The following is a 57,671-nucleotide window of genomic DNA, read 5'->3' as shown; positions in this document are numbered from 1 at the left end:
TGCCACGGGTAAGGGCAGTAAGCCGAAGGCCGGTCTCACGGGCTTTAGCGTTTCGAACTTGAAACTGCCGGGTGCAGTCCAACCTTGGGAAAAGGACTTTGGTAGCCCGTCCCGTATTGCTTCTGCCCTCGACATTATGATTGAAGGCCCGCTCGGTGGCGCTGCATTCAACAACGAATACGGCCGTCCGAACATTCTCGGTTACTTCCGTACTTTCGAACAGGAAGTTGATGCCCAGAACGGCAAGGAAGTCCGCGGTTACCACAAGCCGATTATGTTGGCAGGCGGTCTCGGTAACATCAAGCATGAACATATTGAAAAGGGCCACATCGATCCGGGTGACCACCTGATTGTGCTCGGTGGTCCGGCAATGCTTATTGGCCTCGGTGGTGGTGCAGCTAGCTCTGTGGCTAACGGTGCCGGTAACGAATCTTTGGATTTTGCCTCTGTGCAGCGTGAAAACCCCGAAATGGAACGCCGCTGCCAGGAAGTCATCGACCGCTGTTGGGCGATGGACGAAGAAAACCCGATTACCTTTATTCACGACGTGGGAGCAGGTGGACTTTCCAACGCCTTCCCGGAACTGGTGAACGATGGCGGTCTCGGTGGTAAGTTTGAACTGCGCAACGTGCCGAACGACGAACCGGGCATGAGCCCCTTCGAAATCTGGAGTAACGAATCCCAGGAACGTTACGTTATCGCAATCGCAGGCGACAAGCTCGACGTGTTCGACGCAATTTGTAAGCGCGAACGCTGCCCGTATGCAGTGGTGGGCGAGGCTATCCCTGAAAAGCACCTGACCTTGACCGACAAGTACTTCGGCACGACTCCGATTGACATGCCGCTCGGCGTGCTCCTCGGCAAGCCGCCCCGCATGATCCGTAACGAAAAGAGCCAGAAGCGCCCGCTCAATTCCACGGTGGTTCCGGCCGATGCAACTATCAAGGACGTGGCTCACCGCGTGCTTGCAAACCCGACTGTCGCCGACAAGACGTTCCTTATCTCCATCGGTGACCGTAGCGTGACGGGTATGATTTGCCGCGACCAGATGGTTGGCCCGTGGCAGGTGCCGGTCGCCGACTGCGCCGTGACAAGCGCAACGCTCGACACTTACGAAGGTGAAGTGATGAGCATGGGTGAACGCGCCCCGGTTGCCTTGATTTCTCCGGCTGCCGCTGCCCGCATGACGGTGGCGGAATCCCTTACGAACATGGCTGCCGCTTGCGTGCCCGACATGGGCCGCGTGAACTTGTCCGCAAACTGGATGGCCACGCCGAACTACGAAGGCGACGGCGCCGACTTGTACGAAGCCGTAAAGTCCATCGGTATGGAACTCTGCCCGGAACTTGGCATTACGATTCCGGTGGGTAAGGACTCCATGAGCATGAGCACCGTGTGGTCAGATGCTCAGGGTAGCCACCGCGTGACCGCTCCGATTTCGCTCGTGATTAGTGCCTTTGCTCCGTGCGCCGATGTGCGCAAGACGCTTACCCCGCAGCTCTTGCAAGATAAGGATTCTACGCTTGTTCTCGTGGACCTCGCTCGTGGCAAGAACCGCATGGGCGCTTCCATTGCCGCTCAAGTTTACTGCAACCTCGGCGATAAGGCTCCGGATGTCGATAGCGCTAAGGAACTCCGCGCTTTCTTCGAGACCATCCAGAAGCTCAATGCTGCTGGCAAGATTATGGCCTACCACGACAAGAGCGATGGCGGTCTCTACACGACGCTCGCCGAAATGGCATTCGCTGGCCACGTGGGCGTGACGGTGAAGGCCGACGCCCTCAAGGGCAACCTCATCGACGCCCTCTTCAACGAAGAACTCGGTGCCGTGCTCCAGGTGAAGAATGCTGACCTCGCGGCTGTGCGCGACGCATTTGCCGCCGCCGGTCTCGGCGATACGGTTTCCGAAATCGCGACACTCAACGATACATACAACTTGGTCATCGGCGACTACGCCGAAGGCCTCTCTGACCTGCGTGCCATCTGGAGCGACACGACCCGCCGCATCGCGGCCCTCCGCGATAACCCGGATTGTGCCGAAAGCGAATACAAGCTCAAGTTGGAACAGGACAATCCGGGTATCACGCCGAAGGTTACCTTCGACGTGGCGGCGTCCGCCAAGATTATCAAGGATTACGCAAGCCGCCCGAAGATGGCAATCCTCCGTGAACAGGGCGTCAATGGCGAACTCGAAATGGCTGCCGCCTTCCAGAAGGCAGGCTTTGAATCTATCGACGTTCACATGACCGACATTCTCGAAGGTCGCGTAAGCCTCAAGGACTTCAACGGTCTCGTGGCTTGCGGTGGCTTCAGCTACGGTGACGTTCTCGGTGCTGGCGAAGGCTGGGCCAAGAGCATCCTCTTCAACCCGAAGGCCCGTAGCGAATTCGAGGCTTACTTCAACCGCAAGGACACCTTCACGCTGGGCGTCTGCAACGGCTGCCAGATGGTCTCTAACCTCAAGGACCTGATTCCGGGTGCCAAGCACTGGCCGCGCTTTGTGCAGAACCTCTCCGAACGCTTCGAGGCCCGCTTCTGCACGCTCAAGGTCGAAGACACTCCGGCCGTGCTCCTTAAGGGCATGGCAGGCTCCGTACTCCCGATTGCGGTCGCACACGGCGAAGGCCGTGCGGAATTCGCTAGCCGCGAAGCCGCCGAAGCCTGCCTGAAGACCGGTCTCGTGGCGCTCCGTTACGTGGACGGCAAGCACGAATATACCGAACGCTATCCGCTGAACCCCAACGGCTCTCCGTTCGGTATCAACGGCCTCTGCTCTGAAGATGGCCGCGCCCTCGTGATGATGCCGCACCCCGAACGCGTGTTCCGTACCTGCCAGTACTCCTGGCATCCGGCAGAATGGGGCGAAGACGGCCCGTGGATGCAGTTGTTCCGCAACGGCCGAATTTTTGTAGCCGAAAAGGGCTAATGCTTAAGAATGATGTTTGCTTGGCCCTTTTCTCTCGCCTCCGCCCTCAACTTTCGCTTGAGGGCTCTGGCTCACGGTTCGTGGGCTAAATTTTTTGTAAGTTAGTATGAAAAATCTTTAGAGGATATATGAAGGCAAAACTTCTGACTCTCGTTTCATTAGCCTCGCTGTTTATATTGAACGGCTGTAACGGTATCGGCGACAAGGATACGCTCCTGGCTCGCATCGATGGTGAAAAGGTCTATCAAGAAGATTATGCACTGCTTCTGAAAAATGCAGGTGGGCTCAAGGCTGTCAAGAATCAGTACCTTTACGACAATCTGTATTCAAAGGCGGCTCTCTCGGCTAAGGCTGTTGAAGAATATCCCGAACTGGAAGAGCAATGGAAGGCTTACTACGCCGACCTCGACGCACGCGTGCTCACGATGGTCTACCAGCGCTACTACGTCTCAGAAAACATGACTTATAGCGATGCAGAACTCCGTCAGTTCTATGATGCCAACCGTAGCATGTTCCCCGAAGATTCTACCGGTGATTTCTTGTCGGTGCGTCCTCTGGTTGCAAGCTACTATTACGCTTCCAAGAACGCCGATGCTTTCGCAGCCTATATCAAGGATTCTCTCAAGCTTGAAAATCCGACAGCCGAAGATTCCTTGAAGGCGAAAAAGTCTTTTGCTGATGCTCGCCGTATCGCTCTGCAACAGGAATTGTCTACGGATGTTCTCGCAAAGCACAATATCGAAATCAAGGAACTTCCTCCTGTCGATCCGAAGGTGTATTACAACAAACATCAGGATAAGTTCATGACGGTTCCCGGCTACGAACTTTACCATGTGCAGGCGGATTCCGCAAAACTTGCTGGCCTGTTTACAGAAAAGCCGACTCTCGAACAGTTCAAGTCGGTGGCTGTAGCAAATAGCAAGAATGCAAAAACGGCCAAGGATAGCGGTTACGTAGGACATGTCAAGGTCGATTACGTGTTGCCTTATGGTATTGGTGTCGTGCCTCAGTTGATGCCGACGCTCAAGGACAAGGAACCGGGCTTTGTAACGCCGGTGCTCAAGGCAAGCGATAATACGTTCCATGTCTTCTACTTGGCCGGTATCGACGCTTCTCGGTTAAAGCCCTTTGACCGCGTCGATGTGGGTATTGCCAATGCAATCAAGGAGGGGTTCTACTTTGACGTAGACACTTCTGTCGTGCTGATTACCAAGGCTGGGGAGCCCGTGTTCACGGAAGCGGACATGATCCGCTTTAATGAAAAGTTTGTCAAACGTGCAATGAACCGCAACCTTCATGACCGCATTGTGTCGATGCTTGCCGAAGCGTTTGCCTTTGCGGATGCTGCAAAAGAAGCTCACTTGAACCATAGCTGGGAATACAGGGCCATGGTCCGCCAGTCTCGCTGGGATTACTTGAGTGAACATTACATCCAGAAAAAATTCGGTTGCGAAAATATTCCCGAAGACACGCTTAAAGCCTTGTATGACCGCACGGGTTCCCCGATTCATGTGGGTTACGATTACGAACAAGCTAAGGACGACCTTCGCAAGGTTGCGGCCTTCCCGGTAAATATGTACAAGCATGAATATTACATGGGATACCGCATGCTCTATGTTGGCAAGACTTTCGAAGAAAGTATTCCTGTGGTTTATGCTCGCCGTTCTGACGAAGTCGAAAGACTCATGTCCGAAAGATTTGCTGCTGAAGCCTATTCCAAGGCGACGGTTCACCTTTATGACACGGGCGTTGCCGAGTATAAGCCGACCATGATTGCTAGCGTTCTTCTGGCTCGTGCCGATTCTCTCTATCAGGCAGGCAAGAAGTCTGATGCCTACTACGAATACCGTAAGGTCATGTTCGCTTATGCCGATAATGACAGCCTGTTCGAGCATGTCGCTTATGAAATGGCCCAGATCGAAAGCGAAAATGAAGAATTCCAGGATGCTGAAGGCGACTATTATGCCTTCTACAAGATGTGGCCGAATAGCCCTAATGCAGAAAAGGCCATGTTCAGTCGAGGCTTTATTCTCAATGAAAACCTGGGTCAGAATGAACAGGCTCTCGAAGTACTCGAAGAGTTCCTCCAGAAGTATCCGAATAGCGAACTCAAGGAATCTGCCCAGTGGCTCGTCGACAACATCAAGAGTAACGGCAAACTCGCCGAAGATCTGATGAAGAAAATTGAGGCCGAAGAGTAAATTCAGAATTCAGAATTCGGAATTCGGAGTGAATTACTTCGGCTACGTCCGCAATGACGTTTATAATTCTGAAATCTGAATTCCGAAATCCGAATTATATCTATATTTCCCACATCTTAAAACAAAAGGTACCTACTATGGAAATGACATTTGCAATGATCAAGCCCAATGCGGTCAAGTCTGGCCTCATCGGGCGCATTATCGACCGTTACATCGCTGCAGGCCTCTCCGTCTGCGCCGTGAAGATGCACCAGATGACCTCTGCCGATGCTCGCGGTTTCTACGCCGAACACGTGGAAAAGCCGTTCTTCCCGGAACTCGAAGCCTACATGACCAAGGGCCCGTCCGTGATGCTCGCCCTCGGCGGCGAAAATGCCATTGCCAAGGTTCGCGCTATCAACGGTGCAACCAATCCGGCTAAGGCGGAACCCGGTACCCTCCGCTACGATTTTGCCCCTTCCATGACCGAAAACGTCGTGCACAGCTCCGACAGCCCCGAATCCGCCAAGCGCGAACTGGACTTCTGGTTCAAGGAAGACGAACGCTACGCTTACGAAATGCCGAGCCTCAAGGCCTGCTGCGTCCTCTAAGTTTCAAAAATAACCCCCCTCAAGGAGACACAACTCAATGCAATGGATCGTCAAGTATCTTACCTCTTCCATCGGTAAGAAGCAGATCATGGGATGCACAGGCGCGTTCCTCGCCCTGTTCATCTTCGGCCACATGTGTGGTAACTTCCAGCTTCTGAATTTCGATCAGGCTGCGGCACAGGCATCTTACAATGCCTACACCGAATTCCTGACCGGATTCAACCCGCTCCACTTCCCGATCAAGATGATTTATCTTGTTGAACTGGTGCTGGTGGCTGCTTTCGCTCTCCACATCTTCCTTGCTATCAAGCTGAAGATCGAGAACAAGAAGGCTCGCGGTGGCATCGACTACGAAGTCAACGCTCGCAAGGGCAAGAAGACTTTCGCGACCTTCACCATGATCTGGTCCGGTCTCTTCATTCTCGGCTTCCTCGTGCAGCACCTCATGATGCTCAAGTTCGGCGAACACTACCTCTATGTGAATGCCGAAGGTGAAATCGTCCGCGACATGTGGCTCACCACCATCCAGATGTTTGCTAACCCGGCTTGGGCTGCATTCTACGTGGTCAGCATGTTCGTGATCGGTATGCACCTCTTCCACGCTATTTCTTCTGCCTTCCAGACCATGGGCATTGCTCACCAGAAGTGGACCCCGATTATCGACATCGCCGGTATCGCTTACAGCATTATCGTTGCCCTCGGTTTCGGTATCACCGCCGTTGCAGCCTTCTACCTCGCTAACCAGCCGGGTACCCAGGCCCTCATCGAAAAGTCCCGCAGCCTCCAGCCGCAGTACGAACAGATGAAGAAGGACAAGGAAGCCGCCAAGACTTCTTTCGTGATTCCTTCTGTTGGCACCGTCGAAGTTTCTTTTAACGCTTAATTTTAAGGAGCCCACTAATGATTCTTGATTCTAAAATCCCCGGTGGTTCCATCGAAGAAAAGTGGACCAAGCACAAGTTCGAACTCAAACTCGTGAACCCCGCCAACAAGCGTAAGTTCACGGTAATCGTGGTTGGTACTGGCCTTGCCGGTGCATCCGCTGCCGCATCCCTTGCCGAACTTGGTTACAATGTCAAGTCTTTCTGCATCCAGGATAGCCCCCGTCGCGCACACTCCATTGCTGCCCAGGGTGGTATCAACGCTGCCAAGAACTACAAGAACGACGGCGACTCCGTTTACCGTCTGTTCTACGATACCGTGAAGGGCGGTGACTTCCGCGCTCGCGAAGCCAACGTGCACCGCTTGGCCGAAAACTCGAACCTCATCATCGACCAGTGCGTCGCCCAGGGTGTTCCGTTCGGTCGTGAATACGGTGGCCTCCTCGACAACCGTTCCTTCGGTGGTACGCAGGTTTCCCGTACGTTCTACGCCCGCGGTCAGACGGGTCAGCAGCTCTTGCTCGGTGCCTATCAGGCTCTCATGCGCCAGGTTGCCGCCGGTAAGGTGAAGATGTTCCCGCGTCGCGAAATGATGGACCTCGTCGTGATCGACGGCAAGGCTCGCGGTATCATCGTCCGTAACCTCATCACTGGCGAACTCGAAAGCCACGTGGGTGACGCTGTCTGCCTTTGCACCGGCGGTTACGGTAACGTCTACTATCTTTCTACAAACGCCCAGGGTTCTAACGTGACGGCCGCTTTCCGTGCCTACAAGCGTGGCGCCCTGTTCGCTAACCCCTGCTACACGCAGATTCACCCGACTTGCATTCCTCGCCACGGCGACCTGCAGTCCAAGCTCACCTTGATGAGCGAATCTCTCCGTAACGACGGCCGTATCTGGGTCCCGCGCAAGGCGGGTGACACCCGTTCTCCGGACCAGATCCCCGAAGAAGACCGTTACTACTACCTCGAAGAAAAGTACCCGAGCTTCGGTAACCTCGTGCCGCGTGACGTGGCATCCCGTAACGCCAAGCAGGTTTGCGACGCAGGTCTCGGCGTGGGTTCCACCAAGCAGGCCGTTTATCTCGACTTCGCCGACGCTATCCAGCGCATGGGCGTTGCAGGCGTGTCTGCCAAGTACGGCAACCTCTTCCAGATGTACGAAAAGATTACCGACGAAGACCCGTACAAGGTCCCGATGCGTATCTTCCCGGCCATCCACTACACCATGGGCGGCCTCTGGGTGGACTACGATCTGATGTCCACGATTCCGGGCTGCTTCGTTCTCGGTGAAGCCAACTTCTCCGACCACGGTGCAAACCGCCTCGGCGCTTCTGCTCTTATGCAGGGCCTCTCCGACGGTTACTTCGTCATTCCGTTCACCATCGGCGGCTACTTCGCGGGCACCAAGCTCGAGAAGGTTTCCGAATCCGATGCCGCGTTCGAAGACTGCAAGAAGCAGACCGAAGAACGCATCCACAAGCTCCTCTCCATCAAGGGTCACCGCACTGTTAACGATATCCATCGTGAACTCGGTAACATCATGTGGGAATACGTGGGCATGGCTCGTAACGAAGCCGGCCTCAAGACTGCCCTCGAGAAGATTCCGGCCCTCCGTGCCGAATTCTGGGAAAACGTCAACGTGCTCGGCTCCGAAGGTTCCTTCAACCAGAACCTCGAACGTGCCGGCCGCGTTGCAGACTTCCTCGAATTCGCCGAAGTCCTCACTCTCGACGCCCTGCACCGCAAGGAATCTTGCGGCGGCCACTTCCGCGAAGAAAGCCAGACTCCGGAAGGCGAAGCCAAGCGCGACGACGAGAACTTCTGCTACGTGGGTGCCTGGGAGTACAAGGGCGACGGTGTCGCACCGGAACTTTCCAAGGAACCTCTTACCTTTGATAACGTCCACCTCGCTACTAGGAGCTACAAATAATGAGCGGACTGAATTTGACTTTGAAGATTTGGCGTCAGAAGGATGCCAAGACCAAGGGACAGTTCGAAACTGTCAAGATCAACGATGTTTCTCCGGACATGTCCTTCCTGGAAATGCTCGACATCGTGAACGAAGAACAGATGAAGCAGGGCAAGGAAGGCTTCGCCTTCGACCACGACTGCCGCGAAGGTATCTGTGGCATGTGCTCTCTCGTCATCAACGGTATGCCGCACGGTCCTGACCATGCGACCACCACTTGCCAGCTTCACATGCGCAAGTTCAAGGATGGCGATACCATCGTGATCGAACCGTGGCGCGCCGCCGCATTCCCGGTTATCCGTGACTGCGCCGTGGACCGTACCGCATTCGACCGCATCATCCAGGCTGGCGGTTTCATTTCTGTGAACACCGGTGCCGCTCCTGAAGCTTCCACGATTCCGGTTCCCAAGGCCGATGCCGACCGCGCCTTCGACGCTGCCGCCTGTATCGGTTGCGGTGCCTGCGTGGCCGCTTGTAAGAACGCTTCTGCAATGCTCTTCGTTTCTGCGAAGGTCTCTCACCTCAGCTTCTTGCCGCAGGGTAAGGTCGAGGCGAAGAAGCGTGTGCTTGCCATGGTCGCTCAGATGGACAAGGAAGGCTTCGGCAACTGCACGAACCTTTACGAATGCCAGGCCGCCTGCCCGAAGGGTATCACCGTGGATTACATCGCCAAGATGAACCGCGAATACCTCGGCGCCACCGTGACCTACGCCGAAAAGGTTTATGGAAAGGACTAGCAAGCCGAGCGTCGCGAGCAAGCTCGCTTGCTCATGACCGAGGCGCCGCGAGTCTGCGCTTAAGCCCGCAGGGCGCAAGCGCAACGATTAATATCCGGCATTGTCATCCTGAGCGAAGAGGCGTAGCCTCGGAGTCGAAGGATCCAGACCAACATTATAAAAAGGACCGCAGCGATGCGGCCCTTTTTGCGTAGTATAACGATTCTGCTTATTGCTGTTGAGAACAATTCTCATACAGCTTTATAGGGAGTTCGCAAGTGTTCGCATAAGACAGCTTCGTTCTTTTTATTGTCCCATTTGCCGGAATCCCAAAGATCGTCCATGTCTTTTTCAACCCTCTTGGCAAAGACATCCATCAGGGCAACACGAATTTCTTCCAAAGACTCAGAATCCTTGGCGAAAGAGAACATCTTTAGAAGATGTAGCTGTGTCGGGTTCAGAACTTCCATATAAACCTCCCCCATAATATACATTATTCAAAATTGATATGCCAACCCAATTCGCCTTGAAACTCCTGTTTTGGTGAAAAAAATAAAAAGCGAATCATTCAGGCGTTAAATAAAAGGGCTGCTTGATTATCCGTATTCATTGAAATGCGGCCCTTTTTCTATATTTCTCTTGTAAATCAAAAAGAGGACTTCAAGATGAAAAAGATTCTTGCGATGTTTGCGGCGTTTGCGTGTGCCGCGGTTCTTTCTGCCTGTAACGACCAGAAGGCGGAATCCAAGACTCAGGCCGATGAATCCCTGAACAAGGTGAAGGCGGCGGGCGAGTTTGTGCTCGGTCTCGACGATTCCTTCCCGCCGATGGGTTTCCGCGACAAGGACAACAACATCGTGGGTTTCGATATCGACCTCGCCACCGAAGTTTGTGCGCGCCTGGGCGTGAAACTCAAGACGCAGCCGATTTCCTGGGATGCGAAGGAACAGGAACTGAACACCGGCAAGATTGACTGCATCTGGAACGGCATGAGCGTGGACAGCGCCCGCGCAAAGGCCATGAACCTGAGCGACCCGTATCTCAAGAACCGCATGATTTTCACGGTGAAGGACAAGGCACTTGCAAATCTCGCGGCCCTCGCCGGCAAGAAGATTGCCGTGCAGAACGGCTCTACCGCCCAGAAGCTGCTGGATGCCTCCGAAGCGGGCAAGGCCGCCAAGGAAATCGTCCCGTTTGATGACAACCAGACGGCGCTCATGGATTTGGACAAGGGCGGTGTCGATGCCGTGTTCCTGGATGAAATCGTGGCCAAGTACTGGATTGTGACGAATGCGAAGGACTACACGGTGCTCGAGGAAGGCCTCTCCGATGAAGTCTACGCTGTGGGTTTCCGCAAGAAGGACCAGGCCCTGCGCGATGCCGTGAATTCTACCCTGGCCGCCATGAAGGCCGACGGCAAGTTCGACGAAATCTCTGCCAAGTGGTTCGGCAAGTAATGTCGGAATTGTCAACGCTTTTGCCTATCCTTTGGGGCGGCTTCTGCACGACGCTCGCCATTTTCGGGCTCACGCTCCTGTTCTCGATTCCGCTGGGCCTGCTCATTGCGGTCCTCAAGATGAGCAAGTGGCGCGTGGTGCGTTACCCGGTGTCGTTCTACATCTCGGTGATGCGCGGCACTCCCTTGCTGCTCCAGATTGTGGCGATTTACTTTGGCTCCTACTACCTGAGCGAATATGCGGGCGTGGATTTTTCGTTTGACCGCTTCCCGGCGGTGATTGTGGCGTTTTCGATAAACTATGCTGCGTACTTTGCCGAAATTTTCCGCGGGGGCATCCAGTCCATACCCAAGGGGCAGTACGAGGCGGCCTACATGCTGGGCATGACCCGCACGCAGACGTTCTTCCGCATCATCCTCCCGCAGGTGGTAAAGCGCGTGGTGCCAGCAAGCGCTAACGAAGTCATCACCCTGGTGAAGGACACGTCCTTGGCGCAGGTGATTGCGGTGACGGAACTTTTTGCGCTGGCCAAGAAACAGCAGGCCGCCTATGCGAGCATTTACCCGCTGTTCGTGGCGGGCGTATTCTACTATGTGGCGAACCTTTTACTGAGCGTGCTTTTTGCCTACGTGGAACGCAAGCTCAATTACTATAAGTGAGGCGTGGAATGGAAAACGTGAACGAATCTGCGCCGATCCTCAAGGTAGAACACGTCAAGAAGTCCTTTGGCGACTTGCATGTGCTCAAGGATATCTCGTTTAACCTGAAGGCGGGCGAGGTGCTCTCGATTATCGGGCCCAGCGGTTCCGGCAAGAGTACGCTTTTGCGTTGCCTTACCCAGCTCGAAACGGTTGACGGCGGCCTGGTGCAGGTCGACGGCAAGGACATGGTGGTGCCGAATGATTCGGCGAAGGGCGCTGCGGTCAAGTATGCTCCGGCTAAAACGCTTCGTGAAATTCGCCTTTCTACGGGACTCGTGTTCCAGAACTTCAACTTGTTCCCGCACCTGACGGTGCTCCAGAATCTTTGTCTTGCTCCGGTGCGTGTGCTGGGGGACGAACGCAAGGATGCCCGCGCCATGGGGCGGTTCCTGCTCAAGCGCATGGGCCTTGAAGGTAAGGAAAAGGCTTACCCTTGCGAACTCAGCGGCGGCCAGCAGCAGCGCGTGTCCATTGCCCGCGCGCTCGCGATGAACCCGAAGATACTTTTCTTCGACGAGCCGACCTCTGCGCTGGACCCGGAACTCACCGGCGAAGTGCTCAAGATTATCAAGAAACTTGCCGAAGACAAGATGACCATGGTCATCGTGACCCACGAGATGGCTTTTGCCCGGGACGTGGCCGACAAGGTCATCTTCATGGACGGTGGGGTCATCGTGGAGCAGGGAACCCCCGACCACGTGTTCCGCGAATCGGGCAACGAGCGCCTCGCGCAGTTCCTGAGCAGGTTCTCAAAAGCTTGATGCCTTTAGTGGTCGCTGACGTTTATGGTTCTGCCGTCTGAGCAGTAGTACGACGAGATTGAGCCCTCGGTTTCGAGAGCTTTCATGTCGCAGGTCTCGGCAATCTCGCTGATTTTCTGGCGTACCTCGTTCCAGGTTTCTATGGTGGCGTCTTCGCGCTTGCCCAGATTGTCTTGCAGGTCCTTTGCAATCAGGGCCTGCTCCACAATCTGCTTTTCGCAGTCGGTATAGCCTTCGTTCGTGAATTTTTCGGTGTCGAATACCGGCTCGCAATCATTGGAATAGTCGTACGGGTCTTCGCCGCCGTATGCGCAGGCGATTGTCTGTATGGCAATGGAAGAAAGGAGCAGTTGTGCCCAGTACTTGCGGATAAACCTGAACGGATTCCCGCTTCTTGCGCCGTTCCCCCAGAATATGGAACACGCGAATACGCTGATTTTCCTGAGTAGCTTTCTCATGATATTTTCCTCGATCCCTATGGGAAAAATACAATAAATACAGAAAAAAGATGAGCTCGACTGAAAATAGTTTATATTTAAAGCAGGAGAAGATATGAAAAAGGTCCGAATTTGCATTTTGGCGCTGCTGTTTGCATCAATCGCCTTCGCAGAAGGTGCTGCTCAAGACAAATCGCATTATTTTGGCGGGCGCCTTGCTTTCGGGGTTGACTATGTGTGGGACAATGCTTTGGTAAAGGGCACGTTCGGCTCGGCAAAAGACGGTGTCGGGGAGGCTGCGTTGGGTAATTTTGGGGGAATGGGAATAGCAATCGGCGCTTCGTACATGTATCGTCTGAACGGCTTTGTCGGGTTTGTAGGCGAGGCTGAATTTAGTATGGCCTGGTTCAGGCTGGATGAAGATGTTTATGGCATCCCGCCCGAAGACCCCTATGGTGACCAGATGAATTTCGGGTTGTATGTGTATAGATTTGCATTTCCGGTCTTGGTTCGGGTCGTACCGATATCAAAGTTCTATCTTGAGGCTGGCGCCCAGTTTAACCTGAATGTTGATGGTGATATCGCTTCAATCGAAGATGATGGTGATGAATCCTTTGACTTCGACGTGGAGCCGTTCGGCTGGTCTCTTGTTGTCGGTGGTGGATTTAATATCGGCTGGGATTGTTTCCTTGGAATGCGCTTTGTCATGGACATGACCCGCATCGAAAAGGAGGGAATTGTCGAAATGACAAGGGGGGCCGCTTACCGAGAAGCGTCCCCCATGAAACTATGGAGCCTGCAATTTAGCGCAACAGCCTATTTTTTGTAGAAAAAAATCTTATTTTTATGACGAAGAAGGATTGAAAAGTGAAAAAGATTTTTGCGTTTATTGCTCTTGTTGCCCTTGCTCTGGCTTCCGTTGGCTGTGAAAGTGGAGATGATTCTTACAAGAAGGTGATGGCGAAGGGCGAATTGGTCATTGGCCTCGATGCATATTATCCGCCTATGGGCTTTTACGACCAGGATGGCGACATCGTTGGCTTTGATATTGATCTTGCCATAGAAGTTTGCGCCCGCCTAGGTATCAAACTCAAGACAGTTCCGATTAATTGGGAAAACAAGGAACATGAACTGAATTCGGGGGCAATCGATTGCATCTGGAATGGCATGAGTGTCGATAGCGCCCGAGCTTCTTCGATGAGTTTGAGCGATCCGTACTTAAAAAATGGCATGTACTTTGTGGTGAAGGATTCTTCGCTTGCGAATATGGATTCGCTAATGGGTAAGAGAATTGCCTTGCAGAAGGGGTCCACTTCGCAAGATCATCTTGTCACGTCGAAGATAGGGATGTCAGCCAAGGAAATCATCGCGTTTGAAGACAACCTCAAGGCGCTTGCGGCTTTGGACAGCGGCGACGTAGACGTTGTGTACGTGGATGAGGTCATCGCAAAGTATCTGATCTATAAATACAAGAAAGAATACTTTTTTTGGGTAGACCCTCATATAAAAGAAAAACTTGCTGTCGGTTTCCGCAAGAATGACCAGGCGCTCCGCAATGCCGTAAATGACATTTTGAATACGATGAAAATTGATGGTCGTTTTGTGAAAATTTCGATGAAGTGGTTTGGCAAATAAGCATCTAAAAAAGGAAAACGTCATGAATAAGTTTTTCTCGGTTGTTTCTGCGATTGCCTGCATTGTTGCTCTTTCTGGGTGCAATGAAAAAAAAATATCCCTGAATTCGGATTATTCCTACAATAGAGTAAAGGCTTCTGGAATCCTGGTGATGGGCCATATGGGGGATTATCCGCCCATGGTCTTTACCGATAAGGACAGCAATGTTGTGGGTTTTGATGTTGACCTAGCGCGTGAGGTTTGCTCTCGTCTGGGACTGAGACTTAAACTGCACTTGATTCCTTGGGCTGACAAGGAAAAAGAATTGAATACGGGAAATATTGACTGCGTGTGGAATGGCATGAGCGTCGACGAATCTCGAGCTTCGGCCATGAACTTGAGCGATCCTTACCTCACCAACAGACTGGTTTTCATGGTGAAGAATGAGGCCTACAATAGCTTGGATTCTTTGAAGGGTAAAAAGATTGGTGTCCAGTATGCTTCGACTGCTTGGTCGATGATCGAACAGTCTGAAATTAAAAAGGATGTCAAGGAAATCGTGCAGTTTGAAACTATGAACCTTGCGCTGGATGCTATGGTGCAAGATTCTGTCGATGCAGTGTTTATGGATGAAGTCGCAGCCAAGTATTGGAATGTCTTGAACAATAAAAACTATGCCATTTTGGAAGATGGCGTGTACAATGAATTTTATGCAGTCGGATTCCGCAAGGCTGACAAGGCTCTCCGCGATACAATAAATGCCGTCCTTGCTTCGATGAAGAAAGACGGCAAATTCGTTGATGTTACGGTCAAGTGGTTCGGTAAATAATTACCGGTACTGAGTGCTCCAGCGGCGCTTGAAGCGGGGTTCGTCCAGGACTTTTGCCCAGATGAAACCTTTGCGCACGTCGGTAAGGTTTTTAGTCGAAACAAGGGGTGCGCGGCGCGGAGCCTGTTCGGTTCCGCTGACGACGTCATTTCCCATGAATGCGGCGGCAGATTCACGTGCAGACCTGGCGCGGTCTTCAAGAGCGTTCAATTCACGTTGGCGATCCAATTCGCGCTGTCGGGCGCTGTTTTCTTCGTCTGCTTCACGATCGTCGGCCTTTTTAAGGGATTCTTTTCTTTCTTGCTCGGCGATTTTTTCGTGATTGAGCAGGTTGTCGAGTTCTTCCAGATCGTGCACTAAAACGTCGCAGTCGCCTTCGCCCATGTCGTGGCCTACGATGCGGTGGGCCTGTAGGTCCATCAGCATCTCGGCGGCGGTGTTTTCGTCAACGTCGAATTCTTCCATCAAGAATTCCAGATTGACTTCATCGACTTCAATCACGACCTCGGCTATGTCGCGGAGCGTCAACTGCTCTGGGTGCTTGCGCTGCACGGGGGGAGTGGGGGGCTCGATGTTGCCTTGCGTCGCCTCACGCTGGGCATTTTCGAACTGACGGATCAAATCCTGTAACGAGCGCGGAGGGTGGTACCCTTGCGCCTGTTCTTCGGATTCGTCCAATTCATCGTCATCGTTTGGGTATTGCGGCGGCACCTGTTGTTCGCGTTGCTGTTGCTCCCTTCGGTTGGCCGCGACCTTCTTAATGACGATATCGAGAACCCATATCCCTATGAGAATGAGTAGTCCTTCCATGGTTACTACTTAGTCTCCGGGGCAGCTCCGATTTCTTTACGCATTTGCGTGTCGGCTTCGATATTCTTGAGGTTGTAATAGTCCATCACGCCGAGTTTGCCGTCGCGAAGGGCAGATGCCATGGCCATCGGAATCTGGGCTTCGGCTTCCACAAGTTTTGCCTTCATTTCCATGACCTTGGCCTTCATTTCCTGTTCGGCGGCGTACGCCATGGCGCGGCGTTCTTCGGCTTTGGCCTGTGCAATCTTCTTGTCGGCCTCGGCACGGTCGGTTTCGAGAATGGCGCCAATGTTTTGGCCCACGTCCACGTCGGCAATGTCGATAGAGAGAATTTCGAATGCGGTACCGGCATCAAGGCCAGAGGCCAACACCTTCTTGGAAATCATGTTCGGATTTTCGAGCACGTCCTTGTGGCTCTTTGCAGAACCGATAGAAGACACAATGCCTTCGCCCACGCGGGCGACCACGGTATCTTCGCCAGCGCCACCCACCAACTTCTGGATGCTGGCGCGCACGGTAATACGGGTCACGGCATGCAACTGAATACCGTCGAGAGCCACGGCGGAAACCTTCGGCGTTTCAATCACCTTCGGGTTCACGGACATCTGCACGGCCTCGAGCACGTTACGGCCGGCGAGGTCGATAGCGGCGGCTTCCTTGAAATCGAGCTTGATGTTTGCCTTGTTGGCGGCAATCAAAGCCTGAATCACGCGGAGCACGTTACCGCGGCTAAGGTAGTGGGCTTCGAGCAGGTTCGTGTCGACCGGGAGGCCTGCCTTGCAGCTGAGGATTCGGGCTTCAACAATCACCTGCGGCGGCACCTTACGCAGGCGCATACCGATAAGCTGGAAAATGCTCACGTTTGCCTTGGAGAACAAGGCCTGCAGCCATAGGCTGAAGAACTTGCCAATAAAGGCGAGCAAAACGATGACGGCAATCGCCGCGATGATGATTCCAACGATAAGAAGAGTATCCATTGTTTATCTCCATTTTTTTTGTTTTCTTTTCGTAATATACATAATTTGAGTAAAGAAAAGATTTATCTTTGATATAAGAATATTTGGACAAGGGAGGAACCTGGTCATGTATAGACTTTTTTTCAGAATAGTTGCATTTTGTGCTTTCATGGCTTTTGCCTGTTTATGCCTGAACGCCTGTCTCGAAGACGGAGGCTCAAGCAGCGTTGCAGCGAATGATGCTCCACAGAAGGAGAACGACTCGGATAAGGACAAAGATGGTTCAAAAGATCCGTCTGATTCGTCTATGTTCGCTGAAGTAAAATGTCCCGAGGTAACCTCCAAGTCGCAGTTCCTGAACCCTGATATTGACTATGGTGAAATGACCGATGAACGCGACGGCCAAGTTTACAAGACTGTGCAGATCGGCAATCAAACTTGGATGGCGGAAAACTTGAATTATGCTGCTGATCGTTCCATGTGCCCAGATAGCCTAGAAAGTAACTGCAAAATTTATGGAAGGTGGTATACAATGTCAGGTTCGTGTCCAGAAGGTTGGCATCTCCCTAGTGTTGCTGAGTGGAATGTACTCCTCAGATCAGTTGGTAAAGATGACAAAGTTGATGCTGCGATGCTGAAATCAAGGTTCGGTTGGGCTGATGGAAAACAAGGGGTGGATGCTTTTGGTTTCTCGGCGATGCCGATGAGTAAACGGAATTGTTCGCAGGTCTTCTTTTTGACTTCTGATTACTATGATAACGAAAATACGGGTGAACGGAGTTGCATAGCGTTTAATTATCGAGCTGGAGCTTATTATTACAATAACGAAACCTCTGTTATGGGTTGGTTTATGGGCTATTTCAATGAAGTTACTAGGGGTGTTCCCGTGCGATGCCTGAAGGACGGGAGTGGTCCTTACGAGAAATCTTTGCTGAATACCGAAAATCTCGCTTTATGGGATAAAGCAGACAAGAAAGATTTTTTCAATCCGAAGGTCGAGTATGGAGAAATGACCGATGAACGTGACGGTCAGGTTTACAAGACCGTGAAGATCGGTAATCAAACATGGATGGCGGAGAACCTGAACTATATCTATGCGGTAGATTCGCTTCTTAAGGAAGAAGGTGTATGTCCCATCTATTACGGCAACGATTATGTTTTTCCTGACGGCTTTAAAACTTGTGATTTGTATGGGCGCTTGTACCCGTTTGGCGCCGCGATGGATTCAGCTGGAGTCTTTAGTGATGACGGTTTGGACTGTAATGGGTTAGTGTGTAAGCCAAACGAACAGGTCCGTGGAATTTGTCCTGAAGGTTGGCGCTTGCCGGGTGACAGTGATTGGGATACCTTGCTTGATGCCGTAGGGGGTGCAGATGTTGCTGGCAAAAAATTAAAATCGCTAACGGGGTGGTTTTACGACGGCAATGGTTCCGATGAGTATGGTTTTTCTGCGAGGCCTTCTCCCGATTTGAGCGGCAGTAACAATCATACTCATGTTGGTTTTTGGAGCGTCGGCTCTCATCTAAACGGAAGGTATTTTAGTTTCTATAGCGATGCCGTTTATCAGGGCGCCGCAGATAAGTTGTACATTCGTTGCATAAAGGGGTACACTCATATTGATGATCCGAGCAGGTATATTCCGGGAATCTTGCCTTCCGAGGTGGAGGAAGGGTCGATGACGGATGCTCGTGATGGGCAAGTTTACAAGACCGTAAAAATTGGCGACAAGACCTGGATGGCGGAAAACTTGAATTACGACTACCAGGTGGGAGATTCCGTATCGATATATGGTTCTGTTTGCCTCACCGATAGCTTGGGAAACTGCGATTCTTCTTATGGCCGCTATTACACGTGGCCTGCGGCGATGGATTCGGCGGGAATCTTTAGTGACGGAGGCAAGGGATGCGGCTTTAGTGAATTATGCAACCCGAAGGGGACTATTCGTGGAGTCTGTCCGGAAGGTTGGCATTTGCCGGATACGACCGAATGGAACGCATTGTTCTCGGAACTGAACTGTGTTGAGGATGGTCAAAATAATTGTGGGCCTTTATTGAAATCTTCCCGGGATTGGGTGTCCCGCGGAGGTGGATTTGATTATTATGGTTTTACGGTTTTGCCTTCGAATATTGCAGATTGGCGTCAAGATTATACCAAGGAATGGTTCTTTGAATCGGTTCGAACTGCCCGCAATAACGCCCAAATTTGGCTGTCAAATGAATCGGAGAAAGACGCGGCGATGGTTGCTGAATTCACTATTTACAAATTTGTCCGTTTTTCGAAAACCCGGAAAAAATACGGGGCGTCAGTCCGCTGCGTGAAGGATTGACGCTAGCCTTCCATTTCAGCTTTAGCAACCGTCACCCAGATGTGGCCTTCTTGTACGGCGGTCACCTTGATGCGGGTGCTGGCTTCGATGATTTCGCCGTGGGTCTGCACGTCAAAAAGTTTTCCGTTAATAAGGGCCTGGCCGACCGGACGTAAGAATGTCTTTGCGATACCTTCGTCGCCGACAGAAACTTCTTGCACGGCTTCGGTAGGCGAGGCAGCGGTTTCAAGGTCGGTCTTGAGCATAGGAGTCCAGCCTTCGGGGAGTAGCGGAACCAGGTACTTGCTTGCGGCAATGGGGAACACGAGCGCTATCGCCGCGCAGGTTAGCATGTAAAGCAATCCGAACAGCCAGGGGGTGGCGTCAAAGGATTCTTCGACAGCTTCGGGAACGTAATCGGGAATGTCGGCGGGGGAGTACGACAGCGCAAGTGCCAAGATCATGCACGCGATGCCGCCTACGCCGAACAGGAACGTTCCGGGCATCACGAAGATTTCAACCAGGAACAGCGCTACGCCCGCGACGAGCAGGATGGCGGGGATGTAGCCGTCAAGCTGCGGGGCGAACTGCCCGAGGAACACGATGGCGATGAGAATGATGCCGATGATTCCGAACAAGCCGAAACCGGGCGTCTTGAATTCGATGTAGAGCGCACCGAAACCGAGAATCAAAAGGATTCCCGCGATAGCCGCGATGGCCGAGGCGATATCTTCGCCCAAGGTGGTCTCGACTTCGCTGCGGCTTTCGATGGCAAGTGCGGTCTCGAATTCGCTACGGTCCTTGAACGTTCCCTTCGAGAACCCGAGTTCCTGCGCTTCCTTGTCGGTCATGGTCAAAAGCTCGCCTTCTTTCACGAGAATCTTCGGGGCGCCCCAGAATGCCTTGGCGGCGCTGTCGAGGACGTTGTATTTGTCGCCTTCGATAATGAGCATGGTGTCGCGTTCGGTCTTTTTGCCCTTGTCGAGTTTTGCGGTGAGTTCGAGGACTTCAAGTTCCGGCGTCACGAAAGAAGAACTTAGCAGCTCCGGGTAGCCGTTACGCTGGGCAAGGTTCCTGAATTTGGCGCGCAAGGGCGACTGGATTTTTTCGCCGACGATTTGCGGAGTGCCGTCGCCGCCCTGCACGATGGGGGCGCAGTCGCCGATCGTGGTGGCTTCGAGCATGTAGAGTTTTTGGCAGGCGAGCGCGATAAGGCTACCTGCACTAATAGCCTTCTTTTTCACGAGCGCGATGGTGGTCGGGCCCTTGACGGCCATGATGGTATCGACAATGTCAAAGGCGGCATCGAGACGGCCACCGAAGGTGTTGATTTCAAAGATGATGTAGTCTGGGTTTTCTTGGAGGGCGTTGTCGATGGCGCGTGCGCAGAATTCAAACATGGACGGTTCTACGTCACCTTCGAGCTTAATCCAAACTGCATGCTTTTTAGTTTCTTGGGTGATGACCGAGTCGGTTGCCGTCTTTGTGGAATCGACCGGAGTGATTGATGTGGTGTCGGCAAAACAGAATGCCGCAAGCACCAAAAGGGTAGAAAAAATACGCTCAAACAACTTCATACCTTCAATATATGAAGATTTTGGCCTAAAAAGTGCAAAATTTCGCGAAAAACTCTTTAAAATGAGTGAGGGGGAGGTTTCCCCCTGGTTCGCACTACGTTGCTCTCCACTCCCTCGCCTAGGGGCTTCGCCCCTAAAACCCCAATTGTCACACGAATTCGATTTTTCTAACGAAAAATCTTTTTTTTCTCAGAAATGCCGTTAGGCATTTCGAATCAGTGTGACAGTCAAGTTTTCTTTTTCAGATCGAAAAAGTCTGTAGATCGCTTGTATTGTCAAAAAATTAAGGACTTTTATATTTTTGAGAACATTCTAAATTGTAAAATCTTTAAAAATATCAAATAAATATTGAATTTTGTATTGCTTTTGTTGGGCTTTGAGTGTATATTTTGAGAAGAAATTTGAGAACATTTTCAAAAAGGGATGGATGAATATGGTTTCAACAGGTTCCAAAATGGTTTCTAGAGTAGCGCTCGGTGTAGCGCTTCTCGGATTTGCCGGGGCTTATGCCCAGGTGTCGATCAACAAGGCCGAAGGCTGGCTTGAATCTGCTTTTGCCGAATGGGCTTCCGATGGTTCGGACAGCTACAATGTCTATTATACGGGCGCCGGCGCAAGCAACGTCAAGGTGGACGGTCAGCTCATTCGCAAGTACGGTTCCAAGTACCGCGTCGATGTGGTCGGACTCAAGGCTGGTAGCTACACGCTCAAGGTGGCTTCGGTCAAGGGCGGCAAGGAAGGCGCTTCGACGACTTCGAAGTCCTTGGATGTCAAGGCTCATGATCGTGCGGGTTTCGCGTTCAGCAACAATCACGTTCCCGGCGCCTACAAGGCTGACGGTACGCTCAAGAGTGGAGCTGTTGTTCTCTACATTACGGAATCGACTAAGAATACGGTCAAGCTAGATGTGGTGACTAGCAGCAAGGGAGCTGTGACGGAATGCGTCGGCTGGCAGAACATCTTGACTGCTTACAAGAAAGGCTACGACACGCGTCCGCTGGATTTCCGCCTGATTGGTAACGTGACTGACCCCGAAGTAACCGACAAAGGCGATATCTTGGTTGATATGGGCAAAAAAGAAGGTATGTCCATGACAATCGAAGGTATCGGTAATGACGCTACGGCGAACGGCTGGGGCATCCGTGTCAAGAACGCTTTCGATGTCGAAATCCGTAACCTCGGTATCATGAACGTGGATTCCGACGAAGGCGACAACATCGGCTTGCAGCAGGACAACCAGTACGTTTGGGTGCACAACTGCGATTTTTTCTACGGTCATGCGGGTAGCGACAAGGACCAGGTCAAGGGCGACGGTGCCTTGGATTGCAAAAAATCAACCTACGTGACCTTCAGCTACAACCATTTCTGGGATAACGGCAAGTCCAATTTGCTCGGACTTTCCGAAGGCACGACCGACGGTCTCTACATTACTTATCACCACAACTGGTACGACCATTCCGACAGTCGCCATCCGCGCGTGCGCTTCTACAGCGCCCATGTGTACAATAACTACTACGATGGCGTGGCCAAATACGGCGCCGGTTCTACGAAGGGCTCTTCCGTGTTTATGGAAGCGAACTACTTCCGTAATTGCAAGTACCCGATGATGACGTCTATGCAGGGAAGCGACGTGTATGCTGGCGGCTCCACTCGCGATACCAAGAACAATCCGACATTCAGCAGCGAAGATGGCGGTACGATCAAGGCTTACAACAACCACATGGAAGGTTCTTACACGTTCATTCCGTATGGAGCAAGCAAGTATGTGCTCAAGGGCTCTGAAACGGCTGCTGGCTCCATCGATACCAAGGCCGACTTTGACGCCTACGTGGTTTCTAGCCGCAACGACAAGGTTCCGAATACGGTCAAGTCTTATGCCGGTGCGAATACCTACAACAACTTCGATACCGACAATTCCGTGATGTACAGCTATACGGCAGATTCTCCGGAGCAGGCTTTGGCGAATGTGCGTACCTATGCGGGCCGCGTGCAGGGTGGCGATTTCAAGTGGGCGTTCGACAACTCGGTGGACGATGCCGCTTACGAAGTGAACCAGAAGTTGAAAGATGCCCTGATGGCTTACAAGGGAAGCAACGGCGAAGTTATGGAATATGCAAGTTCCAGTTCTGTGGCGCCGGCATCCAGCAGTTCCGTGGAATCGAGCTCGTCGGAGCAGTCTTCTAGCTCTGAGGCGAAGTCTTCAAGTTCCGAAGCCAAGTCCTCTAGCTCCGAAGAGGTTTCGTCTAGTTCCGAGGCAAAGTCCTCCAGCTCTCAGGAAGAAGTGGAAAGTTCTTCGAGCGAACAATCCCAGGCGATTGCCGTTAAGATGCAGGTTGCTTCTCCGATGCGCTACATTGCTGGCGAAAGCCGTCTTGAAATCAATGCGGATGTGCGCCGCCTGAACATTTTCGATGTGAATGGTCACATTGTAAAGATGTCGACCGAGGCGGTGTCGCAGTCCAGTGTGGATTTGTCCAGCCTTAAGCCTGGTGTTTACCTGGTGCGTCTAGTGGCGGGCGGCAAGGCCTACCAGCAGAAAATTGTGAAACGGTAGAGTGTCATCCTGAGCGGAGCCCATAAGGGCGAAGTCTCTTTGATCACTTAGCGCTTTAGCGCTTATGTGAGCATGATCCCCCTTGTGGGGAGAAGGATCTAAGAGTCGCATAGTTCTTGCCGCATTTTCTGAGGTGTTCGGGACGGCAAGAACTTTGTGTGGAGTAGCTCCCGGGCGTGCACGCCCGGGAGTTTTCAATTACTCTTGCCAAAAATCCCTACTTTTATTACCTTTCTGCACATGAACATGATTCTGGATCTACGACTTATTAACCTACTAGGACGTTGCGCTGGAGCGCAAGCCGGTTTTTAAGCATAGGTTCAAGACGATTTTAGAGTTTTAACCCAAGGATTTAAACCATAAGGCCCGCTCCAATGAGGATGCGGGTTCTTTTTTTAAGTCAAATTTCTATTTTTTGGACGTAAAAACGAACTTGAGCCTTGTTGGACAGGCAAGGAGATAAGGAAAAAATGAGCGAAAATACGAATGCAAGACAACCCTTCTTTTATGACGTAACACTGCGCGACGGCAACCAGGCGCTTCCGAAGCCCTGGAATAATGCGCAAAAGAAGGATGTTTATCTTCAGTTGCTCAAGCTGGGCGTGCAGGGTGCCGAAGTCGGTTTCCCGGCTTCGAGTGAGATGGACTTTGAATCGTGTAAGGAACTTGCCCTGCTGACCGCCAAGATGGCCGAAGAGGGCGACGAAGTCGCAAAGCGCATCGTGGTGTCGGGCCTGGCCCGCTGCGTGGAAAGCGATATCCAGCGCTGCTGGGAGGCCGTGCAGTACGCTCCGCATCCGCGTATCCATACCTTCCTGGCTACAAGCCCGCTCTCGATGGAACATGTGCTGCACATGACCCCCGAACAGGTGAAGGAAAAGGCAGTGCATTGCGTGAAGTTTGCAAAGTCGCTCGTTGGCGACAAGGGCGACGTGGAATTCAGCGCCGAACATTTCGGTGACTGCCTCGAAAATATGGATTTCGTGATTGACGTGCTGAAGGCCGTGGTCGAAGCCGGTGCGACGACCATCAACCTGCCGAATACGGTGGAACGTTATCGTCCGTTCCTGTACGTGAATCAGATTAAGCAGGTGTACGAAGCCCTGCCGAAGGATATTACGATTTCGGTGCACTGCCATAATGACCTGGGTATGGCGACGGCCGCAACCGTCGAAAGCTTCTTCGTGGGTGCAACCCAGTTGGAAGTCGCGCTGAACGGCCTGGGCGAACGCTGCGGCAATACGAACTTCTACGAAGTCGCGGTTGCGCTGCATAACTCCGGCGTGAATACGGGCCTGCACATGGAACGCATTTATGAAACGGCTATCTTGATTTCTCAGTGGTCGGGTATCAGCATCTATAGTCGCGCTCCGTTGATTGGCGCCGAAGCAATCGTGCACCGTAGCGGCATCCACCAGGATGGCGCCTCCAAGACGAAGGACATGAAGAAGGGTGCCTACCGCCCCATTGACTACTCGATTATCGGTCGTCACCAGAACGATTCGCTCAGCTTTACAAGCCAGAGTGGCCGTACCGCCGTGTACGAAATCATCACGAAGTTCGGCTACAAGATGTCTCTTGCCGAAGCCGCCGAACTGCAGCCGATTCTGAAAGCTTGCAGCGAAAAAGAAGGCGAACTGTCTGCCGAACGCGTGCTGGATGTGTTCCGCGAACATTTCGTGAATGTGAACGGTCGCCTGGTGTTCAACAACATCGAGGTTATCCCCGACGAGAATCGCTTCATTTTCCACTTCAAGAAGGATGGCGAATCTTTGGTGAAGTCCGTGACGGCCGAAGGCCCGATCGAGGCGGCCCTCATGCTCATGCGTGAAATCGGCATGCCGGTGGAACTCGTCAAATACCGTCAGCTCGTTGTGCCTGAAAAGGACAAAATGTGGGCGGGTCGAGGCCTCAGCCGCATTGTGCTGAAGGCGAACAACGTCGAAGTCGAAGGCCGCGGCGTCTCTAGCGATACGCTCAAGGCCAACATGCGCGCCCTCTTCGGCGGCGTGAACCTGCTGTATAAAAAACAGTAGCAGTCTTTAAAACTCTAGGGCAATGAAAAGAAGGAGGATTTGTGCTACGAGTAATACTATCTATTATGGCAGTAGCCGTGGGGGTCTTTGCTGCAGAGTGGACTGATTTTGCCGCTCAACCGGCAGAAGTTTCTTTAGGCGGGAAATCTTATTACGAGATTTCTTCGGCTAAGGAACTGGCCTGGTTCTCGAAACAGGTCGCTTCGGGCAAAACCGCAATTAATGCTGTCCTGAAAAACGATATCGTCCTTTGGGATTCGGTGTCGGGCGATACCAATTATTGGAACCCTATCGGTCCGTCTGATTCTCTTGCGTTCGAAGGTATCTTCGATGGCGCGGGCAAGACGATTTTGGGGGCGCATTCCGAGTATTCGCAAGAAAATGTGGATTCCGTCTTTAACGGGTTCTTCAGGTTTGTCGGCGAAAACGGCGTCGTCAAGAATTTCACGCTAGAAAAGAGTGTCCTTCAGGTGGAACACCTTGGCTCTGATACGGTCTACTCTTTTGATGAAATCGCGAATATGCCGCTTTTCTATCCTTTTGTCGGGAACGTGGTTGGGGAAAACCGAGGCCTTGTCGATAGTGTCCGTGTGATTGATTGTGAGGCCGTAGCGAAAGGAACCTATTCTACGGAAATTGTGAAGTCCGCTACTACGGCAGCCTCGATAATGGTGAATGCTTATACGATGTATTTATATGTGGGCGGAGTTGTTGGACACAATCGTGGTTCGGTGACTCATGCTTACGTGAAAGATTTGATTGTGCCCCCTCATGGTTCGATGATTTCGTTGTTCATGGGGGGCGTCGTGGGTGCAAACGAAGGAACCGTTTCGGAATCTCGTGTTGAAGGCGACCTGAAGGATGATTCTCCTTTGGTGCTGGGAGGCATTTGTGGCTTTAACAAGGGAACGCTTGACCATGTCAAGATGGTCGGCGATATGGAGACTGTTACTGGACTTGTTGCGGGCATTGTCGGCGAAAATCGTGGTCTTGTAGAGTGGGCGGAATATACGGGCTCTCTGGGACGTGCCGGTGACGGTGGCGTGGCGATTGGCGGCATTGCAGCCTATAATTTGGGAAAGATTTCTAAATCCTACTATGGTTCTATCGATGACTCCAAAGCGCTTCGGTTGTCTGCAAATCTTACGAATCCTGGTGGTATTGAAATTAGCCCCGCAGCCTATGCGGGTGGCATCGTGGCGAGACAGTCTGATAAAGGTGTTGTAGAGGATTGTGGTGTTCGAGCTTCATGGATTATTCTTGGAACCAAAGTTTCTAACACTGTTGGCATGTATACGGGCGGCCTTGTCGGAGCCGATTCGGGTAGCGTCTATAATTCGTACGCAGTGTTTTATAAAATCTCGGATGTTGGGAACAAGGCTCCGCTTTACAATGTAATCCTGGGTGGTGAGCATGTAGGCAATCATTATGATTCCGTGATGCTAGAAAAAGCTTTTCCAGGCGATACGACTGGGCTTGAAGAGTCCCTGATGGAGTCTCCGCAATTTGCGTGGATGTTGAATACGAAGTTCCAGACGGTATCTAACCGAAATATTTGGTGCCACAACGGGCGTTTCCCGGTGCTTGCCCTTGATGGCCGCAAATCTACATACGGCATTGTGCGCTATGTGAACAATATTGTGTTCGATACGGTCTATACCGATTGCAAGGGTCTTGTGGTTTGGGGCGATAGCATTTCTGACCCCAATACGGGAAAGAAGATTGGTAACTGGCTCCTCAAAAATGGTGACAAGACCCAGAATGTTGGACCGCAGTACGTGTTCTCTCGTGATACGAGCATATACACATCTGTAGAAAATGCCGACTGGCTCTTGAAAGAAAAGAGCTCCAGTTCCTCGCTGGTAGAAAGTTCGTCGAGTTCTGCGGAACTGGGGTCTTCGTCGGGAACGATTTCGGTTCAGGTGCCTTCGGCAAGTGCGTCGTTGAAATATTCAGTGGAAAGAGGTCGAATCTATCTTAGTGGTTTGACTTTTGCAGAACCGGTTGCTCTGTTTGATGTGCAGGGTAATTTGATAAAGCGAGAAATTTCCTCGGGAAGTGATTTGTCTATTGCGCTTGAACACCGAGGAATGTATATTTTGAAGTATATGGGAACAAGTTACAGGGTCTTTGTTCCTTAAACGAACAAATGCCTAGAGGTGACCGATGCTTGAACAACTCAAACGCCCATTCAAGAAACGCTACGACAAGGTTCGCGAAAAAGCGAGCCAGTATGTCGGGCCTGTGAAGGAATCGGTGTCCAAGCTGATGGCCATGCTCCCGAAAATGGAAGCCTTTGCCGGTTTAGAAGACCAGGCTGAAGCTTCGGCCGAAGGCGCTGTCGTTGAAGGTGCCGAGGGAACCGCAAAACCCGGCCTGAAAGCGAAACTCAAGGAATTTAAGGCCTCTCTCAAGGGGCTCTCTGATTTTCAAAAGCTGATTCTCCTTACGATTGCAGTGGTGCTTCCCGCGGGCATTTTTATCGCAGTGGTGCTCGCCGGCATTTTCCACAGACATAGAAAATAATGCTTTCTTCCCGCTTGCCTAAAGATCTTTCGCCATCGCCGTTCTTTGCCGAATTGGAGCGTGCGAAGGCTGAGTCAGCGCCGTTTATTGACATGACGGTTTCTTCGCCTGTGAAGGCGGGGCTGCCGATTGATTTGAATGATGCGGTGGAGGAGGCTCGCAAGGATTTCGGTTGCTGGAATCCGGATGCGGCGGGGTGGAAGTCGGCCCGCGAAGCGGTGGTGGAGTATTACCGCGAACGCGGGGGCAATTTTACGGCTGGTCAAATTATCCTTACGGCGAGCACCAGCGAAGCATATTCTGTTTTGTTCAAGACATTCTGCGACCCGGGCGACGTGATTTTGACGCCGATGCCGGGCTACCCGCTGCTCGATACGCTTGCACAGCTCGAACATTTGGAATGTGCGCCCTATTTTCTGCAACTTAGACGAGAGAACGCTCGTAAACTCGCTACAGACGAGAGACGAGAGGGCGCGGCGTTTAGATTCGTTCTCGATTCCGACAGCTTGTTGGCGGCTCCGGAGAAAGCGAAAATCTTGCTGCTGGTTTCGCCGCATAATCCGACGGGGCATTGCGTTTCTCGCGAAGAATGGAATGCGGCGGTCCGCTTTTGCGAAGAAAACGACATGATTCTCGTGGTGGACGAAGTCTTCGGCGATTATGCGCTTACGGATAAAGTAAAGCGTACTTGGCAATACGTCATTGCGACCCCCGAAGGGGGGAAGCAATCCATTGAGGAAAAATCAAATAATCTATGGGATGCCGGTGGCGGCGACTTCATCAACCTCCCGGAAGACGGACCCAAGTGCCCTATCTTCTGGCTGAACGGCTTAAGCAAGGCAGTGGGTTCTCCGCAGCTCAAGCTCGGCTGGATGGCTTTTTACGCGCCCCGCGAACGCTTTGAAGAAATCCGCGCGGCGCTTGAATTTGTAGAAGACGCCTACCTGAGCGTGTCCGCTCCGGCGCAGGCTCTCGGCACGGCGCTGTTGCCTAAGGCCGCCGCCTACGAAGCCCGCGTCAAGGAACGCTTGCTTGCCAACTGGCAGACGCTCCGCGAAGCATTCCCTGCAAAGTACTGCCCCGAGGTTCTCGGCGGCTGGTATGCAGTGGTCCGCCTCGGCGAAGACGACGAGGAACTCACGCTCCGTTTGCTCCGCGAAAAGCATGTGCTGGTGCAGCCCGGATTCTTCTTCGATTTCGACGAAGACGGCTGGGTGGTCATCAGTTTGCTGCAAGAGCCCGCGATTTTCAAGGATGCGGTGCAGCGAATGAAAGAATTGTAATAGTAGATTTTAAAGCTACAGGTGAGCCTTTAGCTTTTCGATAATTTCATCTACATTGGTGAAAGCGCAAACGGGTAAGCTGATGGCGTGCTCCGAGGCCCATTTTGCTCCGGTCGTCCGGTTTGCGGACCATTCTTCTGTCGTTATCATTCCGCATAAGGTGACGGGAATATTAAAGCAAGGTTGCTCTTGCAGCGGGGCGGGGTAGTGGATGCAGTAAGGAATTTCTGCGGCCTTCAATTTCTCAATAAAGCTTTCGCGGTTCTCGGCCAAAACTGTATACTGGGCGTAGGTGCACTTGCATCCGGTTTCGATTTTTTGAGGAACAATCTTCTCGCTTGCAGCCGCGGTGCTGTTGTATTCGGTAAAGTAGGCGTCGTACTTGGCCGCGTTTTGGCGCCTGACCGCAAGCTCTTCATCGAGGTGCCTAAGCTTGACTCTAAGGACCGCCGCTTGCAGTGCGTCAAGTCGGCTGTTCATGCCGATGATTTCGTGCCGGTAACGCCCGGCGCTCCCGTGGTTTGCGATTATGCGGATTTTTTGGGCGAATTCTTCGTTTTCGGTAAATAGGGCGCCGCCGTCACCGTAACAGCCCAAGGGCTTACTCGGGTAAAAACTGGTGATGGCAATATCTCCGAATGTGCATGCCATTTGGTTGGTGCGGGCACCGAATGCCTGGGCAGAGTCCTCGATAATCCAGAGCTTGTGTTCGGTGGCGATTTCGCGCAGATCCTTGAACGGGGCGCACTGGCCGAATAGGTTCACCGCAATAATTCCCTTGGTATGCGGCCCAATCAGTTCTTTTACGCTTTCGGGGGCAATTTGCAGCGTTTCCTGGTCAATGTCGGCAAATTGGGGGGTCCCGCCGAGAAGGGCGACGCATTCTGCAGGGGCGATAAAGGTAAAATCGGGGACGATCACCTCGTCGCCAGGGCGTAAATCCATGGCCATCAGGGCGATCGTGAGGGCGTCTGTGCCGCTTGCGCAGGTTATCGTGTGGATTTTTCCGCCCAGATACTCCGAAAGTTCCTTTTCGAGAGCCTGTACCTGGGGGCCTCCTATGTAACAACCGCTGTCCAACACCTCTCGTTCGGCTTTTTCGAGTTCAAAACGATATTTTTCGCGTTGTGCAGTTAAATTTACAAAGGAAATCATGCGCCCAAAGATATAAATTTTTGCCCACCCCTTGAAAAATTTCCAATATTTACTAACTTTGAACCAACATTTTTAAGTAGGTTTTCACCCGGAGATAATAAGGTGCCTCAACACAAATCTTGCAAAAAGCGTCTGCTTCAGGCCGAAAAGGCCAATGCCATGAACCGTTCTACCCGTTCCGCTATCCGCACCGCCCTCAAGGCTGTCCGTAGCGCAACTTCTAAGGAAGAAGCCCTCAAGGCCATGCCGGCTCTGTTCAGCATGCTCGACAAGGCTGCTGCCAAGGGTCGTGCCGGTTTCTGCGCTAACCGCGTCGCTAACTACAAGGCCAAGGCCGCTAAGGTCATTAACGGTCTCGCCTAATTAATCGTTAAGTCGATTTAGTGCGAATTTGAATAAGCCGATACACTATGTGTGTCGGCTGTTCGTGTATATTCAATTTTCTATATTTGTCTATAATGATAGATTCGATTAGGCTTTTTCTAGAAACTCGTTTTGGCGGAGTGTTCGATCATTCCGTGATTCAGCGCTTGTTTATTGCGTTGCTGCTCCTGGTGGCGGCCCGTCTTCTTTTGATTTTCTTGAAGCATGTCATAAACCATGCAGAAAACCGGGGGCTCGATTCTTCGGCAAAACCGCTGGTCTATTCGCTATTTTCGTACTGCATCTACATTGTTACTTTGTTGTTAGTGCTGCATGTGCTAGGCGTGAATACCGCAGGCATTGTTGCTCTTGTAGGTGCGGCGAGCTTGGCGGTGGGTCTCGCCTTGAAAGATGCCCTGGCAAACATAGCCTCGGGTCTGTTGCTGCTGTTTTTGCGCCCGTTTAAAGCCGGCGATTACATCGAATGCGGTAATATCAAGGGCAACATCGTGGGAATCGGCCTCTTTAATACCACGCTCCGTACTTTGGATGGACTTTATGTTTCAGCACCGAATACCTCCTTGTGGGGACAGCCGATCGTGAACTTTAGCAAGAATCCGCTCCGAAGGCTCGAAATTACGGTGGGAATCGACTATGGAGATTCTCCGGAAAAGGCGCTCGATATCATGCGCGACGTGGTGGCGGGCGAGCCCCTGTTTATGCGCAAGCCTGAACCCCAGTTCTTTGTTTCGGGCCTCGAAGACAGCGCCGTGAACGTGACTTTCAGGGCCTGGACCCGAACCCAGGACTACTTCAACTTGCGCTGGAAATATACTGCTGAAATCAAGAAACGCTTTGTTGAAGAAAAAATTACAATTCCGTTTCCGCAGCGCGTCGTCCATTTCGTGGATCGCCCCCAAGGTCCTGTTTGACCGATATTCCTGATTAGAATGCTAAAAAAGCATATTTTGTGGTCTACGAAATTATTTTTTTTATTAGATTTGAAGTAGATATATCAAGGATGTGTAATGTCTTCGATAAACTTTGCTACACGAGAAATTAGTTGTAAAGTCGTTTACTACGGACCGGGCCTTAGCGGTAAGACCACCAATTTGCAGGTGATCCACCAGAAGATGCCTCAGGACAAGCGTACCGACATGGTGTCCCTCGCGACTGAAGGTGACCGTACGCTCTTTTTTGACTTTTTGCCGCTGAACTTGGGGGATATCAAGGGGTTCAAAACAAGGTTCCAGCTTTATACTGTTCCTGGTCAGGTCTATTATAATAGTACCCGTAAGCTTGTGCTTCGTGGTGTAGACGGCATTGTTTTTGTGGCGGACTCCCAGAGGTCCCGTCAGGCCGAAAACCTGGAAAGTTTGCAGAACCTGCGCCAGAACTTGCAAGACTATGGCATGGATCTGGACGATATGCCTTTTGTGCTTCAGTACAACAAGCGCGATATGGACAACGTGTTCACCCTCGATGAACTGAATGCCGAACTTAATCCGCGCAATGTGCCTTTCTTCCCGGCTACCGCCCACAATGGTAAGGGTGTCGTGACGACGCTTAAGACGATTGCCATGCTCGTGATTGAAAAGTTTAACGTCAAGCAGGGATTCCTCCGTCAGGCGGCTGCCAATGTCGGTAATACCGGCGTTCACGATGTGTCGCTCACCAAGGAAGGTGTTTCGGTCCAGGCAACTCAGCCCGCTGCTCCGGCTCCGCATGCTGCCCAGCCTGCCGCCCCTGCACAGCCGGCATCCCCGTTCCGCATGCCTTCGTTTGCGGCAAGACCGCCTTCTGCAGCTCCTGCCCAGCCTTCGACTGCCGGCGCCGGTCTGTTCCAAAAGGGGGCTACGTCGTCGCCGTTCGGTCGCCCGCGTGCAGCAACTGCAGTACCTCGTATGCCGACCTTCGGTCGCGATGTCGCTAAGCCCGCTGCCGATGCCGATGACGAAATTGAATTGCGTCCGTACGTACCTAAGAAGAAGTAATTTAACGAGGGTGCATAATGAGCGATTTTACCATTTATTCCGATGATGCCGCCAAGGTCCAGCGTTTAATGACTGCATACCAGGCGAGCGTCAAAGCTGAATATATTGTTCTTTGCCATCGTGACGGATCCATTATTGCAGAAGTCGGTTCTTTGGGAATCGATGCAACTCCGCTTGCCGTGCTTAGCACGGCGTCTTTCGACTCTGCCCGCCAGGTGGGCATGATGCTCGGTGGCGAAAACTTCCAGGCTGTTTCTTTCAGCGGTGAATCCCGTTCCATTTACATTGCTCCTGTAGACCAGGCGCTCTTGTTGGTGCAGATTTTCCCGGGTTCCAAGCTTCCGAACCGTATCGAAGACTTTAACCGCCTGTTGGTCGAAAAACTGGTCGATGCTGTTCCTGCCTTTACGCAGAATACAAGCCGCCTGGTTCGTTAAACTTTTGATCTAGGACTGCCTTGTGACAAAACTTCCTCCGCTTCGCAATTTGCGGAAAACGACGATTGTCGTGATGGTGGTCTTTCTTGGATTTTTGATTCACCGAATTGTGGTTGCCTTGCACGGCGCCGAAACCATTTGGAATTCTGCCGATACGGAACTTTCCATGGCGCAAAGCGTTGTCTGTAGCCATATTGTGAATGGCTCTCCGTTCGGTGTCGATAGCGTGTTCGAAGAGGGCATGCGTCTTTACTACTACTCCACGGTCTCGTCGGCGTTGCAACTCGGGGACGACTCCCTAATGCATATTTGGTTTAACGGAGCCGATACGGTGCAAAAGCTTGCCTGTGATATGTCGCAGGATGTATGTCTCACGACCATTGTTCCGAATCTTTTGAAACCGGGCGAGTGGAGTGTGGACCTGGTGGCCGGGCGCAAGCTGCTTGCAACCCGCCAGTTTATCGTAGAACCTAACGAAAGGTAAGCCCCATGTCCCGGCAGTTCTGGTTGGGACTCTTTCTGTTTTCTGTACTCGCATGGGGTATGGATACGGATTCTTTGCCGGTATGGGATCCGGCCTTACTTGTCCGCGGAAATTCTTATGCTCAAAATGCGGATACTTCGGCCCGCAAGGATTCCCTTGAAACGCACGGCTACAAAATGGTCCAAGTGACTGTTGGCGATGGCGGTACGCAAGTGGATCAGGAATTGCGCCTTTCGATTACGGGGCGCTTGACCGACAGTGTGTATATTGACGCTTTGCTTTCTGATGTGGGGCGTCGCGCGGGCGACCAGACGACGGCGACTCTCCGCGAGGTGGACCAGATTTATTTTCGCGTGGAATCACCGCATTACTTTTTGCACTTGGGCGATTTGACCTGGGTGGATTCTTCGATGGGTTTCACCGGAATTTCTCGAGCGTCTCTTGGCGCCATGGGTGGAGTGCGCGGCGACTTTGGTGGCGGATACACGCAGGTGCGTGGCGTTATCGGTACTGACGAAGTGAAACATTTTATGCGGACGTTTAACGGTGTAAGTGGCCAACAATTGGGCTATTCGCTGGACGGCTCCGGCAGTTTTGTTGCGGTGGTGCCGCAGTCCGAAACCGTGTGGCTGAATGGCGTTAAACTCACGCGCGGTAAGGATTACCTGGTGAATTACGCGGGCGGCATGCTCGATTTCAAGGGCTCGGTGTTGCCGAGTTTCGATGACGAAATCCGCGTGGAGTACGACGCTTACGAAAATGACAATATCTACATGCTCAAGGGCGCTGCGGCAAACTACAGACACCCGAACCTGTATTTGGATGTGTCGGGCTTTAGACTCGAAAACGATGTAGACCGCTTAAAGCGCGGCGTGTGGACCGATGAAGATTATGCAATGCTTAAGGCAGACCGCGGTGACGATTTTGTGCGTGATGATACGTTGCCCCCTTTGAACAGGCCCGACAGGACGGAACGCATGAACGCCCGCATTCGTGTGCAACAGAATAGACAGTTCTATGCCGACTTTGAAATGGCGATGAACCGCACTGACACAAACATCGTATCAAAGCATGTTGGCGGAAGCGAGGGCAAAGCCTTCCGTTGGTATGTATCGAGTGATTCTACCCGCGACCTGGTGCATTTCCCGATTGCGATGTCGGTGTACGGAAACCGCGTGCATCAGGGCTTTGATATTCTGAAACATCCGGGGGCTGATTTGGACTGGAACCTTTACGGCCTGCGCGATAGCTGGGACTTGGCGTATAGTGATTCTGCTTTCCTGGATGACGACTTGTTGCACGATGAATTCACGATGCGTGCGCGGTTTGCAAAAGAATGGTACGGGTCTGCGCAGTGGGGTTACCGCCGTAATGCCGGAGAAGACTGGAATTCTTCGCGTGTGCAGTTAGGCGTGCAGCACCGCAACCGGAATGCCTTGGGAGAACTCGCTTTGATTCGTGTGGCGAGTTTGCAAGAACGCGAAATGGAACGCTATCAAGGAACGGCGAATGCCGAATTCTTGCAGGGAATGGTTCGCCCGTTTGGTGCCGGCGACTTGCGTTTTACGAAAATCAATTTGGACGAAGTGGAAGACGAGGTGGTTTACGGCAAGTCTTCGAGCGGCTTAGGAATTTATTTTGACCGCGGCGAGATACGTGAAAGCGTAGGCGGGCGAATGGCCAAGCGCCGTGGCGATACCTATGGCGATGAATGGGCTGATTCCTTGTGGGCTGCCACCTGGGTGCAAGAGGCAAATTACAATAGCCGCTACTTTACCTTGGTGCACTTGCTGCAATACGAACGCATGCGCACTGATTCTTCGGAAAGCGAAAATAGCTGGCTTGCCAATTTGAATTCTCGCTTTGGTGGCGAAGAACTGGGCTGGCAGGGCAATGTGGCGTATAAATTGGGCTTGACCGAAGAACAGATTTATACAGCCGTCTACAAGGCGGTTGCGCCGGGTACGGGCGATGTGCGCTATGACAGCTTGACATCCAGTTACATTGAAGGAGTGGATAACGGCGACTTTGTGTACGAAGGCATGGGCCGCAACGATTCCGTGGGCGCCGTTCTTTCGTCAGATGCTGCATTCAATATTGAACTTCGTTTTAATCCGGGGCTTGTCTTTGGCGTGCGCGACGGATTCTTGCGCGATGTGACTTTCGGCGGTTCGTATGAGGGCGAAGGGAGCGATACTACGGGCAAAAAAATATACTTCCCGCCGGTCACGACTTCGCAACTGCACCGCATGACATCGGGCCGTATGGCGGTGGAGGGCTTGGTGGACTGGCAACATCCTTCGGGCGTTTCGCTTACGTACAAGCCGGGCGCCACATTCGATAAAAAACTTTCTTCGATTTCGTATTACGAGACCTCTTACTCGCATGAATTCGAAGCGGGCTACCGCATCAATCTGGATCATTTTGTGGGCGGCACGCTCCTGATTCAAGAAAACGAACTTTCGGCCATGCAGGAATGGAACTGGGATATTTACGACGGAACGCTGCGCTACCGCTTTGACTTTTTGCAGGGATTCTTTGTGCAACCGCTCGGGCGTTACCGCACTGGCGAAGGGGGCGATGGCTCTGGTCGCGAAGAAGGCCTGTTTGATGCCGACCTTTGGGAAGGCGCCTTGCGTGTCGGTTACAATCGCCAGAAAAAGGTGAATTCTTATGCGAACTTCTCGGTGGTGCAAGTCAAAAGCCATGGCGACATAATCCCGTACCAGGTGATGGATGGCTACAGCGATGGCCGTACGTATCGTTTTGAATTTTCGCTCTCTGTGGATTTGAATGATTTCTTGACGATGGGTTGCAGTTACATTTTGCGGTTTGGCGACGCCGAAGAGAATATCTTCCAGAAGCTTAGCACTGAAGCGAGGGCGTACTTCTAATGCGTAATTCGGAATTCAGAGTTCGGAATTTGTTTTGTGTGCATAGCATCTGTATGGTGAAGTGCTTCCTTTTTATTGCAACAATGCTTTTCGTTGTTGTTGCATCTTCTGCTTCGGAAGGGTGCCGCATTACGGCGGTGCAGTGGGTGGGCGAGCGCGAATTGTACGAAGAATCCCAAGTGCAGGCGCTGGTGGGCAAATCCTGCGAAAGTTGGCCGCTGACGCGAGACCGCATCGTAAGCTATTATGAAAATCGGGGATTCTTGTCGGCAAAACTTTCGGGCGAACTGGATTCGGCCGGCGTGCTGACCGTTCAATTGGACCGCGGCATTCCTTGGGTGTGGGCAGATCCCGAGAACATGGATTCCTCGGGTAGCGACATCGAGGTGTTCCGCCGGCAAACGAAAATCGAACCGGGAAAACTCGTGTCACCGCTGGAATTGGAACGCTCCGACATGAAGCTTGCGAGCTTGGGCTATTACAACCGTACGGCTCCGGCTCAAATCTTCCGTGACCCGGTGCGCAACCGCATAATCCCGGTGTACCACATGCAGGCGGCTGCCGTTTCCGAGGCATATGCGTTACTCACGTATTCCAGCGAAACCGACGAGTGGGAAGGCAACGTGAATGTGGCTCTCTATAACATTCGCGGAACAGCCCGCGACTTGACTCTAGAAGGCTATACTGCAGATAATGCCCGCAGGCTAGAAGGTTCGTACAAGGAACCGTGGATTTTCGGTTCTGAATGGAACGTGTTTGCCCGTGGCTATTTCGACGAAGATTCTTCGGAACGCGATGCCTACGGCGAAATCGGAATTTCCCGCGACATCGGCTTTGACTTTACCTTGGGCGTGTTCCTCGGCATCGGTAGCAACCGAAAAACATCGACCTTTGAACTCTCTTATGTGTCGCTTGACCGATTTGTATTGCCGCGCTCGGGTACGCGATTCAACGGCTCGATTGTTTGGAATATGGACCGCCCGGATTCCTTGGACAATTACCTGAAGGCGTCAGCCAAATTCTCGCGGTACTTGCCGATTTATGGCAACTGGATAACTCGCTTTAGCGGGGCTGCCGGCGGAATATTCCCGACCGATGCGGACTTGGACCGCTTCGATTATTTCGCGCTGGGCGGCATGGATAGCTTCAAGGGCATGGACGTACGCTTTATGCGGAGCCGCGCCTACGGGTATTCCGAATTCGCGATTCTATGGCAAGATGGCTACGACTTGAGCATCGAGGCTTTCTACCAGCCGGGACTTTACCGCGCATTTGCGCCGGAACATGGCTGGAAGCGCGAACATGATTACGGCGTGGCCTTTACGCAGTACCGCGGCAACTGGAGCGTGAACCTGTATTACGCGCTACGCAACGGCGAGAATTACCTTGACGGCATAATAGGATTCGGACTAAAAACTTTATTTTAGGTGTGAGCTATGAGCAGCGAGGTCGATCGCCTCTGGCACGAGCTCATTGCTAAATAGGAGTTTTACTCTTCTCGCCGGCGATTTCTCGTACGAGTTTCGGCACCAGATAGCCGGGCAGCTTGGTGCGGATTTCTGCAATCAGCTTGCGGGCTTCTTCATCGCTCACTTCAAAATGGGCGACCCCGTTTGCGTGGTCCAGCTGGTGCAGGTAGTAGGGGAGCACTCCCTGCTCGAAAAGTTTGCGGCACAAGGCGGTGAGCTTGATGGCTTCATCGCTGATTCCCCGCAGGAGTACGCTCTGGTTCAGAAGCGTCCAACCGCTAAAGCGCAATTGTGCAAAAACAGTTGCAGATTCCTCGTCCAGTTCGTCGGCGTGGTCTACATGCGACACCAGCACGCAGCTAAACCTGGCCGGCAGTTCGCGCAGCAGTTCAAAATGCTGCATCACCAGGTCCGGGCGCATCACGGGGAGTCTCGTGTGGATGCGGAGCGTGGTGACCGAGGGGTGCGTCGCAATCGCTTCAATCAGTTCGCGGAAGGTGCCGGGACCAAGGGTCAGCGGGTCACCGCCCGAAAGAATCACTTCCCACACATCGGTGTGGGTATCGAGCCAGTGGCCCACCTGGCGTGCAACGTCGGGTGTGTTTTGGAAAGGGTAGTTCTTGCGGAAACAGAAACGGCAACGGGCACCGCAGGTGGCGGTCGAGACAATCAGGGCTCGTTGGTCGTATTTCTGGATCACACAGTCGGATTTTCCGGCCGGTAAATCGCCTACGGGGTCGTCTACAAAGCCTTCGACCTTCTTGAGTTCGTCCTTGGTGGGCAAAATTTCGCGCAACAGGGCGGCAGGGTCGCCAGCCTTCTTGATCAGGTCGGCGTAATGCCTAGAACAAAGGAACGGAAACTTCGGGTTCAGGTCAAGGTCGGCAAGTGCGGTCGTTTTGGCAATGACTGTCGCCAAATCGGATCCCAAATAGTCCAAAAAGTCAGGGATTTGCGTAAAAACGGTAACGGGGCTTTCCATTATATTGCTAAATTTAGAATCAAAATCAACAAGAGGATAATATGGGTACTGTAAGCACCAACGAATTCCGCAAGAAACTTAAAATCATGGTTGATGGTCAGCCGTACGAAATCATCGAAAACCAGTTTGTGAAGCCGGGTAAGGGTCAGGCCTTTAACCGCGTTCGCATCAAGAACTTGGTGACCGGCCGCACCCTCGAACGCACTTGGAAGAGTGGCGATACGGTTGAAGAAGCCGACGTGACCTTCACCGAAATGACCTACCTCTACAATGACGGTTCTACTTGGTATTTCTTGAACAACGAAACTCAGGAAACTGAAGAAATCTCCAAGGAAGCTCTCAATGGCTGCGAAGTTTGGCTCCTCGACGGCGCTACTGTCGAAGTCACTTGGTGGAAGGACCCGAAGTCCGGCGCTACGCTTCCGATCGAAGTGATTCCGCCTACCTTCGTTGACCTCATGATCATCGACGCTCCTCCGGCAGTCCAGGGCAACACCAGCGGTAACGTGATGCGTGAATGCACCGTTGAAACCGGCGCCAAGGTGATGATTCCGCTCTTCATCGAGAACAACACCAAGATCCGCGTGGACACCCGCGACGGTTCTTACCTCGAAAGAGCTAAGTAATCTTTAAAAAGATTTCAGAAATGCTCCTGGCTCCGGCTGGGAGCTTTCTTTGTATGTAGGGGGAAGAGTCCCCCTCGCTGCAACCGCCCTTGGCGTTTTCCGCTACCCTCTCTCCTAAGGGGCTCTGCCCCCTAAGACCCCTAATGGAGCCACACTGATTCGGAATCACTAACGTGATTCCTGTTTTTATAATTTAAATTTGACGTATGAAGATTTTTAACATTTTGGCTTTGTCTATTTTTCTGACTCAGCTTGTAGCTTGCGATGACGACAGCAGTTCTTCCCCCGTTACCCCGAACGACAGCGATATACGAGACTGCGCAACTTGTTGCGCTAGTGGAGTTATCCTCTGTGGGGAGGAATCTAGTAGTAGCGTCGCCACGGTAAATTTCTCTTCCAGCGTCAAGAATGAATCTAGTAGCAGTGTCGAGACTGCTTCTTCAAGTAGTGTTCTTTCATCGTCATCCTGGAGTTCCGAAGGATCGATAGAATCCAGCAGTAGCATTGACTCGGCGAAATCCTCTTCCTCAGTCATGAGTTCTTCCTCTTCAGTTGAACAGAATTGTTCTGCGCTCTTGGAGGGAGCTGACGGCTGGAGCTGGGATGTTCCTAAAGAATGTCGCCTGAACCCTGATATAACCTACGGCACCATGACCGACAGTCGCGACAAGAAGGTGTACAAGACGGTGAAAATTTGTGACCAGACATGGATGGCTGAAAACCTGAATTACGCCGACAGTACGAAGACTCCGAGCTTGTTGAAACGCAGCTGGTGCTATAACAACAAGGCTGAAAACTGTGCCGTGGCCGGTCGCCTTTACACCTGGGCGGCGGCGATTGACTCGGTTGCTTTGTATGATGGTGGCAACGGTGTGGACTGCGGTTATAACAGAACCTGTATGCTCCCGGCAAAGGTGCAGGGCATTTGCCCGGAAGGCTGGCACCTGCCGACTAACACAGAATGGGATTCCCTGTTTGCCGAAGTGGGCGGAAGCTCGACTGCTGGTAAGATTCTTAAGTCGCAGACGGGCTGGTACAACAATGGCAATGGTACGGATGGCGTGGGCTTTTCCGCACTGCCTGTCGGCTACAGGTACTACGTTGGCAGCTTCAACGGCGTTGGCTACGCCTACTACTGGAGTGCCACTGAGCTCAATAGAGACTACGCCTACGGCATGCTCTTGAGCTACGGGCGCGAGAGTGCGAACCTGCACGACGTCCTCAAGGACATCGGGTATTCAGTTCGTTGTCTAAAGGACAATCCCTAACCCCTTCCTAACATCTACTGTCTACTTCCTACTGCGACGAAGTCGCATTGACAATCTGTCTATGGAATAAGGGCGCCGGGGGCGCCTTTTGTGTTTTTTTCAAGATATCTTTAAGAAGGATGTTTGAAAAAGAAGGGATGTCATGAGATTTTTAAATAAATTCTCAGGTTTCGTGCCGGCAGCATGTTTTGCTGCGGGCTTGTTGTCGTTCGGAGCAATTCTGGCGAATGCCGCTCCGGACCCGAATTTCCACATTTACATCGCATACGGCCAGTCCAACATGGGCGGCACTGCCGATGCCCAGAGCGCCGATAAGGTCGAAAATTCGCGGTTCAAGATTTTTGCGACGCAAAAGTGCTCGGGTAAGGGGCGCAACACGTTGGGTGAGGTTTATCCGGCGGTACCCTCGCTCTTCAACTGCGGCAACACGATTTCGATTGCCGACTGGTTCGGGCGCACGATGGCCGACAGCATGCCTGACGTGACCATCGGGATTATCCCGGTTGCGGTGGGCGGCGCTAGCATCAAGCTCTTTGATCAAGATCAGTATGCAAGTTACCTCGCGGGCGCCGAAAGCTGGCTCCAGAATTACGCGAAAGAATACGCCAGCGATGGCAATGTGACGAAGACGATTATCGATATCGCGAAGAAGGCGCAGCAGGTGGGCGTCATCAAGGGATTCATCTTCCATCAGGGCGAAACCGACGGCGGCTACCCGGACTGGCCGAAAATCGTGAAGAAGACCCGCGACGATATTCTGAAGGCGCTCAATATGAGTTCCGACACGGTGCCGTTCGTGGCGGGCGAGCTCCTGCGTTCGGGCTGCTGCTATTCCGACCGCGTGTCGAAACTCCCGAATACGATGGACAACACTTACTACGCGTCGTCCGAGGGCCTTGGCGGCAATGGCGTGGACCGCTACCACTTCGGTCACGATGCCTACGTGACGTTCGGCAAGCGCTATGCGGAGCAGATGCTCAAGGCAATAAACCGCGCTCCGGTGGTTCCCGAACCGCAAAAGCCTTTCAAGGGTAAGGCGTTTGAAATTCCGGGCAAAATTGAGGCGGAAGACTTCGACATTCCGGGTGTCGGCTCGGGCAATGACTCCTACAAGGAAAACGATTCCGAAGACCATGGCGGTAGCAATTACCGCGAAGGGACGGGCGTCGACATTTACAAGAAGGCGACGGGCTACATCGTGGGCTACAACCAGGAAGGCGAATGGCTCGAATACACCGTGAACGTGAAGGAAGCGGGCGAATATTCCTTCTATGCGTCGGTCGCATCCGCAAACGAGACTTCGGACTTCCAGATGTCGCTTGACGGCAAGAACATCACGGACGTAATCTCTGTCCCGAAAAACGAAGGCGAGGACAACTACGACGACTACAACAAGGTGCGGGCGACGGTGAACCTCCCTGCGGGCGAACACATATTGCGCTTTACGGTAACCGGTTCCTGGATGGACGTGGATTACTTTGTGTTCGGAGAGGATGAAGTCGTTTGCGTTGATGAATGCACAGCCTTTGTAAAGCCCGCGCTATCGCATGCGGCCGGAACCGAAAGCTACCGCATCTTCGACATGAACGGCAACTATTTGGGAAAGGTGCGAGCCTCTGGATTGCAGGAACTCCGTGCCAGCGCGAAAGCCCTCGTGAAAACTGGCGGCACGTTCATCGCAAAATCCCGCGCAGGCTCCACGACGATACGCGTGATGAAGTAATTAGCGTTCGCGCGTTCCGTTAGAGACTGAGCGATTTCCTGAACACCCGGGCGACTTCGTCCGGGTTGTCGCTTTTTAGCCAGCTGAGCGTTTCTGTGCCGCGGTAGCTCCACGCGAAGATGTTGTCGATACCTGCTTTGCGGCTTTCCTCGACGGCGATGGCTAGGTCGTTTTCGCGGCCGGCCTCGATCTGGTACGCCTTGATCCACATCTGCACGGCCTTGCCGTACTTGGCGGCGGCTTCGGTCAGCTTGCGAGCAGTCTCGGCGTATTTTTCGCGGACCCATTCTTCGGTGGCACCCTTTTCCCAATACGGGTCAGATGCGACTTCGTCTACGCTTTCAAGGCCTGCAACGCGGCCCCAGTCGTCAAGACCTGCGGGGAACCACGGCGGCAGCATGCAAACGCAGTTGCGCTTGCCGCGGGCATGAACGTCCTCGGTCATTTCCCTCAAAAAGTCAATGAGCGAATCCTCGCGGAATTTCTTCACGTCGTCGGTGAGTTCGGCGGGCATCTCGTAGCCGAACTGGGCGCGGAACTTCTCGCGACAATGCGGGCAGCGGCAGCTCCAGTTGCTAAGCCCGCCCTTCTCAAAGTAAAAATGCGGCTCGTCCCAGAAAATCGTGCTCACTTTCGTGGCGCATACGCTTTCAATCCACTTGTGCATGTAGGCGCGGAACTCCGGATGGTTCGGGCAGGCGGCCACCTTGGGCTTGCCGTCGAGCGCCACCTGGCATAAGTCGTGGTTGCGTGCAGTCAGTTCCGAATACGCTTCACCGCCAAACACGCGGCCCACGCCCCATGGGTTCACGTAGACTGTCAGACCGAGGTCTGCGGACTGGTCCACGATATCCTTCATGGTGCCGTAGTAGTATTGCTGGTCTTCTTCGCTCCAGGTGTGGAGCACCGCGTTAAAACCCGCCGCCTTGATGTCTTGCATATCGGCAAGAACATGCTTAGGCGAACGCACGCCAAAATAACTTACGCCTTTAATCATAATGGGTAATGTAGTATTTAGAATTTAGAACTTAGAGCTTAGAACTTAGAAAATGTCTAAGTTCTACCAACTAAGCTCTACCAACTGTGCCGCAGGCACTAGTTATTAGCCCATTGGGGCGATCCGCTCTTGAGCAACACCTGTTCGAGCGTGCTGTACCATTCGTCTTCACTCACGGGTTTGCGGACCCAGTAATAATTTTCGTCGCACTGGGGGAGCGGCATGTTGTCGGGCACCAATTCCACAATCCACGATTCAGGAATGCCGTCGTGCAAGAGCTTGCTGAACTTGAGGTTCTGTTCGTGCGGGCGGTCTGCGTGGTCGAGAATGATAAGTGCGGGGGACTGTCCGATAATCAGGGCCGATTCCAGTAGGTTCGTTGCGTCTTCGATCGAATTGCAAGTGTACATGGTGGAATCTTCTGCCAAATCGCCGTGCTCCAAAAGCCAACGGAAAGTCCATTGACTGAGGCGGTCTAAGCTACCGGGGGAGGACGGAGCGATGAAGAAAATGTGTCCCATGGCCTAAAAGATAGGTAATTCTCCCAAATTGTGGATAGATTTTTTCGCTTTTTTCAAAAAATATTTTTTGTCAAAAAGAAACACTCAATTTATCAACAACTTACCGCCAAACTGTTTTTTTGAAATTTTTTTTAATAGAAAAAGTGGGGATGATAGTGAATAAAAAAGTGGTTTATGCGGAGAGGAAATGGAAGCGTCGGCCTAGGATGGGGAGCGTAAAAAAGCCCCTCCCTCATTAAAAATTATATTTTAAAGAAAAAGCTTTTTGATGATTTAAAAAGATGTTTCCTAATTTAGGTGAATTCAATTTTATTCAGGCCCTTTTAAAAGATGCTGCCGCCTTTAAAAAAGAACCTCCCGCAACAAGAGGCTGGCTCGGTGTGGGCGATGACTGCGCCCAATTCGACGGCTGGCTCGTGACCAAGGATTTGTCAGTCGAAAATACGCATTTCAGGCTGGATTGGTCAACGCCGGAACAGGCGGTCGAAAAGCATATCGTTTCGAACGTGTCGGACATTAATTCCATGGGCGGCATTCCGCGCTTTGCGGTGCTTGGGCTTTGTATCAACAAGAATTGGTCGCCGGAAACTCGCACCCGCGTGCAGGCCGCTCTTTCGCAGGGCTTTGCCAAGCGTGGAATCACCTTGATTGGCGGCGACACCGTGGTGGGCGATGTGGGTCTGTTTTCGACAACGCTCTTGGGAACGCTCGAAAATGAAAATTCGAAACCTCTGTTGCGCTCGGCTGTAAAGCCCGGTGATACATTGTATGTAAACGGAACGCTCGGTAAATCGGGTGCTGGCCTTTGGCTTTTGGTGAACCACCCCGAGGCCAAAGACGAATTCCCGACGCTGGTGGAATACCACTTGGCTCCTAAAATTTGCGAATCTGCCGGGGCTGAACTTTTGCGTTTGGGGGCGTGCGGCGCATGCATGGACATTAGCGACGGACTTTCGTCGGAACTGAACCACTTGGCTCTTTCTTCCAATGTTGATTTGCAAATTATTGAAAATAAACTCCCGATAGACCCCGAAGTTACGCGCTTGTGCGAAAAATATGGCCAAAATCCCCTAAATTTTGCATTAAATGGGGGTGAGGAATATCACTTGCTGTTTGCAAATTCTAGCCCAAAAAGTATATTTAAAGCAAATACCCAATTGGGCGAGGTGTGTGAAATTGGATTTGCCGTAGAAAAATCTGCGGGCGACCCGGTCAACATGCTTTGCAAAAATGGAGAAAAAATGCCCGTTCAACCTCGGGCGTGGTCGCATTTATGATAAATAGCAATAAGATGAACTTGGGCCAGTTGCTGCTTCGTCAAGGCGTATTGGACGAAGACCAGTTGGCTCATGCCATGGCCGAACACAAACGTACCGGGCTTATGCTCAGTAAGATTCTGGTGCGCCTTGGCATGGTGAGCGAAGAAACGCTAACGAACATCCTCGGGTCGCAGATGCAGTCTTCGACCAAGATGCGTATCGGTGAAATGCTCCTCGCTCAAGGGTACATTACGCAGGAGCAGCTAGACAAGGCGCTCGAGACGCAGAAGACGACCGGCAAGCGCCTTGGCCGTACATTGGTGGACCTGGGCTACATGCCCGAGGAACGCCTTGTTGAAATTCTTTCGAGGCAGTTCGAAGTTCCGTATGTAAAGCTCGACAATTTCAATATTGACCCGAACGCCTATACCTTCTTGCCCGAAGACATGTGCAAGCAGTACAAGGTGGTGCCGCTGTTCGTGCAGAAGGGTGAAGATGATCGTCGTCAGGTCCGCTCTGTGATGACGATTGCCATGACGGACCCGACGAACATGCGCACGATTAGCATCGTGAAGTTCAAGGTCCGTATGGACGTGGACATCGTGATGGCCTCCGAAGCGGACGTGATGAAGGCCATTGAACGCGTGTTTGCAGGTCATGGTCCTACCGAAGAGTCTCTCGCCGAACTTATCAGTGAATCTAAGGACGGTGAAGAACTTGAAACCGTGGAACGCGGTCAGGGCGGTAATGACGAACCGGAACTGACCGACGAAGAAGGCCGCCAGGTGGTGCGAATCGTGACCACGCTGATTCACGAAGCCATCGCCCGTCACGCATCCGATATTCACCTGGAACCCCAGGAGACATTCCTCAAGCTCCGCTACCGTATTGACGGCGACCTGCAGGTCATGTCTCCCATTCCTGCCCGCTTGATGCCTCAGATTCTTTCCCGTATCAAGCTTCTTTCCAAGATGGACATCGCTGAAAAGCGTAAACCCTTGGACGGTCGTTTCACGGTGCGTTACAAGGGCTCCGAGGTGGACCTTCGTGTGAGCTCCTTCCCGATATCGCTCCGTAAGCGCGGCGTTTGCGAAAAGATTGTTATGCGTATCTTGGACCCGAACTCGGGTCAGTTCCCCTTGAAGGACATGGGCTTTGACCCGCGCGTACTCAAGCAGTTTATCGATGCGATTAATGCTCCTAACGGTATTGTGCTGGTGACCGGTCCTACCGGTTCCGGTAAGTCTACCACGCTTTACGCTTCTATTCGAGAAATTTTGGATTCCACCATCAACATCTCTACGATGGAAGACCCGGTGGAATTGAATATTGATGGTGTGAACCAAGGACAGATCAACAACGCCGCTGGCTTTACCTTTGCGGCGGGCATTCGCGCCCTCTTGCGTCAGGACCCGGATGTGATTATGATCGGTGAAATGCGTGACCAAGAAACTTCGTCCATGGCTATCGAAGCAGCTTTGACTGGTCACTTGGTCTTCAGTACGCTCCATACCAACGATGCTGCCGGTGCATTCCCGCGTTTGCTCGAAATGGGTCTGGAACCGTTCCTTGTGTCTACCGCTATTAAGGGCGTGCTTGCACAACGTCTTGTGCGCCGCATTTGTAAGTATTGTAAGGAACCTGTCGAAATTTCGCAGGCCATGCGCGACGAATTCCACTTGAGTCCCGACATGCAGTTCTACCATGGTAAGGGTTGCGACAAGTGCGATGGTTCGGGCTACAAGGGGCGTTGCGGTATTTACGAATTCCTGGTGCCGAACGAAACCGTGCGTAACCTGATTATCAAGCGTTCTTCGGGCGACGTTATCAAACGCGCCGCCATGCAGGAATGCGGCATGATTACCTTGCGTATGGACGGTATCCAGAAGGCACTTGATGGACACACGACGCTCGAACAGGCTATTGGCGCCTCTACGTCGGATGACTAGTCGAAGCCCCTGATTCAAATTTAAAGGAAGACTCTCTTCGAGAGTCTTTCTTTTTTTCTATATTGCACATATGTGTATTAAAAGGGACCCCCATGGCGAATATTGTAGATAATGCTGTTTTAGATAAAGAACTGAACCCGGAACAGGCCGCGGCGGCTAAAAAGATTGATGGCCCGATGCTGATTTTGGCGGGTGCCGGTTCGGGAAAGACGCGTTGCATTACCTATAAGATTGCTCACCTCGTTTCGCAGTATCGCGTGGAACCGGACCGCATTTTGGCGGTGACTTTTACGAACAAGGCTGCGCGCGAAATGAAGTCGCGTATCCAGAAGTTACTCGACAGCAACATGAACTTTGCCTGGATGGGAACGTTCCATTCCGTGTGCTTGCGCCTTTTGAAGCTTTGTCTTTCTAAGCAGTCCGTGCTTGATGCCTTGGGCGGCACGTGGTACGACGGCAATTTCTCGATTTACGATGACGACGACCAGAAACGCCTCCTGAAAGAAATCATGAAGGAGCAGGTGGGCGACAATTTTGAACCCTCCGAAGTTAAGAAAATGCATGGCGCGATTTCGAAGTACAAGAACACGATTTTGTACCGTGGAAAGGTCGCTCAGCTGCAGACTCCCGATGTGGCGCAGGAATTGGCAAACTTCCCAGACGAAGAGCTGCGTGCAAAGATTTACGCCGAATACCAGAAACGCCTTAAAGAATCGAACGCCATGGACTTTGACGACTTGTTGTTCAACACGGTTTACATGCTGCAGAAGATTCCGAATTTGGCAAGCCAGTTGGCACAGCGATTCCGCTATGTGGTGGTGGACGAATATCAGGATACGAACGACGTTCAGTACGAACTGTTAAAATTGCTGATAAACGAAAATAAGAACGTGACGGTGGTGGGTGACGACGACCAGAGTATTTACGGCTGGCGCGGCGCGAACATCAAGATTATCCGCAACTTCCACCGCGATTTTGCACCGGTGACGATTGTCAAGCTCGAACGCAATTACCGCTCAACCGCAAACATCGTGAAGGGGGCGGGCTCCGTGATTGCGCACAACATCCGTCCGCAAGAAATGCAGAAGAACGTGTTCTCTAAAGAAGATGCGGGCGACTTGATTCACGTGCGCCACTTTATGGACGACCGCTCCGAAGCGTCTACCATTGCAGACACGATTGCAAAAGCGGGCGAGGATTTTTATGCCAAAACGGCCGTGTTCTACCGCACCAACGCGCAGTCCCGCGCCTTGGAAAAGGCGCTGAATGACCGCCGTATACCGTCGGTCATTTTTGGCGGCATGCGATTCTGGGACCGCAAAGAAATCAAGGACGTACTTGCATACTTGCGCCTGCTCGCTAACGAGCGTGACGATGCCGCCTACCTGCGCGTCATCAATACGCCGCCTCGCGCCATTGGAAAGACGACTGTCGAAAACATCTTGGAAAGAGAACGCCAAGGCGAAGGCTCCTTCTGGGATAACTTGCTTGCCGAAGTCAACAGCGGAAGCCGCTCGGCAATCAAGCTTAAGGGCTTTACGGACTTGGTGCAGGGCTGGAAATCTTTGCTTGCCGCAGGCGAAACTCCGCTCCCGATTTTGGCCGAAAAAATCATCAATGACGTGGGTTACAAGGAATTCCTGCGCAAAGAAGACGAACTTACCGCCGACGAACGCATCGGTAACTTGGACGAAATGGTGAACGCCATCCGTGAATTCGACGAAGAACATCCGGGGGCCACACTCGACGCATTCTTGCAGGATATTTCGCTACTCACCGATGCCGACAAGAAGGTGGACAATTCCAAGGGCCAGGTGACGCTCATGACGATTCACATGGCGAAGGGCCTGGAATTCAACACCGTGCACATCGCCGGCTGCGACGAAGAAATTTTCCCGCTGATTCGTGCGTCTTCTACTCTGTCTGGCGCCGAGATGAACGAGCAGATGGAAGAAGAACGCCGCCTGTTCTACGTGGGCTGCACTCGCGCCGAAAAGAAATTGTACCTGTATCATGCGGAACGCCGATTCTTCCAGGGTAACATTCGCCCGTTTGCGCCGTCCCGTTTTCTTAAGGAACTGGATCCGTCGGTAGTCGACTTTACGCCTTGCACCGATTTCGGCTTTGGCGCAAGCGATTTCAATCAGGATTTCGCGGGCGGCTCGTCGGGATTTTCGCGCCCGCCGCGTCCGAACATTCCGTCTTATCCGCGTAGACCGTCCGGAAGCTTTGGCGGTGGTTACGGTGGAGCTTCGTCTCGCCCGAGTAATTTTGGCTCTTACGGTTATAACCGCTCCTCGGCGATTCCGAATTCTGTCAAGAAAAATGACAAGCATATCGTTTACCGTAATCCGGTGAAGGTCGCGGCTCCTGTCAAGCCGGCCGAACCTTCGGGCCCGCGCGTGGTCTACGACGAATACAGCGAGAATCCGTACCATCCGGGCGTACGCGTGCGCCACATGAAGTACGGTGTGGGCACGATTGTCAAGTGCTATGGTTCTGGCGACAATGCCCGTGTAGATGTGCGTTTCGGTAGCGACCCGACGGTCCGTACGATTATTTTGAAGTATGCGGCGCTGCAAATAGTCGGTTAACTCGGAATGCGGAATTCAGAATTCGGATTTTTAAGCTGAAAATTATAATTCCGAACTTCGAAATCTGAAATCCGAATTGATTATGCAACTCTGGGTTGCTTTTTCGCCAAAATAATTTGCTATTTTGTGGACGTAAGAAAAGAGGTTTTATGCTCGAACGTGAAGAAGTTTTGAAACTCGCGAAGCTTTCCAGGCTCGAAGTTGCCGAAGAAGATATTGAATCCGTGAAGGGTCACTTGGACAAGATGCTCAACCACCTTGAAGCTCTTAAGGCCTTGAACCTTTCCGACGTGGAACCGATGACCGCTGTCGAAAACGGTGCGACGATTCTCCGCGAAGACGTGCCTGTGCCGGGTCTCTCGCTTGAAAAGGCCTTCATGAACGCTCCGGCTGTGGAAAACGATCACTTCGCCATTCCGAAGGTCATCGGCGGCTAAATTCTCGGCTTGAAAAATTAGCCCATGGCAGTTCATTGCGTTGTGCCAGCCCGAATGGGGTCGTCCCGCTTTCCGGGCAAACCCTTGATCAAGATTGCAGGCAAAGAAATGATTGTGCGCACCCTGGAACGTGCGCTTTTGGCCGAATGTTTTGAACGCATTGTTTGTGCTACCGATTCCGAAGAAATTGCAGACGTGGTTTCTCGGGCGGGTTTTGAATTTATCTTGACTCCAGATGCGGCAACTGGTTCTGACCGCGTCGCCTTTGCGGCCCGGGCCCTCGATTTGGACCTCGTGGTGAACTTGCAGGGCGACGAACCGTTGGTGGAACCTTCTGTGCTGTGCGAAGTGGCAATGACGCTCGAAAAGCACCCTGATGAATGGGTGACGGTCGCGTGCCCCTTGAATCCTACCGAGGCGGGACTCAAGACGGTAGTCAAGGTTTTGGTAAAAGACGATTACGCGGTGGACTTTACCCGGTGGGTGGCGAATGAGGACGCTCCCCGCTGGTTCCAGCACCAGGGAATCTATGCTTATTCCAGGGTGTGCCGCGACGAATTTTCGTCTTTGCCGCAAACCGATGTCGAAAAGGAACGCTCCCTGGAGCAGATGCGGATTCTGGGCAAACGCCCTATTCGCATTGTCCAGAGCAAGTACCCGTCGATTTCGGTGGATGTCCCTTCAGACGTGAATGCGGTGGAGGAGGCGCTTAAGAAGCCCTTTGGTCGAGGATAACCAACGGAGGTTGTCCTTATGAATGCACCTGAAAAAAACGTAGTCCGATTGGCGTTCTGCCTTTTGGTCATTGGAATCATTGTCCGGGTTCTCCCGTGGGGACTCCCGTCTATCGAGCATTTTGAGGTGGGGGAGACGTTCATTGTGGCGAACGAGGCCCCCCTGGTAGTCGTTAGGGACCGTGTTGCCGTAGATAGTTCGCAAGTGTCAAAAAATGACGCTAATTCAGTAAGTCGACCTCAAAAAGAGCGAAAACCGTCAAAAAAAGTGAATTTGCCTGTCCATGTCAATACGGCCTCCCTGGACGAACTTTGCGCCCTGAATGGGGTCGGTCCGAAGCTCGCCGAGAAGATTTTGGAGGTCAGAAATGCCCTTGGAGCCTTCAAAAATGCCGAAGATTTGCAAAAAGTGCCTGGAATTGGCAAGAAAAAATTGGAAAAGCTCCTTCCAGGGGTAATTTTTGATTAGTTTTAGAGTGTAGTTTTTTTCATAAGTCGTTGATAATATGAGTGATACGAAGATTTACATGGGTATAGAAGCAGGGGACGCTTCTCTGAAAGTTGCCCTTGTGGATGCGGCTGAACGCCGTGTTCTGAAGACGGCCGTTCTCGATACGGAAACCGCCCCCCTTGACGATGTCTATACTTTTGAAACCGTCCTCCAGGGATGGATGGAGTTCAACCAGATTGAATCTGTCGAAGCCGTTTCGGTGGCAATTCCTGCATTTAGGTCGATTATCCGCCAAATCTTTGTCCCGGCTGAAGCCACAAAGAACGTTGACGACTATGTAAAGTGGTATGTTTCGCTGATTACGAACGCTGAATCCAATGCGTATGTAATTGATTACAAAATCATGAGCGGTGACCCCGAACTCGGATACACGATTATGCTGATTGCTGTCCGTGAACAATGGGTCGATAATTTACGTAAAGGCTTCCGTAACAAGGCTTTAGCTCCTAAGGCCATGGATGTGGACGTGCTCTCGCTCATGAACCTGATGGATTATGCCGAAAATGTGTCCGAACTGACATGTATAGTCAAGGCTGACTATGCCGGTGTGACGCTCCTTTGGCTCACTAAGGACAACCTGCATGCGCTCCGCTGCGTGTCCACTCTTTCGCTGGTGAACAACACCAAGGAAGAAGCTTACCAGATTCTGGCTAGGGAAATTGCTGAACAGATTGCGGTTGCCCAACAGGAAAACGCCTCGGTCTCGACGAAGTCAATCCGTCTGTGCGGTGAAATGGCTAGCGATTTGCTGTTCGTGGAAGACGTCCGTGCTAAGTTGCCCGAATACCAGCTTTCTTTGATGGATTCTTTCTCTAACTTGAGGCTCCCGATTGAAGAAGAAGATTCTGCCGCCGTGCTTTCTTGCGCAGGTGCAATCGGGGCTGCCTTGAATGTGATGGAGGGTGTATGATTCATTTGAACTTGATTGACGCTGCCGAGCGCTTGGTCGAAGTCGAAACTGTGGCTCCGGTCAACGTCACGAGCGTTAAGGAACTGCAGAAAAAGTCTCGCAAGAAGGCTATGACGGTTCTTGTGGCCGCCCTGTTTGTGTTTGTTGCCTTCAGTTGCTTCTTGAGTGTTGCTGGCGTTCCCAAGCAGTTGCAGGGCTTGTTGCCGCCGCCTTATCTGGATTTGATTGGCGCCGAAGACCCGACCCGTTCCGCTCTTGCTATTGGTGCTGGACAGCGTACCTCCGCTGGTGGTTCGCTTGAAGCCGAAGCTGCTGCCGCTGCCGCCATGATCCGTCAACGAGACAATGTGACGGTCAAGCAGGTCGTGGGCGAAATCAATCCGCAGGCCTTGTTCAACAACAAACGCTCGGATTACAATAGCTACTTGCCGCTCGAAAAACTTTCGTTCCAGAAGGCTTCTGTCGGCCAGTTCTTCGCATTCTTGAATACGGCAACACCTGATGACGTGGGTTTCTCGGATTGTATTTACCAGGCTCCGAACTACTTCTATGTACGCGGCGTGGCCGGTAACCCGAATTCCCAGAAGGCTTTCCTCGATCGTATGCGCGCGGTCAGTTCCGATTTCAGGACTCCGCCTCTGCCCGAAAACGCTCCGGCTACCGACATTACCGCTTTCGGTATGTACAACGTGAACAACGTGAATCTGGCTGCAGTTTCTTCGTTTGTACCGTCTTCCGAAGTGAACAACGAAATCAAGTCCATGAAGGCTTTGGCGGCAACCCAGAAGGTGCAGTTCTCCGGACTTGACAAACCGGCGATTGAAGAATTTGGTGTGTACAAGCGCTATACGCTTAAGGCTACCACGACTGCGGACTTTGCCGAACTCAACGGCTTTGTCACTGCGTTTGTGAACTCGCCGTCTCGTATCGGTATTCGTAACATCGAAATGAAACTTGCCAAGAAGGATATGTTCACGACAGTCCTTTTTGAAATGCTTGTGATAAAGTAATACCAGATGCCTATTCGCATTACGGGTGGACTGATGCGGGGAAGGAACGTTCCGTCCCCGGATACCTCCAAGACAAGACCTACAGCTTCTCGTACAAGAGAAGCTCTCTTCAATATTCTGCAGGGTGTTGAAAAATTTCGCGTGCTCGACTTGTTCGCTGGTACCGGCATTATGGGAATCGAGGCTTTGAGCCGTGGTGCTGCAAGTGTGGTGGCTGTCGAAATGGCGCATGCTCAGGCGAGACTGGTGCTGCAGGCTTATAAGGCGCTGTCCCTAGAATCTAAGCTTACTTTGTTAGAAAAAAATGCCTTGACGCTTGATAAAGAATCTCTTTGCGCAAGTGAAGGTTTTGACTTGATTTATGCGGATCCACCCTTCAAGGACTTGGAATACCCGGATCTGCGCCCCTATTGGGATTGGCTGAATCCGGGTGGCGTTGCCGTGTTTGAAGCCCCCAGCCGGAATTTACCAGCCTGGGTGAAAGAAGCTGACGAAACGGGAATGGTGCAAGTCCGCCGCTACGGCGAATCCTCGCTAGTGATCTATAGAAAGTAGACTGTAGACGGTAGGAAGTAGACAGTTTTTCTTGAATATAACTTCGTACTTCCTACTTCTCACTTCCTACTTTTCTAAATTGTAGTCATGAAGAAAATCGCCGTATTTGCAGGGTCGTTCGATCCGTTCACCCTGGGTCACCTCGATATCGTAAAGCGCGCTGCGGCGCTGTTTGACGAACTTTATGTGCTTTTGGCGGTGAATGCTTCCAAGAAATATTTGCTGACCGAATCGGCTCGAGTCGAAATTGTCAAAACGGCGGTCAAGGGAATTCCGAACGTGAAGGTGGATTGCTTTGACGGCTTGACGGTTGATTTTATGCAGTGTGTGGGAGCGAAGTTCCTGGTGCGGGGAATCCGCGGAAGTGCCGATGTGGAATATGAGCAGACCGTTGCTTGGAACAATAAGGTGCTTTACCCTGAATGCGAAACAATCTTCTTGTCGAGCGCTCCCGAACATTTGAATGTGTCTAGCACCGTGGTGCGTGAACTCTTGAAGGTGGGAATCGCCAAAACAAAGCAGGGCTGTGCAAAACTTGCGAAATACGTTCCCGCTGAAACTGTACCTTTACTAACCACCAACCACTAACCACTGTCTACTTCCAACTTCCTTCTTCCTACTAACCATGAGACCTTTTAGATTTTTACCTAAAGTTTTGCGAGTGCTGCTGATCATTAACGCGGTCGTTTTTGCACTGGCGTTCATTGGCGGCAACATTCTCGGGTTGCACCTGAATTTGCCCGGCCTCGGTTATGGTAGCATTTCCGAATACATCGCTTACTTTGGAGCCTTCTGGCCATTTGCGCCGGAGCAGGCTTGGCGCTTTGTGACCTACATGTTCGTGCATGTGGATTTTTGGCATTTCTTGTTCAACATGCTCATGCTCTGGATGTTCGGTAGCGAAGTCGCCGACATGATGGGCGCCAAGCATTTTACGGGAATGTATATCTTCTGCGGAATTTTTGCGGCGGTCTTTAGCCTGGTCATGTTCTGGCTCGGTATGACGAATGCCCCGATTATCGGCGCTTCGGGAGCCCTCATGGGTATCTTTGTGGCGTACTACAAGTTCTTCCCGAACCGCATGCTTTTGATGTTCTTCTTTTTCCCGATGCGAATCAAGTACGCGATGTGGTTCATGGTCGCGGTAGACGTGTTCATGGCGCATTCGGGAGATGGCGTGGCGCATTTTGCCCATTTGGGCGGTGTCGTAGGCGGATTCCTTTATATGCATTTTTACGAACGTGGCTTCGGTAACCTCGGCAAGGCTTTTGAAAAAATGCGTGGCCCAAAGTTTACGGTGCATCAGGGCAGCCGTTCCGAAAGCAAGCCGCGTGAAGATTCCGATGCCATCGAGGGTGAAGTTTTTTATGTGGACGAAAACAAGCGGATGGACGAAATCCTCAAGAAAGTCAATCGCGAAGGAATCAACTCGCTGAACGAGTCCGAACGTCAATTTCTATTACAGGCGAGCGAAAAGTTGCGCCGCCGCAGAGGAGGCTTCTAATGAAGAAAGTTTTAGGTATGGGCGCAGCCCTCGTTGATATTTTGGCCAATGTGGATGACGCTTGGATTGCGGCCCAGGGCGTGCAGAAGGGTGGCATGAACATGGTGGACTGGTCCCAGATGGAAAAGTTCCTGGGTGCCCTCAAGAATCCGCTGCGCGTGCCGGGTGGTTCTACCTGCAATACCATGGTGGGCCTTTCTCGCCTGGGAGGCAAGGCTGCCTTTATCTCGAAGATTGGCAACGACGAACTCGGCAACATTTTCAAAAAGCATTTGCAAGATAACGGCGTGGAATCGAAGCTCGGTCTTTCCGATGCCGCTACCGGTTGCGTCTTTAGCGCCGTGACGCCCGATGCGCAGCGCTCCATGTGGACTTACCTGGGCGCCTCCGATTTCCTTGGTAGCGATGATTTTGTGCCGGCCCTTTACGATGGCGTTGGCCTGCTGTATGCCGAAGGCTACCGTGCCTTTAACGCTGACTGCTTCAAGAAATCCTTTACTCTGGCCCGCAGCCTGGGTGTCGAAACCGCTCTCGACTTTAGCAGTTTCGGCGTGGTGGAAGCCTGCCGCAAGCTCTTTGACGAACTCTTTGCCGAAGGAATGATCGATATCATTATCGCGAACGAAGACGAAGCTTATGCCTATGCGGGCGTCAAGGAAGAAGCCGCTCTCGATGTGCTTGCCAAGAAGGCGAAAGTCGCCGTGGTGAAAATCGGCAAGCGCGGTGCCTTGATTGCCAAAGACGGCAAGGTGGTGCATGTGCAGGCGGGCCCTGCCAAGGCTATCGATACAACCGGTGCCGGCGACTTGTGGGCATCGGGATTCCTGTATGGCTACATGAACGGCTGGGATATGGAAAAATCGGGCAATTTGGGCAGCGTCGTGAGTAACGAAGTGGTCCAGGTGATGGGTGCCCAGATTCCGGAAGACGGCTGGAAGCGAATTTTAGCTACGCTTTCGTAAATTTTTGTATATATTTAAGGCTAGGAGAATATTATGTTTAAGAAAGTATGCCTAGCCGGCCTTGCTGCCTTTGCGTTCTCTTTTGCCCAGGAAGAGACGGAAACCTATATTCGCAATATTTGCGATACGTTGTCCAATTCGGCGACTCCGAAGGTGGAACTCAAGCTGAAACGCGTTGAGGAAACCCTTTGGTATGGTTCCCGTGATTTGAAGAAGACTGATTCCGTTAAGGTGAATCTGCATGAAGATTATGGTTCTATCACGCCGATTATGCAGAAAATCAGTCTTAGAATTCCCTATTCTATCAATGCAGGCTGCGTAACTAGCAATTATAATCTTTTCAAGTATGGGGAATGGGACCAGAATGGTAAAAAATGGACTCTGAACGATGAAAATGACGATTACGGCTCATGGATTATAGATGTCAACCTCTATAATATTCCCGGCTTTGATTCAACCAATTCCTATAATGTCCTGGTGGTAAAAAAAGGTGGCGTTTCCGATGAGTTGTCGTTCTCGGCAGAAGACTTGATGGTGTCTAGAACCTTTGAGTTCGCTTTTGATTCATGGCAGGCCATTGCTTTGGCTAGAGTGAAAAAAAGCGATGGGGGCGCTACGCTCTATTCTGGCTCGGCATTCAGGCTTGATTCTGCGGAAGCCGTTGCTGCCGCGCTTGCTTCTTTAAATAAAAGGACGGAAATTCCAGATACACTTTCTAAAATACAGGTTCAGGTTTTACGCTCGGTCTTGACTGACCCGAATAAAAAAGCGGTGAACAGTTCTTCTTCTGTGGCGGAGTCGTCTTCGTCCGAGGCGAAGTCGTCTAGCAGTGTGGTGTCGAGTTCCTCTGTTGAATCCAGTTCCTCTGTGGAGCCGGCATCTTCGGAATCGTCGACAGCGATTGGCCGCTTGCAGGCAACTCCGCGTGCATTCGGTACGGCTCGCGCGATCCGCAGGCTCGACGGTTCCGTGGTTAAGTCGGGCGAACTGCTTGCGCCTGGCGTTTACTACGTGAAGGGCTTGGATGGCCGCTGGAAAAAGCAAGTTGAATTGCCGTAAGATTTTGATCGCGTAAAATTCTTTTACGGCGAGTTCCCGGCTGCGTTTGCCGGGAACTTGTCTTTTTTTTGTATATTTACGGCATGATGCGTTTGATTAAAATTCTTGCGATTACCTTTTTGTTCTGTGGTTCAATGGCACT

At 52.1% G+C, this 57,671-nt stretch carries 50 protein-coding genes and 1 pseudogene (2 of these 51 running past the window's edge); 42 read left to right on the top strand and 9 right to left on the bottom strand.

What is annotated here, in order from left to right:
* From purL to B7988_RS04120, 6 genes are all read left to right on the top strand, one after another.
* Positions 1-2,926 carry the 3' portion of a phosphoribosylformylglycinamidine synthase gene (gene purL / locus B7988_RS04145; RefSeq protein WP_088656925.1) on the top strand. Its footprint begins 959 nt before the window's first position, so the window shows 2,926 of its 3,885 coding nt (coding positions 960-3,885); the start codon falls outside the window, past its left edge; its stop codon occupies positions 2,924-2,926.
* A gap of 128 nt (positions 2,927-3,054) precedes the next feature.
* The gene (locus tag B7988_RS04140) at positions 3,055-5,127 is read left to right on the top strand and encodes a peptidyl-prolyl cis-trans isomerase (protein ID WP_088656924.1); all 2,073 of its coding nucleotides are present in this window, start codon (positions 3,055-3,057) and stop codon (positions 5,125-5,127) included.
* 137 nt (positions 5,128-5,264) lie between these two features.
* Complete coding sequence (ndk, locus tag B7988_RS04135; protein ID WP_072797367.1) at positions 5,265-5,717, top strand: nucleoside-diphosphate kinase; 453 nt, start codon at positions 5,265-5,267, stop codon at positions 5,715-5,717.
* Between the two features lie 37 nt (positions 5,718-5,754).
* Complete coding sequence (locus tag B7988_RS04130) at positions 5,755-6,600, top strand: succinate dehydrogenase cytochrome b subunit (protein WP_073320616.1); 846 nt, start codon at positions 5,755-5,757, stop codon at positions 6,598-6,600.
* A gap of 17 nt (positions 6,601-6,617) precedes the next feature.
* Complete coding sequence (locus B7988_RS04125) at positions 6,618-8,531, top strand: fumarate reductase/succinate dehydrogenase flavoprotein subunit (protein WP_073114345.1); 1,914 nt, start codon at positions 6,618-6,620, stop codon at positions 8,529-8,531.
* Positions 8,531-9,307: a succinate dehydrogenase/fumarate reductase iron-sulfur subunit gene (locus B7988_RS04120; protein WP_073054923.1), complete on the top strand. Its 777-nt coding sequence runs from the start codon at positions 8,531-8,533 to the stop codon at positions 9,305-9,307. Before B7988_RS04125 ends, B7988_RS04120 begins: the two co-directional genes overlap by 1 nt.
* Before the next feature lie 230 nt (positions 9,308-9,537).
* On the opposite strand, the gene B7988_RS04115 is transcribed toward B7988_RS04120, so the two are convergent.
* Positions 9,538-9,756 (bottom strand): hypothetical protein, encoded by a 219-nt coding sequence (locus B7988_RS04115; protein ID WP_072811069.1) that lies wholly within the window; start codon positions 9,754-9,756, stop codon positions 9,538-9,540.
* A 195-nt stretch (positions 9,757-9,951) separates the two neighbouring features.
* On the opposite strand from B7988_RS04115, the gene B7988_RS04110 reads away from it, so the two are divergent.
* Genes B7988_RS04110 through B7988_RS04100 form a run of 3 tightly spaced genes read left to right on the top strand, consistent with a single transcriptional unit; the run spans position 9,952 to position 12,205 of the window.
* Entirely contained in the window at positions 9,952-10,743 is a 792-nt protein-coding gene (locus B7988_RS04110) for an amino acid ABC transporter substrate-binding protein (protein WP_088656988.1), read from the top strand.
* Entirely contained in the window at positions 10,743-11,402 is a 660-nt protein-coding gene (locus tag B7988_RS04105) for an amino acid ABC transporter permease (RefSeq protein WP_072978795.1), read from the top strand. Before B7988_RS04110 ends, B7988_RS04105 begins: the two co-directional genes overlap by 1 nt.
* 8 nt (positions 11,403-11,410) lie before the next feature.
* Complete coding sequence (locus B7988_RS04100; protein WP_088656923.1) at positions 11,411-12,205, top strand: amino acid ABC transporter ATP-binding protein; 795 nt, start codon at positions 11,411-11,413, stop codon at positions 12,203-12,205.
* Between the two features lie 5 nt (positions 12,206-12,210).
* Here B7988_RS04100 and B7988_RS04095 read toward each other — a convergent pair whose 3' ends face one another.
* Positions 12,211-12,663 (bottom strand): hypothetical protein, encoded by a 453-nt coding sequence (locus tag B7988_RS04095; protein ID WP_088656922.1) that lies wholly within the window; start codon positions 12,661-12,663, stop codon positions 12,211-12,213.
* 94 nt (positions 12,664-12,757) lie between these two features.
* On the opposite strand from B7988_RS04095, the gene B7988_RS04090 reads away from it, so the two are divergent.
* Genes B7988_RS04090 through B7988_RS04080 form a run of 3 tightly spaced genes read left to right on the top strand, consistent with a single transcriptional unit; the run spans position 12,758 to position 15,085 of the window.
* On the top strand, positions 12,758-13,471 hold the full coding sequence (locus B7988_RS04090; protein ID WP_088656921.1) for an outer membrane beta-barrel protein: 714 nt from the start codon (positions 12,758-12,760) through the stop codon (positions 13,469-13,471).
* A gap of 38 nt (positions 13,472-13,509) precedes the next feature.
* Positions 13,510-14,277: a transporter substrate-binding domain-containing protein gene (locus tag B7988_RS04085; protein ID WP_073322489.1), complete on the top strand. Its 768-nt coding sequence runs from the start codon at positions 13,510-13,512 to the stop codon at positions 14,275-14,277.
* Positions 14,278-14,299: 22 nt separating this feature from the next.
* Positions 14,300-15,085 (top strand): transporter substrate-binding domain-containing protein, encoded by a 786-nt coding sequence (locus B7988_RS04080; protein ID WP_088656987.1) that lies wholly within the window; start codon positions 14,300-14,302, stop codon positions 15,083-15,085.
* On the opposite strand, the gene B7988_RS04075 is transcribed toward B7988_RS04080, so the two are convergent.
* Together B7988_RS04075 and floA are read right to left on the bottom strand one after the other, a co-directional pair.
* Positions 15,086-15,895: a hypothetical protein gene (locus B7988_RS04075; RefSeq protein WP_088656920.1), complete on the bottom strand. Its 810-nt coding sequence runs from the start codon at positions 15,893-15,895 to the stop codon at positions 15,086-15,088.
* Positions 15,896-15,900: 5 nt separating this feature from the next.
* Positions 15,901-16,872, bottom strand: a complete 972-nt coding sequence (gene floA, locus B7988_RS04070; RefSeq protein WP_073054943.1) for a flotillin-like protein FloA — start codon at positions 16,870-16,872, stop codon at positions 15,901-15,903.
* 148 nt (positions 16,873-17,020) lie between these two features.
* On the opposite strand from floA, the gene B7988_RS04065 reads away from it, so the two are divergent.
* Positions 17,021-19,177 carry an FISUMP domain-containing protein gene (locus tag B7988_RS04065; protein WP_163414390.1) on the top strand — a complete coding sequence of 719 codons (2,157 nt, stop codon included), beginning with the start codon at positions 17,021-17,023 and terminating at the stop codon, positions 19,175-19,177.
* A gap of 2 nt (positions 19,178-19,179) precedes the next feature.
* On the opposite strand, the gene B7988_RS04060 is transcribed toward B7988_RS04065, so the two are convergent.
* Positions 19,180-20,733: an ATP-dependent Clp protease proteolytic subunit gene (locus B7988_RS04060; RefSeq protein ID WP_088656918.1), complete on the bottom strand. Its 1,554-nt coding sequence runs from the start codon at positions 20,731-20,733 to the stop codon at positions 19,180-19,182.
* Positions 20,734-21,187: 454 nt separating this feature from the next.
* On the opposite strand from B7988_RS04060, the gene B7988_RS04055 reads away from it, so the two are divergent.
* The 5 genes from B7988_RS04055 to B7988_RS04035 all read left to right on the top strand — a co-directional run bounded on the left by B7988_RS04055 (position 21,188) and on the right by B7988_RS04035 (position 29,132).
* The gene (locus B7988_RS04055) at positions 21,188-23,287 is read left to right on the top strand and encodes a T9SS type A sorting domain-containing protein (RefSeq protein ID WP_088656986.1); all 2,100 of its coding nucleotides are present in this window, start codon (positions 21,188-21,190) and stop codon (positions 23,285-23,287) included.
* A 470-nt stretch (positions 23,288-23,757) separates the two neighbouring features.
* A complete protein-coding gene (gene leuA2 / locus B7988_RS04050; protein ID WP_088656917.1) occupies positions 23,758-25,323 on the top strand; it encodes a 2-isopropylmalate synthase LeuA2 in 1,566 nt (521 codons plus the stop codon).
* Positions 25,324-25,388: 65 nt separating this feature from the next.
* Entirely contained in the window at positions 25,389-27,464 is a 2,076-nt protein-coding gene (locus B7988_RS04045) for a hypothetical protein (RefSeq protein ID WP_088656916.1), read from the top strand.
* A 25-nt stretch (positions 27,465-27,489) separates the two neighbouring features.
* A complete protein-coding gene (locus B7988_RS04040; RefSeq protein ID WP_088656915.1) occupies positions 27,490-27,849 on the top strand; it encodes a hypothetical protein in 360 nt (119 codons plus the stop codon).
* Positions 27,849-29,132: a pyridoxal phosphate-dependent aminotransferase gene (locus B7988_RS04035; protein WP_088656914.1), complete on the top strand. Its 1,284-nt coding sequence runs from the start codon at positions 27,849-27,851 to the stop codon at positions 29,130-29,132. Before B7988_RS04040 ends, B7988_RS04035 begins: the two co-directional genes overlap by 1 nt.
* Positions 29,133-29,147: 15 nt before the next feature.
* On the opposite strand, the gene B7988_RS04030 is transcribed toward B7988_RS04035, so the two are convergent.
* On the bottom strand, positions 29,148-30,287 hold the full coding sequence (locus B7988_RS04030) for a DegT/DnrJ/EryC1/StrS family aminotransferase (RefSeq protein WP_088656913.1): 1,140 nt from the start codon (positions 30,285-30,287) through the stop codon (positions 29,148-29,150).
* Between the two features lie 102 nt (positions 30,288-30,389).
* Between B7988_RS04030 and rpsT the strand changes: the two genes are divergently transcribed.
* The 7 genes and pseudogenes from rpsT (at position 30,390) to B7988_RS03995 (ending at position 37,886) form a co-directional block, all read left to right on the top strand.
* Positions 30,390-30,650, top strand: a complete 261-nt coding sequence (gene rpsT, locus B7988_RS04025) for a 30S ribosomal protein S20 (RefSeq protein ID WP_073054952.1) — start codon at positions 30,390-30,392, stop codon at positions 30,648-30,650.
* Between the two features lie 140 nt (positions 30,651-30,790).
* Complete coding sequence (locus B7988_RS04020) at positions 30,791-31,582, top strand: mechanosensitive ion channel family protein (protein WP_249268836.1); 792 nt, start codon at positions 30,791-30,793, stop codon at positions 31,580-31,582.
* 96 nt (positions 31,583-31,678) lie between these two features.
* Positions 31,679-32,266 (top strand): annotated as a pseudogene (locus B7988_RS15430) (GTPase domain-containing protein); the annotation flags it as partial.
* Positions 32,267-32,661: 395 nt separating this feature from the next.
* Entirely contained in the window at positions 32,662-33,081 is a 420-nt protein-coding gene (locus tag B7988_RS04010) for a roadblock/LC7 domain-containing protein (RefSeq protein ID WP_073322465.1), read from the top strand.
* 22 nt (positions 33,082-33,103) lie between these two features.
* Positions 33,104-33,565, top strand: a complete 462-nt coding sequence (locus tag B7988_RS04005; protein WP_249268835.1) for a hypothetical protein — start codon at positions 33,104-33,106, stop codon at positions 33,563-33,565.
* A gap of 59 nt (positions 33,566-33,624) precedes the next feature.
* Entirely contained in the window at positions 33,625-36,459 is a 2,835-nt protein-coding gene (locus B7988_RS04000; protein WP_249268834.1) for a hypothetical protein, read from the top strand.
* Positions 36,460-36,542: 83 nt separating this feature from the next.
* Complete coding sequence (locus B7988_RS03995; protein WP_170930528.1) at positions 36,543-37,886, top strand: BamA/TamA family outer membrane protein; 1,344 nt, start codon at positions 36,543-36,545, stop codon at positions 37,884-37,886.
* Between the two features lie 49 nt (positions 37,887-37,935).
* On the opposite strand, the gene B7988_RS03990 is transcribed toward B7988_RS03995, so the two are convergent.
* Positions 37,936-38,910, bottom strand: a complete 975-nt coding sequence (locus B7988_RS03990; RefSeq protein WP_088656909.1) for a KamA family radical SAM protein — start codon at positions 38,908-38,910, stop codon at positions 37,936-37,938.
* 41 nt (positions 38,911-38,951) lie between these two features.
* Here B7988_RS03990 and efp point away from each other — a divergent pair, with 41 nt between their 5' ends.
* From efp to B7988_RS03975, 3 genes are all read left to right on the top strand, one after another.
* The gene (gene efp / locus B7988_RS03985) at positions 38,952-39,536 is read left to right on the top strand and encodes an elongation factor P (RefSeq protein WP_073054959.1); all 585 of its coding nucleotides are present in this window, start codon (positions 38,952-38,954) and stop codon (positions 39,534-39,536) included.
* Between the two features lie 206 nt (positions 39,537-39,742).
* A complete protein-coding gene (locus B7988_RS03980) occupies positions 39,743-40,804 on the top strand; it encodes a fibrobacter succinogenes major paralogous domain-containing protein (RefSeq protein WP_088656908.1) in 1,062 nt (353 codons plus the stop codon).
* Positions 40,805-40,946: 142 nt separating this feature from the next.
* On the top strand, positions 40,947-42,527 hold the full coding sequence (locus tag B7988_RS03975) for a carbohydrate-binding protein (RefSeq protein ID WP_088656907.1): 1,581 nt from the start codon (positions 40,947-40,949) through the stop codon (positions 42,525-42,527).
* A gap of 19 nt (positions 42,528-42,546) precedes the next feature.
* Here B7988_RS03975 and B7988_RS03970 read toward each other — a convergent pair whose 3' ends face one another.
* Together B7988_RS03970 and B7988_RS03965 are read right to left on the bottom strand one after the other, a co-directional pair.
* Positions 42,547-43,524 (bottom strand): hypothetical protein, encoded by a 978-nt coding sequence (locus B7988_RS03970; RefSeq protein WP_088656906.1) that lies wholly within the window; start codon positions 43,522-43,524, stop codon positions 42,547-42,549.
* 98 nt (positions 43,525-43,622) lie between these two features.
* Positions 43,623-44,045, bottom strand: a complete 423-nt coding sequence (locus B7988_RS03965; protein ID WP_072797422.1) for a hypothetical protein — start codon at positions 44,043-44,045, stop codon at positions 43,623-43,625.
* Positions 44,046-44,326: 281 nt separating this feature from the next.
* Between B7988_RS03965 and thiL the strand changes: the two genes are divergently transcribed.
* The 14 genes from thiL to B7988_RS03895 form a co-directional block, all read left to right on the top strand.
* A complete protein-coding gene (gene thiL, locus B7988_RS03960; protein ID WP_088656905.1) occupies positions 44,327-45,322 on the top strand; it encodes a thiamine-phosphate kinase in 996 nt (331 codons plus the stop codon).
* Positions 45,319-47,253, top strand: coding sequence for a GspE/PulE family protein (locus B7988_RS03955; RefSeq protein WP_233247879.1), 1,935 nt, complete (start codon positions 45,319-45,321; stop codon positions 47,251-47,253). Before thiL ends, B7988_RS03955 begins: the two co-directional genes overlap by 4 nt.
* A gap of 92 nt (positions 47,254-47,345) precedes the next feature.
* Positions 47,346-49,847: a UvrD-helicase domain-containing protein gene (locus B7988_RS03950; protein ID WP_088656904.1), complete on the top strand. Its 2,502-nt coding sequence runs from the start codon at positions 47,346-47,348 to the stop codon at positions 49,845-49,847.
* Between the two features lie 149 nt (positions 49,848-49,996).
* The gene (gene gatC / locus B7988_RS03945; protein WP_073054966.1) at positions 49,997-50,284 is read left to right on the top strand and encodes an Asp-tRNA(Asn)/Glu-tRNA(Gln) amidotransferase subunit GatC; all 288 of its coding nucleotides are present in this window, start codon (positions 49,997-49,999) and stop codon (positions 50,282-50,284) included.
* 24 nt (positions 50,285-50,308) lie between these two features.
* A complete protein-coding gene (locus tag B7988_RS03940) occupies positions 50,309-51,019 on the top strand; it encodes an NTP transferase domain-containing protein (RefSeq protein WP_073322453.1) in 711 nt (236 codons plus the stop codon).
* 18 nt (positions 51,020-51,037) lie between these two features.
* The gene (locus B7988_RS03935) at positions 51,038-51,487 is read left to right on the top strand and encodes a helix-hairpin-helix domain-containing protein (RefSeq protein WP_073322451.1); all 450 of its coding nucleotides are present in this window, start codon (positions 51,038-51,040) and stop codon (positions 51,485-51,487) included.
* Between the two features lie 37 nt (positions 51,488-51,524).
* A complete protein-coding gene (locus B7988_RS03930; protein ID WP_088656903.1) occupies positions 51,525-52,439 on the top strand; it encodes a hypothetical protein in 915 nt (304 codons plus the stop codon).
* On the top strand, positions 52,436-53,449 hold the full coding sequence (locus B7988_RS03925) for a hypothetical protein (protein WP_073322447.1): 1,014 nt from the start codon (positions 52,436-52,438) through the stop codon (positions 53,447-53,449). Before B7988_RS03930 ends, B7988_RS03925 begins: the two co-directional genes overlap by 4 nt.
* Positions 53,450-53,455: 6 nt before the next feature.
* Entirely contained in the window at positions 53,456-54,004 is a 549-nt protein-coding gene (rsmD, locus tag B7988_RS03920) for a 16S rRNA (guanine(966)-N(2))-methyltransferase RsmD (RefSeq protein WP_088656902.1), read from the top strand.
* Between the two features lie 87 nt (positions 54,005-54,091).
* A complete protein-coding gene (gene coaD / locus B7988_RS03915) occupies positions 54,092-54,592 on the top strand; it encodes a pantetheine-phosphate adenylyltransferase (protein ID WP_088656901.1) in 501 nt (166 codons plus the stop codon).
* 73 nt (positions 54,593-54,665) lie between these two features.
* The gene (locus B7988_RS03910; RefSeq protein WP_249268833.1) at positions 54,666-55,508 is read left to right on the top strand and encodes a rhomboid family intramembrane serine protease; all 843 of its coding nucleotides are present in this window, start codon (positions 54,666-54,668) and stop codon (positions 55,506-55,508) included.
* Positions 55,508-56,470: an adenosine kinase gene (locus B7988_RS03905; RefSeq protein WP_088656899.1), complete on the top strand. Its 963-nt coding sequence runs from the start codon at positions 55,508-55,510 to the stop codon at positions 56,468-56,470. The genes B7988_RS03910 and B7988_RS03905 overlap by 1 nt, the downstream gene beginning before the upstream one ends.
* Positions 56,471-56,503: 33 nt before the next feature.
* Positions 56,504-57,529 (top strand): hypothetical protein, encoded by a 1,026-nt coding sequence (locus B7988_RS03900; protein WP_088656898.1) that lies wholly within the window; start codon positions 56,504-56,506, stop codon positions 57,527-57,529.
* Between the two features lie 134 nt (positions 57,530-57,663).
* Positions 57,664-57,671 carry the start of a hypothetical protein gene (locus B7988_RS03895; RefSeq protein ID WP_088656897.1) on the top strand. The gene runs 361 nt beyond the window's last position, so only the first 8 of its 369 coding nucleotides appear in the window; it begins with the start codon at positions 57,664-57,666; its stop codon lies beyond the right edge, outside the window.

The sequence above is a fragment of the Fibrobacter sp. UWB1 genome (genome assembly GCF_002210325.1).
Lineage (GTDB): Bacteria > Fibrobacterota > Fibrobacteria > Fibrobacterales > Fibrobacteraceae > Fibrobacter.
The sequence above is the reverse complement of the archived record's forward strand: the minus strand, read 5'-3'. Positions and strand labels throughout refer to the sequence as shown.

Excerpts from the sequence above, each read along its gene's own strand:
- B7988_RS04140 (WP_088656924.1), top strand. The coding sequence starts at position 3,055 with ATGAAGGCAAAACTTCTGACTCTCGTTTCATTAGCCTCGCTGTTTATA.
- ndk (WP_072797367.1), top strand. The coding sequence starts at position 5,265 with ATGGAAATGACATTTGCAATGATCAAGCCCAATGCGGTCAAGTCTGGC.
- B7988_RS04130 (WP_073320616.1), top strand. The coding sequence starts at position 5,755 with ATGCAATGGATCGTCAAGTATCTTACCTCTTCCATCGGTAAGAAGCAG.
- B7988_RS04125 (WP_073114345.1), top strand. The coding sequence starts at position 6,618 with ATGATTCTTGATTCTAAAATCCCCGGTGGTTCCATCGAAGAAAAGTGG.
- B7988_RS04120 (WP_073054923.1), top strand. The coding sequence starts at position 8,531 with ATGAGCGGACTGAATTTGACTTTGAAGATTTGGCGTCAGAAGGATGCC.
- B7988_RS04115 (WP_072811069.1), bottom strand. The coding sequence starts at position 9,756 with ATGGAAGTTCTGAACCCGACACAGCTACATCTTCTAAAGATGTTCTCT.
- B7988_RS04110 (WP_088656988.1), top strand. The coding sequence starts at position 9,952 with ATGAAAAAGATTCTTGCGATGTTTGCGGCGTTTGCGTGTGCCGCGGTT.
- B7988_RS04105 (WP_072978795.1), top strand. The coding sequence starts at position 10,743 with ATGTCGGAATTGTCAACGCTTTTGCCTATCCTTTGGGGCGGCTTCTGC.
- B7988_RS04100 (WP_088656923.1), top strand. The coding sequence starts at position 11,411 with ATGGAAAACGTGAACGAATCTGCGCCGATCCTCAAGGTAGAACACGTC.
- B7988_RS04095 (WP_088656922.1), bottom strand. The coding sequence starts at position 12,663 with ATGAGAAAGCTACTCAGGAAAATCAGCGTATTCGCGTGTTCCATATTC.
- B7988_RS04090 (WP_088656921.1), top strand. The coding sequence starts at position 12,758 with ATGAAAAAGGTCCGAATTTGCATTTTGGCGCTGCTGTTTGCATCAATC.
- B7988_RS04080 (WP_088656987.1), top strand. The coding sequence starts at position 14,300 with ATGAATAAGTTTTTCTCGGTTGTTTCTGCGATTGCCTGCATTGTTGCT.
- B7988_RS04075 (WP_088656920.1), bottom strand. The coding sequence starts at position 15,895 with ATGGAAGGACTACTCATTCTCATAGGGATATGGGTTCTCGATATCGTC.
- floA (WP_073054943.1), bottom strand. The coding sequence starts at position 16,872 with ATGGATACTCTTCTTATCGTTGGAATCATCATCGCGGCGATTGCCGTC.
- B7988_RS04065 (WP_163414390.1), top strand. The coding sequence starts at position 17,021 with ATGGCTTTTGCCTGTTTATGCCTGAACGCCTGTCTCGAAGACGGAGGC.
- B7988_RS04060 (WP_088656918.1), bottom strand. The coding sequence starts at position 20,733 with ATGAAGTTGTTTGAGCGTATTTTTTCTACCCTTTTGGTGCTTGCGGCA.
- B7988_RS04055 (WP_088656986.1), top strand. The coding sequence starts at position 21,188 with ATGGTTTCTAGAGTAGCGCTCGGTGTAGCGCTTCTCGGATTTGCCGGG.
- leuA2 (WP_088656917.1), top strand. The coding sequence starts at position 23,758 with ATGAGCGAAAATACGAATGCAAGACAACCCTTCTTTTATGACGTAACA.
- B7988_RS04045 (WP_088656916.1), top strand. The coding sequence starts at position 25,389 with ATGGCAGTAGCCGTGGGGGTCTTTGCTGCAGAGTGGACTGATTTTGCC.
- B7988_RS04040 (WP_088656915.1), top strand. The coding sequence starts at position 27,490 with ATGCTTGAACAACTCAAACGCCCATTCAAGAAACGCTACGACAAGGTT.
- B7988_RS04035 (WP_088656914.1), top strand. The coding sequence starts at position 27,849 with ATGCTTTCTTCCCGCTTGCCTAAAGATCTTTCGCCATCGCCGTTCTTT.
- B7988_RS04030 (WP_088656913.1), bottom strand. The coding sequence starts at position 30,287 with ATGATTTCCTTTGTAAATTTAACTGCACAACGCGAAAAATATCGTTTT.
- B7988_RS04010 (WP_073322465.1), top strand. The coding sequence starts at position 32,662 with ATGAGCGATTTTACCATTTATTCCGATGATGCCGCCAAGGTCCAGCGT.
- B7988_RS04000 (WP_249268834.1), top strand. The coding sequence starts at position 33,625 with ATGGATACGGATTCTTTGCCGGTATGGGATCCGGCCTTACTTGTCCGC.
- B7988_RS03995 (WP_170930528.1), top strand. The coding sequence starts at position 36,543 with ATGCTTTTCGTTGTTGTTGCATCTTCTGCTTCGGAAGGGTGCCGCATT.
- B7988_RS03990 (WP_088656909.1), bottom strand. The coding sequence starts at position 38,910 with ATGGAAAGCCCCGTTACCGTTTTTACGCAAATCCCTGACTTTTTGGAC.
- efp (WP_073054959.1), top strand. The coding sequence starts at position 38,952 with ATGGGTACTGTAAGCACCAACGAATTCCGCAAGAAACTTAAAATCATG.
- B7988_RS03980 (WP_088656908.1), top strand. The coding sequence starts at position 39,743 with ATGAAGATTTTTAACATTTTGGCTTTGTCTATTTTTCTGACTCAGCTT.
- B7988_RS03975 (WP_088656907.1), top strand. The coding sequence starts at position 40,947 with ATGAGATTTTTAAATAAATTCTCAGGTTTCGTGCCGGCAGCATGTTTT.
- B7988_RS03970 (WP_088656906.1), bottom strand. The coding sequence starts at position 43,524 with ATGATTAAAGGCGTAAGTTATTTTGGCGTGCGTTCGCCTAAGCATGTT.
- B7988_RS03965 (WP_072797422.1), bottom strand. The coding sequence starts at position 44,045 with ATGGGACACATTTTCTTCATCGCTCCGTCCTCCCCCGGTAGCTTAGAC.
- thiL (WP_088656905.1), top strand. The coding sequence starts at position 44,327 with ATGTTTCCTAATTTAGGTGAATTCAATTTTATTCAGGCCCTTTTAAAA.
- B7988_RS03955 (WP_233247879.1), top strand. The coding sequence starts at position 45,319 with ATGATAAATAGCAATAAGATGAACTTGGGCCAGTTGCTGCTTCGTCAA.
- B7988_RS03950 (WP_088656904.1), top strand. The coding sequence starts at position 47,346 with ATGGCGAATATTGTAGATAATGCTGTTTTAGATAAAGAACTGAACCCG.
- gatC (WP_073054966.1), top strand. The coding sequence starts at position 49,997 with ATGCTCGAACGTGAAGAAGTTTTGAAACTCGCGAAGCTTTCCAGGCTC.
- B7988_RS03940 (WP_073322453.1), top strand. The coding sequence starts at position 50,309 with ATGGCAGTTCATTGCGTTGTGCCAGCCCGAATGGGGTCGTCCCGCTTT.
- B7988_RS03935 (WP_073322451.1), top strand. The coding sequence starts at position 51,038 with ATGAATGCACCTGAAAAAAACGTAGTCCGATTGGCGTTCTGCCTTTTG.
- B7988_RS03930 (WP_088656903.1), top strand. The coding sequence starts at position 51,525 with ATGAGTGATACGAAGATTTACATGGGTATAGAAGCAGGGGACGCTTCT.
- B7988_RS03925 (WP_073322447.1), top strand. The coding sequence starts at position 52,436 with ATGATTCATTTGAACTTGATTGACGCTGCCGAGCGCTTGGTCGAAGTC.
- rsmD (WP_088656902.1), top strand. The coding sequence starts at position 53,456 with ATGCCTATTCGCATTACGGGTGGACTGATGCGGGGAAGGAACGTTCCG.
- coaD (WP_088656901.1), top strand. The coding sequence starts at position 54,092 with ATGAAGAAAATCGCCGTATTTGCAGGGTCGTTCGATCCGTTCACCCTG.
- B7988_RS03905 (WP_088656899.1), top strand. The coding sequence starts at position 55,508 with ATGAAGAAAGTTTTAGGTATGGGCGCAGCCCTCGTTGATATTTTGGCC.
- B7988_RS03900 (WP_088656898.1), top strand. The coding sequence starts at position 56,504 with ATGTTTAAGAAAGTATGCCTAGCCGGCCTTGCTGCCTTTGCGTTCTCT.